The sequence below is a fragment of the Spongiibacter thalassae genome (assembly GCF_012272835.1).
GTDB classification, from domain to species: domain Bacteria; phylum Pseudomonadota; class Gammaproteobacteria; order Pseudomonadales; family Spongiibacteraceae; genus Spongiibacter; species Spongiibacter thalassae.
This window is the reverse complement of the sequence record NZ_JAAWWK010000002.1, coordinates 170940-228610: the sequence shown is the minus strand read 5'-3', so window position 1 is coordinate 228610 and position 57671 is coordinate 170940. Positions and strand designations below refer to the sequence as shown.

Below are 57671 nucleotides of genomic sequence, written 5' to 3'. Positions count from 1 at the left end.
CAAGCACACAGGAGGTGTTAAAAATATTGAGGCTTTTGTTTTCCATCGCCCCCATATTGAAATCGTCAACCGCGACGATATTGAAAATATCCAGATCGTATTCCCGACCGTAGACGTCCTCGTCCCAACGCATCGCGTTTTTCAGCGAGGTCATCGCGTGCTCACATTTGTCGAGGTCCTTGTCCTCAACATAAATATGCAGGTCGACTTCACGGCCACTGCGAGTACGGAAGCGGTCACTCACTCGGGACAGGCGGCCAGCGACCAGGGCAAACAAATAGGCGGGTTTGGGAAAGGGGTCATGCCACCGAGTGCGATGGCGGCCAAACTCGAGGTCCTCCTCCAGCACGCAGTTGCCGTTGGACAACAACACCGGATACAGAGACTTGTCAGCAATGATATCGACGTAAAATTCGGCCATTACGTCGGGCCGATCCAGATAATAGGTAATCTTGCGAAAACCCTCTGCTTCACACTGGGTACAAAACATGCCGCTCGATTTATACAAGCCTTCCAGCGAGGTGTTTGACTGCGGATAAATTCGCGTCACACAGTGCAGCGTAAAGTTATCTGGCACGCTGGCGATGCGCAACAGCTCGCCCTCTTCCACCCATTCATCGGCAGCCAGCTCGCGTCCGTCCAGGGCAATCGATTCCAGGGAGAGATCAGCACCGTGTAATTCCAGCGGCGCGCTCTGATCCAGCGCCTCGGGGTTGCGACGTAAATACAGGCGGGAATTTACCGTAGTGTGGGCCTCTTCGAGTTCGAAGCTCAGTTCGGTCTTGTCGATCAGAAAGTCAGGAACCCGGTAATCGCTGAGATAAATGGTTGTCGGCTGCGCGTCGCGCATACTGCTGCTCTCCTCACCACCGCGCTCAGAGCGCGGGGCTGCTTATTTCCAGATGGTAACCGCCGTATTTGCGGATGTTGATAACACCGGTATCAAAGATCAGATACTGACCCTTGATGCCCATAAGGGTGCCCTCGGCGACAGGGTTTTTATCCAGATTAAAGGACTTCACCTTTGCGGGATATTCATTGACGGGATACTGTATCGTCTGCAGCGGTGCCGCCGTCAATGGCTGAATCGCCTGTACGCCGAATCGCTGCTGTAACAGCGCGATTTCCGGCGCACACAAGTCAGCCAACTCATCCCGTCGCGCCTCGAGATCCAGCGCCGGCGGCTCCCCTTTCAGCAGGGCCTGCCAGCTGGTCTTGTCCGCCACATGGGCCTTGTATATCGTTTCCACCAACCCGGATTGCAACCTTGTACTGACCCGGTAAATTGGCAGTGCCGCGACGGCGCCCTGGTCGATCCACCGCGTAGGCACCTGTGTGCCCCGGGTAATACCGACCTTCAAGCCCGAAGAATTCGCCAAATACACCACATGGTCGATCATACAGTGGGTTTCACCCCACTCCGGCTCGCGGCAGGTGCCCTCGGCATAGTGGCACCGCTCGGGGCTCATAATACAGGTATCACACTGGGCCAGACGCTGAAAGCAGGGGTAGCAATAGCCCTGACTAAAGCTTTTATTGGTCTTGCGGCCACAGTGGGTACAGTTGATCTGCTGAATGTATTCAAGTTTAACCGAATGACCAATCAGGGCGTTCATTGCCACCGACCGCTCACCCAGCGTAAGGGTGTACTGAGGAGTTTCGCCCTCCAGCCGAGTCGCCATTTTGGCCGCCATTCCGGCGATACCCATCTGCGCCATCAATCTTTACTCCAACCACTTCAGAGGTTTTTCACCATCACTGTCTTTGTCGTGCTCGTGGTCGCCACAGACATCGCCCTGGGCCTTGCTACCCATATCCACATAGCCCACGCGCTCGGTTTCCGGCTTGCGGCGAAAGTCGTAGGCGATCACCGCCTCCATGCAACGCTCCCGCTGCTGAGCAGTAAGGCGGCGGCCATCGGGCCACTTGCCGATCTCCACCGCCCGTTTCAGCGATTCGTATATTGTGGGGTCGAGATTATCGATGAGTTTATCGAAGTCCATAGCGTCTTCCGGGGCCCGCCACGGGCCGTTACAGCAAAGCGAAACAGTATAACAGAGAGCGTTGTCGCGGCCTCAATTAGCGCGGCGCGCAATCAGCGCGGCCGCCGCGCCCAATACAAGCCCCAGCAGCAAGCCGCTGATATGAGCGGTATTGGCTATTTGACCCAACCCAAGCAGGCTGGTAATTCCAGCGGCGCAAATCAGCAACCACACCAACAGCACTACCGCCACGCCCTTGACCAGGGGAAAGGGGTATTCAGGGCACAGGCGGTTCCAGGCCAGAATATAACCCAGCAAACCATAGATCACCCCGGACATACCGCCGAAAACCGACACCCCCGCCATCGCCTGGGCCATATTGGAACCAGCACCGATCAGCAGGACTACGCCAAGTAGCCGCGCACTGCCCTGGCGGGCTTCGATCATACCGCCCAGTTCCCACAACCACAGGCCGTTAAAGACAAAGTGCAAAATGCCGAAATGCAAAAACATCGGCGTCAGCAGCCGCCAGAACTGACCGGTGGGCCACTCCGGCACCACCAGCCCCGCGCGAATATCCAGCGCATAGAAACTCAGGTGCTGTACCACACTGAACTGCCGATCAGCCCCCACCAGCAGGGTTCCCGCCAAGCTCAGCAGCAGCAAAACGACCACCATCGGCCGTTCCCGCAGCTGCTCCCAGCGAGACACCCGACGCGGCGGCTGCCCCGGCGCCATGACAATATTCAATTCACCACTCTGTAACCGGCTATAAAGCTCAGCAACCTGTTGGCCGTGCTCGGCACTGAGCACCCACACCACCTGCTCGCCTTTTTCCTCGGTCACCTGATGCGCGACACCATACTCGCGCAACAGACCGGATAGTGCGGCAAGGTCTTCGCCCAACGGCACCCGCAGCGCGACCATTCTAGTCATCGAGGTCCCCCGCCGGCAGATGCGCCCCCCAACCGAGCTTGTCACGACAACTGGCGTAAAAACTGTGCTCACTGGGGTGAATCAACTTCAGCTTGTGGGGCTTTTTGCGCACGCGAATAATATCGCCGGGCTGCGTGGTCATTTTTAGCTGACCATCGCAGGTTACCGGCGGCTGTGCAGTATTGTTGTCGCACACCACCATAGTGATCTCGGCCTTGCCATCGATCACAATCGGTCGGCTGCTCAGGGTGTGGGGAAACATAGGCACAATAACGATGGCGTCCAGCCGTGGGTGCATAATCGGCCCACCGGCGGAAAGGGAATAGGCCGTCGAGCCGGTGGGAGTCGAAATAATCACCCCGTCAGAACGCTGCCGGTACACAAATTCGCCATCGACAAACAGCTCGAATTCCATCATGTGGCCTGAGGTGCCGGAGTTCAGCACCACGTCGTTGAGGGCGTCGCCCTTGCCAACCCGCTCGCCGTCGCGAATCAATTCCACGTCCAGCAGAAACCGCTTTTCAATGGAATAGTGGCCGTCCAGCACCGCGCCCACCTGGGCTTCGATTTCGTCGGGCGAAATATCGGTAAGAAAGCCGAGACGACCGCGATTAACCCCTAATACCGGCGCATTGTGACGCGCCAGGGTGCGTGCCGCGCCCAATAGACTGCCGTCGCCGCCCACCACAATAATCAGGTCGCAAATCTCCCCGATCATGCGGCGGCTGCATATTCTGAGGTCGTGATCGACAGCCAGGCTTGCCACCTGTTCGTCCAGCACCGCAGTCAGGCCACGCTGCTGTAAAAAACCAAGCAGGCTGCTCAGGGTTTCGGCGACACCGTTGCCTTCGCGGCCGATCACCCCTATATTGCGAAATTGTTCCATATTGACCACTGCCATTTGCGGGCGCTCATTATAACCAGTCAGCGGGAACAGAATGCAAACCCGCGCCGATACATTTCCATCAGGACACCACTATTCGCTACCCCAACCTGCACGACTATAGTTCACCCACAGTGCGCGCGCTGGCCTGGAGCTGTTTTTCTGCCCCTTTGATTGCCGACGGTGACCACTGCTGCGATTTTACTCTTACCCCCGAACGGCAGGCCTGGTTGGCGCGACTCGATGCCGACGACCGCCCCCTCACCGACTATCTGGCACGGCACTGCAACAGCCCGCGACTGGGCCTGGTTTTCGAGTCCCTGTGGCATTTCTTTCTGCACCAGGACCCCGACTTTGAATTATTGGCCAACAATCTCCCGGTGCGGCAGCAGGGCCGCACCCTGGGCGAGTTTGATGTGATTCTGGCCGACCGCAAACAGGGCGTACACGTCCACCTGGAACTGGCGGTAAAGTTCTTCCTTGCCCGCCAGGGCGGCGACATTGACTATCAACATTGGCTGGGGCCAAACAGGGCCGACAGACTGGACCGAAAAATCGCCCGGCTGAATGAGCACCAACTGCGCCTTGCCCAAACCGACGGCGGGCGCGATGCGCTGCGCGAGCTGGGCGTAGACCACTGCCACACCCACTTGCGTCTTGCCGGATTATTGTTTTACCCCAGCGACACCGCCTGCAGTGGCCGCGACCTCCACCCAGAGCACGAGCGGGGGCACTGGCTTCGTCGGGCAGAATTCGACAACCGCGCCCACTGGCGGGTACTGGAAAAACCGCTCTGGCTAACCGCCGACTATGAGCGCGCTGTACCGATTACGGACAGCCACTGGCGGCGTGCACAAGAACGGCCAATAATGCTGATTAATCCGGCGCTTGAGCGCTGTTTTGTGGTGCCCGACAACTGGCCCGATGGGGTGCACACGGCGTATCAGCTAAACAGTTCCGGGTAGCCCCGACGCCCCTGCAAGCCGCCGCTGTGAACCACCAGCACCCGCTTATAGTCGTCGAGTTCGCCGCGCTGGTGCATATCGGCCGCCGCCTGAAACAACTTGCCGGTGTACACCGGATCCAGCTCGACCCCATGCTCCGCTTCAAAACTGCGCATAAAAAAGGCCAGTGCCGAACTCATCTGCCCGAAGCCCTTGCCATAGTAGCGATGATCCAGCGACCAGTTGCCGCGATCGCCACCCAGCTTGGCCAACATCGCCGCAATATCCTTTTCCAGGAAGTGTTCGGCTTTTAATGCGGGAACCCCCAGCACTTTGACTCCGTCGGCGACGGCACTGGCCACCCCCGCCAGGGTGCTACCGGTGCCACAGGCCAGCATTATCAGGTCGTAGTCTGCGCCACAGTCGGGAATATGCTCAACAATCCCCGCGCAGCCTCGCGCCCCCGACACATTTGCCCCACCCTCGGGAATCAGGTAGGGCCGATCCAAGCCCTCCAGCAAGGACTTCACAAATGCCGGATCACGACGGCGACGGTAATCTCCGCGACTCAAAAAACGCAGGGTCATTCCCCAGTCCCGCAGATCGCGCATTGTCGGCGTATCCGCCGTCCCCTCTGTCGCTCTCAACCAGGCCGCGGTTTTAAACCCTTCGCTGTGCCCCAGCGCTGCCAGCGCGTGCAAATGGTTGGAAAAGGCGCCGCCAAAACTGACCAGCACCCCGGCATTCATTTGCCTCGCCTTGGCCAGGTTCGGCTGCAGTTTGAACCATTTATTGCCCGGGGCGAGCGCATGCAATCGATCCAGCCGCAACAGATCCAGCTGCGGCCCCTTTGGCATCGACAATGCCTGAATCAATCCCTCGTTCTGCTCATTTTGCGGCACTGCCATGCTCCTCACAGCGGTCACTTTCCCCAAAGGTATATAAATGGGGGCGCATAATCTTGCGGACAGGCACCCCACACACCTCGCCATCGGCTCCCAGAGCCTGACAGATCGGCAAACGATAATGGCTCAACCAACGCTGGTAGTGTTTAGTATCCACCCCACAACGCTGGGCGGCGAAAGCGACGGGGTTGCGCAAATACACCGGCATTTCCTCCGGGGCGATGAGCAAATGCTCTATTCCAGGGTGGTAAGCCACATACACCACCCCTTTTTCGCTCATTTCCCGCAGCAATTTGCCGTCGTCGCTTAACAGTAATTCTTCATTCTGGTCGCGCACCCGTGACAGTTCCGCGCGCAGGTCAACAATCTCTGTCGAGCGCTGATAGAGCTGCTCGTCCCGCCGACGAATCTGCTCCTCGGCCAGCCGCCGCTCTTCCGCGAGGCGGTCAGCCAACTCATGTTCATAGCGCAGCTTGAACTGTTCAAGCTGCGCCCGATAATCCTGGCCGCCTTTTTCAATGCGCGCCTCCAGCTCGCGTTTGGCTTCGGCCAATTGTTCATGTTGCTGTGTAACCCTTAATTTCAGCGCTCTCACTTCCTTGCTCGACCGGGCCAACTCGGCTTTGAGCTGCGTAATCTGCTCGTCGCGCTCGGCCAACTTGCGGTTATGGCGATCTTCTTGCACTGAAATCTGATTGAGGTGAGCTTCGTTGACCGTGGCCAGACGCAGTTTCTCGGCGTGGCGAATCGCCGTCAACCGCGCTCGGTAACGACGATGAAAGACCGGCCCGGGAGAGGGTTTCGCGGCCGCGCCCGGGTCATTGGCGGTAGGGGAATGTTGTCTCCCCATCGCGGGAGCCGGCGACGGCGGAACACTGAAAAACGGTGAGACATTCCCCGCAACAGAGCCGACTGGCATATCGCTGATAATGCCAAGGCGGTTGCGCGCAATGGCGGCGCATAACTGATCAAAACTGTGGTTGTCGTTCATCTCCGGATCCCAGAGATGGCTGCGGTACCAGGACACCGGACAGGCACTGCGGCAGGCCACTTTGATGGGCCCAGCACCGAGGTCTGGTCCTAACCCGGCGTGATCCAGCAAGTGGCGCAGTGGTAGATTCCAGTGCCCGGCAATACGTCCGCGGCTGTCAAAGCTGATAGCAAAAAACACCGCGCCGAGGAGCTTGAGGGAACTGCTGATCTGAACGAAAACCGCCTGCACATCGCGCCCGGCAAAATCACTGATACCGACAACATCGTCAAGTACCGCCTCGAACTCGGCGAAGTACATTTCCTTGACAACAACATCGTCATCGAAAAATACGATGGCTTCTGTGACAGCACCCAAAATCAACCCTCAATTATCGCGGCAACTCTGAATACTATAACGTGAAACGGAGGTCGTGCATGACCGCCATTCACATTAATAGTAAATCACCCGCGAATTGCGGCGCGGGCGATACCGTCACAGGGTTTTCAGGTATTCAATGATGGCCTGGCGCTCCGTTTTGGTGAGCACGTCGGTAAAAGCATGACCACTATTACTCTGGCTATGCAGTGTCGTGTTGTAGATCTTGCGCTTCTCCACATCGTCATTGCTCAGTACCGGCGGCGTCGTCACGTTCCAGCTCAGCAGCACATTGCCGTACACCTCCGTCACCACCGGTTTTGCCGCGGACATCAACATATCGTTCACACTGCAGGTGGTCACATTACTACTGCAATCCAGCACCTCAAACTGCCAGCCCATCGCTTGGTGATCGTAGGCCGATAGCGCTGAATCGTAGCCCATCACGTACTCCTCACCGAGGGTGTTCGGCTTTGACTTGCGACGCCATACCTTCGGGCGAGCCGCAGAGTTTAACAGCGTCTCTATGGTCGGTACCGAGCCATTATGCAGATACGGCGCCGTCGCCCAGACGCCGTAGAGCGGCGGAGCGGTATAACCCAGTGGCCGCTCTCTGCCCAGGTGATCACGTTGCTGAGCCGTCACGTTCTGCGCCCGGCAATCCCCTTCGGCAAAGTTCCCGCCATCGGGGTTCAGGCCCTCGGTCTCGGCGTAAAAAATATACTCTTCCGAATTCGCCTTATTGACCCCCGACTGGTGACTGCCCTCGGAAATACCACCGATTTCTCCGCTGGCCTGCGCCGACTCGAAATCGTAGCTGGACGCCATATAGGTATCAAAACGCACACGATCTGTGCCGATGGCGTTAATAGGAGTGACGTAGCTGGCGAGGCCTTCCAGCATCGGGTCATCCAGGTAGCGCTCATCGTTGACATAACGGGGTGAGTACGCCCCGTGACAACTGGCACAGGAGCCATTTCCCGCGTAGCCTTTTGTCTTCATTTCAACGAGGTCAGCGGCGTTTTCGCGCCCGGCCCACAGGTCTTTCTCGTGAAACAGAATGGCACCCACTTCCGCCAATCCGGTGTCGATCAACGCTTCGGGATAGGCCGGGGATTTCAGTGTCATTAACCAGTGGTCGGCGTATTGCGCATTTTCACCGACCCAGCGCACCGCAGCTTCAAACTGGTTTTGACGCTCCTGCTCGCTGAAATTGGGGAATGACGGCTGACCGGGCTCTGCACCTCCCGAAGACACGCCGAATATGGCATTAAAGAAGCGATACCAGTCGCTTTCTTCCATCCCCTCACCGAAGGGGCTCTGGCGGAAGCCACAGGCCATCCACGCCTGGGGGTTCAACGGCTGATAAAGGTACGCCTCACACTCCTCACTCGGCGAGTAGTCCACACCAACGCGCTCACTGAACTCCCGCCAGCCGTGCAGAAAACAGTCGGCGCGAGCATCATTGTTGGCAAAATCGAAGGCCGAGGCGTCACAGGGACCGGTATCGAATCCGAGCAAGCCGGCAAACTGGTCTCCACCGCCCGAAAAGCAATGCTCCGCCCAGGTGTCGGGCGAACTCGGCTCACAGCCCGCTGGCACCGAAGGCGTGACCTCAAACAGGGGAAAGAACAGTGCCATATCGACACGCACAGCATCGGCGGGCGCCATCGCATCGACAAATTTCACTGTGCGCCGCCCCACGTTCCACCAGGCTGGCGTATCACCGGTGGCGGTAGAACCACTGGTTAGCACGTCGACAACACCGGACGCATCGCCCTCGGTAAACAGCAGACTGCCACCATCATCGGAAGAAACCGCGCCCACCGCCGCAGTCACATTGGAAAATTGGGCATTGTTGGTACCGCGGGTACGCCCGGCAACACCAACGCGATCGAGGCCGAAACCGACACCCACAGGCCTGTCGGTATTGGGATCAAAATCGCCCAGGTACTCATAATAGTAGGCATTCACCGCTTCCAGGTCGGCACCAAAGGTGCCGAGGTCGAGCATCGCGCCCCCGCCGCCCCAGATAAAGTCATCGCCGATGGTAATACCGTGACAGGCCTGGCAGTTGATACCGATATTGCCACTGTAGTTACCTACCTCATCGCGCAACTGGATCAGGCCAACCGGGAGCTGACCGGAGCCGCCTTTGTCTAGGCGCGTAGATCCGTCCTGGTAAGTCGAGGGATCATTGGGGTTCTCACCGGGCAGTGGATAGGGATTATCCACCTTGCTATCCCAGCCCATGCCATAACGCTCTGCGGCAATGCGATCAAAATTCTCCGGGCGACTCTCTGCGCCCGAATTCCAAACCTTGTAAAGCAGGTTGTAGGCATCGGCAGCAATCGCTCCGGCATTGTCGTGATCATAAGCCGCAAAGGTAGAACCCGGCCGAATCAGTTCACCAAGGGTATTACAGTAGGGACTCGACGCAATATTTTCCGGCAGGGAGCAATCCGGCAACATTTCCGGCGGAGGCAGTTGAGTCACCCCCATCACCACTTTGCCCCGCGCAATACTCAGGCGCAGATCACCACAGGTTTTCGGGTGGGCCTTTTCGGTGATAACACCCTCCGCTGTGGCCTGCAGATTTTCCGGAACACCATCGCCATCTTCATCAATATGGCAATTTTTCCAGAAGGCATTAAACGCCACCGCATTCTCATCACCCGGAACAAAGATGTCGCCCTGGTTCACCCCCGGCAGCACCAAAGCGCGTGGATCCGGCGGCAACATTGCATCGTCGCTGCGAGCCGCTGCCTGCTGTTGGGTTATGGCGCGCCCATCCTGACCCAACACGCGTCGGCCAGTTTCATCCACCACACCCTCGCAGTAATCAAACCAGATATGGCCGCCCCGGGCACTGCCCAAAAGGGGCAACGGTTCTTCCTGCGCTTGTTCGATCAGGTCGCACTGGGTCGGGTCCTCCCAGCAGCTCAGCAGTTGGGCCATATTGTTATACGGCGCGCTATCGACGTCCCACTGCCTGCCGCCGGAGTGGGGATCCGTTGCCCGACTATTGCTCGCTTTGAACAATATCGGATTGCTGAGAACACCCCCGCCCAAGGCGGTCCAGTCGCGGTACAACTGATCAAAATCAGCGCGCACCGACACCTGCTTTGCCATCTGAAAAGTGCGCCCATCGTCAGTATCGGCAACGCCTTCAGGTACATGACAGGCCCGGCAGATGGTCAGACTGCTGTGCACATTGGCCTCGAAAAAATCAAACAGCGGATCTGCCTCACAGGCATCCCCCACATTGTTGCCATCCTGATCGGCCTGCTCGGCATTCGCCACCAGAGGACAATTATCGAGGTGGTTTTCAACCCCATCGCCATCGGTGTCCGCATTGTCCTGGGTGTCACAGGCATCTCCGATCAGGTCGCCATCGGAGTCCTGTTGCCCTGCATTACGGGTGTCGGGGCAATTATCAGTGGCGTCACCAATGCCGTCGCCATCGCTGTCGCCGCTTTCATTGGGGTCGCTCGGAAAGTCATCGTCGCTGTCTGCAACACCGTCACCATCGCTGTCTTTTTGGCTGGCATCACACCCTGCGCTGTCGACAGGCTCGCCGCTGGCACTGCCCGGACACCCATCGGCGCGGTCGTCAATGCCATCCTCATCACTGTCACGCTGCTCCGGTGCACAACCTTGGCCATCAACGTCGGCGACACTGTCACGGGAGGTGGCAGGACACACATCGGCGTCATTATCGACGCCATCGCCATCCAGGTCATTGGCGGCGCGATCGGAATCCGCACAGCCTTTGGCATCCAGGCCATCGCTATTCTGCGTGGACGGACAGTCATCGGCATGGTTCTGAATACCGTCCCCGTCGCTGTCGCGATTGTCTTCGTTGTCACAGGCATCACCCAGACGATCACCATCGACATCGGCCTGCTGATCCGCCGACTCACCGGTGTCATGCAATGGGCATAAATCCAGATCGTCGGCGATACCATCAATATCGCTGTCTTTGCTGTACTGATTACTCAGGGGAAAGGCGTCGTCACCGTCCGCAACGGTGTCGCGGTCGGAATCGACATTGCGCGGATCGAGCCCGAGCCGGGTTTCAGCGTCATTAGAGAGGCCGTCACCATCAATGTCGCGATCGCATACATCGCCCACACCATCGCCGTCGAGATCGCCCTGCTCGGCGTTGGTAACCGCCGGGCAGTTGTCGTCTACGTTGACGACACCATCACCGTCACTATCATCATTTAGCGATTGCTGATCGGGGCAACCCTCAAACGCCATCATACCGCCGACCAGTGGGCAGCGGTCCGCGACATCATTCACACCATCGCGGTCACCATCTGCCCCGCCATCGCCATCAAAGCGACCATCGCGCAAATCCCTGGCCACCGTTGCCAAATGGCGCCGCGCCACGTCATCGCTAACCAGACTAGCGCCGCGCCCTCTTTCGACACTGATCTGGCGGGCAAAGCCCGCTAAAGCCATAGCGTCAAAATCTTCCGAACCCCAGTCAGCGGGCGCCAAAGTGAGGTCGGCGGCCAGTCGGTGCAAGGCCGGCCACAAGGTAATGCCGTTTTCCGGATCGCCGTCGAAGTCCAGGGTCATCATCACACGAGCGATATTTATCCCCGCCTGTTCGCGCTCGCTGAGGCTGCCCGGCAGACCATTCGCAATCATTGCAGGGGTCACCACTGTGGCCGGAGCGACAGGCCCCAGGGTTACGCCACCGATCATAAAAGTGACCTGGTCACCCGGCTGGTAGCGGAATTGCCCCTTGGCATTCGTCTCGAAGGTACTGTCGCTGCCATTAAGGCGATAACGCAAACCACCAACGGGGCCATCAAGGAAGGCCCCCGTAGTAAAATCTGCCGCACCGGAACCTGGCACGGCGAGATCATTACTACTGCTGGGAGATGATGACGAGGAACCACCGCCACATCCTCCCAGCGTGACGCCAAACAGGAGGGCGGCAAACGCGCCACGCACGCAGCTTGTAGAAACAGGCATCCTTGACTCCGACTGAATTATTATCGAATTAATCCGATAACAAGAGTACGTCCAGGATCATGATCGGTAATAGCAGTGTGGTGACACTCTGTGTCGAACGACGCCAATGGAATGACTCCACCATGGGGTCTGTCCCCAAAAAGCGGGGACAGACCCCGAAACCTTATTTCTCAAGGCTCACCAGCCACTTCGACCCCAGGCGCTGTTGCTGGCCCAGGTTCCATCTGGCGCGCCGGAGCAAATGGGGCGCCGGTGCAGCGGGGTCGTAATTTAGTGGACTCGGCAGACTTGAGGCCAACAGGGCAGACTGCCACGCTGACAACTGCGTCGCGGGAATGCCAAAGTGATAGCGGCTGGCCGCCTCCAGACCAAATACGCCATCACCCCACTCGGCGATATTCAAATACACTTCCAGGATACGCTGCTTGTGCCAGCAGAGCTCAATCAGCGCAGTGAACCACACCTCAAGCCCCTTGCGCAGCCAACTTCGACTCGTCCACAGATACATATTGCGGGCCACCTGTTGGCTGATGGTACTGGCACCCCGCAGATGACCGCGGCGCTCTCGCTCCGCTATTGCCTTTCTTATGGCCTCGATATCAAAGCCATAATGATGGGGAAAGTTCTGATCCTCAGAGACCACCACCGCTAACGCCGCATGGCGGGGTACGTCGCGCCAATTCAGCCACTGCTGCGTGATGGTATAAGGCTTATCCCGCTGCTGCCACTTGCGCTCCAGCATCACCATACTGGCCGGTGGATCGATCCAGCGAAACGGCAACACCACCGCAACACTGAGTAACAGCAGTACCAGCACAGTACGCCAGACAAATCGGCTGATTCCTTTTCCTGTGGCCATCGCACCTCCCCTGATGCTCCCCTTGAGCAGAGGACGCTATTCTACAGAATGCGGCAATAAAGCCGATGTGAACAGTGCGGGGAAAAGCAATACCGGAGGCCTTTGGCCCTTCTTCGAAATGGGGACAGACCCCGCGCCGGGGGTGCCACGGTGATGTGGATTCCCGCCGAATGCAGGTTTACCGTTTTTCAGAGTGACAGACAGACGCGATAGGACAAAAATCGGTCGCAAGGCAAGCGTGCAAATAAATTCAGTAGAATGATTTTTCTGCCCGGAAACAGGGCTATAAGGAAGGTCTCTCAAAACCTCGTTGAGCGTGATCGCTCTCAGAGTAAAAGTTGGCGGACCGGACGGGACTCGAACCCGCGACCTCCGGCGTGACAGGCCGGCATTCTAACCAACTGAACTACCGGTCCGCATACTTTTAACACTCAAACTCGACTTGGTGGGTGATGACGGGATCGAACCGCCGACCCTCTGCTTGTAAGGCAGATGCTCTCCCAGCTGAGCTAATCACCCCGTGTCGTTCGAGTGAGGCGCATTCTACAGGAATGACTTTGCTTGTCAAACCTTCGGGGAAGTTTTTTTAAGATTTTATGAAAAAAACTCTATCCGCCTGATTTTGCTCATTTTTTGCACACTTTCCGGGAATACTCACGCCGCCTTTTCACTTCCCACAAACCACCGCACTAAGGCGTCTAGGTATAAGGTGTGATGGGCTGATACCATAGCCCTTTTCGTTGGCGCCGCCAGCTCTCGACACGAGCGGCGACGCTACTACACCAAGGAAGCAGACCGTGGAAATTTTTAAAGAATTCAGTTTTGAAGCCGCACACCGACTGCCCAATGTGCCCGAGGGGCACAAATGCGCGCGTCTGCACGGCCACAGTTTTCTGCTGCGTGTTGTCGTCGGTGGCGAGCCCGGGGCTCACAGCGGCTGGATAATGGACTTCGGCGATATTAAAGCAGCCGTTAAGCCCATCATCGACCAGCTCGACCACTATTACCTTAACGATATTCCCGGACTGGAAAACCCCACCAGCGAAAATATCGCCATATGGATATGGGATCAGCTAAAACCGGCACTCGCACCATTAAAGCGCATCGAAATGCGTGAAACCTGCACCAGCGGGTGCAGCTATAGTGGTCCGGTAGCGGAATAATTCGCACCATTTTGGCGAGCTGAGTGAAGGCGGGGTAAAAAGGTAACACGTTACGCCAACAACCTATTGACGTAACACTTATTCACAGATATAGACCGCACCGGGAATTAAGCGAAGTTAGCCTGTAAATATTACCGCCAACATCACAAAATATGCGTAACCACATGTATTTTATAGACTTTATGATAATGATCACTTTTTGAACAATTTGTTACAGTGCCGATGAACACGCGGCTTGAGGCACAAATTGACAACTTACCCACCAAGTTATCCACAGAATATGTGGAAAACCCCAAGCCTAACAATATGATTCCTTCGGTTACCATAGGATCAGCTTTGGCCGCTATCGCTAGCAGTGTTTTTTTTTTGATTTTTTTCGTCTAAGGCGGGGCGGTATACGTAAAAATACTAATAAAGGCGTATCAAAGCCTTCGCGGCGCGATTGAAAAATGAAAGGTGGCCGGAGGGAATCCGCTGAAATCAGCGGTCGTCAAGGGCGTAATCGTTGAATTCCGTAAAATGCATGACCCGATTGCGGCCCCGGTCTTTGGCACCGTATAGAGCCTCGTCCGCTTCCTGGAAGCTCTTCTCGATGGAGCTGCCCTCCATTTCGCTGGCCGACTCCTTGGTGGTCACTCCACAGGAAATCGTGACCGGCTCATTCCCCCTGGCGGGATGGGGAATCGCCAGCAGCTCGAACTCGCGGCGAATGCGCTCGCAAAGATTTTTTGCCTGATCGGCTGAGGTTAATGGCAGAATCACCGCAAATTCCTCGCCGCCATAGCGGCACGCCGCGTCCCCCGCTCGCTGGCAATGCTTTTCAATGCATTCGGCCAAGTGAATCAGCGTGGTGTCACCACTGCTGTGACCCGCGCTGTCGTTATATTGTTTGAAGTAATCAACATCGATCATCGCCACCGAAATTGGCACTTGCAAGCGCAGAGCGCGACGCCACTCAATACTGGCTTGTTGCTCCATATAACGGCGATTAAACATCTGTGTGAGTGGGTCGCGTATACTCAGCCCGCGCATAATCAGCGAGTCCTCAAGCAAACGCACGTAGTCATTGAGAAAATGGCGATCCTCTTCACTGAAGTTTTCTATCGGTCGATCAAAAAACAGCGACATCACCCCGATCACCCGCTTGTCAGGGCTGAGCACCGGCATGCCGATATACGCGCGCAAATCCAGCTGATTCAGCGAGGGACAGTCCAAATCGCCCACCCATTCCGAGATATCGCTCAGCAGGGTAAACTGTCCCTGATCCAGGCTGGTTTTACACATTGGAGTAGCAAAGGTCGGCTCCCGCAAATCGGCACCCGCGAGGGCGATAAAAGACTCACCGCCCCGCACCCGAATGGAAAACCCCACCGCGGCGGCACCATAGGCCCGCCTGGCCAGTTTTAAAATGCGATAGATGTTGTAATCGCGGGTTTCCGAACTCAAACCAAAGCGCTCCATCGCGATACGCCGACCTTCGTCTATCGACACGTTTGAGTCCTCTGATCGCATGCGCCCTTCGCTCCTCGCGTTTATGAGTCGGCCTGCCGGTGTTTAACACCACACCCTATCACCCACCCAAGGCAAAAGCGTATCTTTGTTTGGGGTAGCCGCACGATCATAGCAAATTAACCAAGCCGCCGTTAGCCCATTAACAACGCCGCCTTGCCCACCACATCGCCACTGTCCAGCCGTCGGTGGAGGGCGCCAATATCAGCCATGGTGCAGCGCGCAGAGACCACGGGCTTGAGCTTTCCCTGCGCCAGCCAGCCCAGCAACTCAGCGACATCCGCTTTAAATTCCTCGGGGTGCTTCTCCCGCCGCGACTGAATATTGTAAAACCCGGTGTGGCGGCCATCGGGAAGGCATTTCCACAGCGCCAACAGCTTGGCGAAACCCATGATTACCGACGCCGTAGACGCCTGCCCAGTCGTCAAGTGCATCGCGCCAAAGCCCAGCAAGGTACCGCCTTTTTTTAAACAGCGGTAGGACTCGGTCCAGCTGTGGGCTCCGAGGGTATCCAGCACCAGATCAACGCCCTGGCCGTCGGTCGCCGCCATCAGTTGAGCCTGCACATCACCGCGGGTGTAATCGATATGATGGGCGCCAAAGCCCTCTATTACAGCCTTCTTCGATGGCGAGCCTGTGCCGTACAAGGTCAGCCCCATCATCCGCCCCAACTCAAGCACTGCGGTGCCCACCGCGCCCCCGGCGGCGTGAATCAAGCAACTTTGCCCAGGTGTCAGCGACACTTCGCGATGAAGCATTTGATAGGCAGTGGTATAGGAAAGAATCATGGCTACCGCCTCTGCCGGGTCCAGGCCCGGCGGGGTTTTTACCACTCGATCCGCGGCAACACAGAGATATTCCGTGTACGAGCCAATAACCGGCATATCAGCCACGGTGTCGCCAATGGCAAATCCCTCTACTCCGTCCCCCACCGCGTCCACAACACCGTACCAGTCATAGCCCGGTGTAAAGGGCGGCTTGTCCTTCACGCCCACATATTGGCCCTGCCGCACAATGGTGTCGGTGAACCCCACCCCTGCGGCCGACACCTTCACCCTCAACTGTCCCACAGAAGGCTCCGGCAACACCGGCTCTTCACGTAACTCCAGCTGTTCAGGACCACCAAATTTCTTGAGCACAATGCGTCTGTACATTGACGATCACCTATTTTGTAATCTTAAAAAAACCAGCTGAGCACCTCGGCCAGCAGCCCGAACAGCCAATGTTTAACCTGCCGCCACCAGTGGGGCTGAGCGCGCAATTCGCTGTCGATATTGGCCTGCTCAAGGATGTAGGCATGCACGGCCAGCGCATCTTTCTCGCTCAGCACATCGCCAAAACCGACCATGCCCAATTTACGCATGGCACCATCGAGGACAATGGCATTGAAGTTGTCGTGAAATGCCCGGGGCAGGTGACGCAAGTCCGGTATCGCGCCGTTGGCGATAACATCATTACCGTGGCATCCCGCGCAGTATTTGAAATAGAGCTGGCGGCCTCGGGTCAAGACCTCAGCATCTTCGGTTATCCGCGCGGGCGGCTCGTGAATCTGCTTGGGGGGATTGTCCGGCAAGGTCCCTGCCGCACCCAGTTTAAAGGTGAGTACCCGACTTGGCGGCGGTGCCTCAGTGCGCTCCAATCCGCCAATCAGGCCAAATGCCCCGCCCCAACCGGCAAGAATGGTGACATATTGTTCGCCGTCAACCGCATAGGTTACCGGCGAGCCCATCACACCGGTTTTGGCATCGAAGGACCACAATGATTTGCCGGTGTCGGCCCGAACGGCGATCACCTGTCCGTCGGCGGTGCCCTGAAAGACCAGCCCCCCGGCTGTCGCCAGCAAGCCTCCGTTCCAGGTAAGGGTATGTTCCAGTCGCCACGCCGCCTGCCGGGATTTCGGGTCCCAGGCAAGCAATGCTCCCCGGGTCATCTTCCTGACCATAAGCTGGGCAAGAATCGGGTCTGGCAAGGCCTCCTGCTCCAGTGGCACACCGAGGTTCCACTGTCCCCACTGGTGAACGTATTCCGCAGCGTCTTGGTAGCCAAACAGCGCATCAATCACCGGAATGTAAACATAGCCGGTCTGCGGGCTGTAAGCCATTGGCTGCCAGTTGTGGGCGCCCATCGACGACGGTCTTACCAAAGCCAACCCGTCCTCATAGCGGGCATTATCGGTTTCAACAGGTCGCCCCGTCGCCATATCATAATGGCTTGCCCAATTCACTTTGGTGTACGGATCGGCAGACAACAGTTCGCCGGACTCCCGATCGATGACAAAAAAGAAGCCGTTTTTCGGGGCATGCCAGATGACCTTTCGGGAACGCCCTTCAAACTCCATCGTTGCCAGCATGATGTGCTGGGTCGCGGTGTAGTCCCAACTCTCCCCCGGCGTCTCCTGGTAATGCCACAGGTAGTCACCGGTATCCGGGTCGAGTGCAACCACTGAGGATAGATAAAGGTTATCGCCGCCCTCAGGGCTGCGAACTTTGTGATTCCACGGGGAGCCATTACCCACGCCGATATAAAGTTGGTCAAGTTCCGGGTCGTAGACAATGGAGTCCCAAACGGTACCGCCGCCCCCCGACTTCCACCACTCCCCCGTCCAGGTCGTCGCGGCCGCGGCCATAGCGTTGTTTTCAAAACCCTTTGCGGGATCGCCGGGAACCGTATAAAAGCGCCAGCGCAGCTCACCGGTGTTGACATCAAAGGCACTGACCGAACCACGCACACCGTACTCCGCGCCGCCATTGCCGATGTACACCAGACCCTTGGCCACCCTCGGCGCACCGGTAATGGTATAGGGGTACTCAGTAATATCGGCCGCCTGTACCGACCACAACGGCGAGCCATCGCGGGCATCCAGCGCCACCAGTCTGGCATCCAGGGTGCCGACAATCACCTTGCCTTCATACACCGCCACTCCGCGGTTGACCACGTCGCAGCAGGCCATCTTTGCCCATTCTCTGGGCACTTTAGGATCATACTTCCACAGGAGTTTGCCGCTGCGCGCCTCCAGTGCGTACACCACACTCCAGTTGCCGGTGAGGTACATCACCCCGTCAACCACAATCGGGGTCGCTTCAAGGCCGCGGTTAAAATCCGTATCGAAGGCCCAGGCCAGGCCGAGATCGCCGACGTTGTGGGTGTGAATCTGCGCCAATTCGCTATAGCGCTGCTCGTTGTAGTCCTTGCCGTAGGACAGCCAATGCTCTGGCGTATTGGCCTTGATGGTGTCGGTGTTGACGTCGGTCGGCGACAGCGACCACACAGGCCATGCCGCGCCTGCCGAGGCGGCAAGCAATAGCAATTTCGCCCACCTGTAAATGGATTTCATAGTGCTCCCCAATGTGCAATATCGTTATTGTTAGTTTGCGATCAGCCGCGCATTACCGCGCACCGGGGAACGACGACAATCAGCGCCGGCGAAACCCCTGCTTGCCCTCGTAAAAGGCCATCATTTCCCGCAAATCTGCCTCGTAGTCCCCGGTGGGATAAAAAGCGGGCCCCACACCAGCGGTTTTGGTTGCCACATCAACAAAGCCCAGGTAGATGGGCACCCCCGCCGCAACGGCAATGTGATAAAACCCGCCCTTCCAACGTTCTACCTCGCTGCGGGTCCCCTCCGGCGTAATGATGAGCATCAGCTCGTCGCGCTGCTGATAGGCCTCCGCCATTTGTTCAACAGTGTTGTGGCTTTTGCGTCGATCTATAGAAATCCCGCCAAACCAGCGCATGATTGCCCCCAGTGGGCCCGCCGGAAACAGAGTGTGCTTGCCCATCCAGTTCACCGGAAGGCGCAGCGTAAAGGCCACTGCCATCATCGCGGGAAAGTCCCAGTTGCTGGTATGGGGCACAGCGATCAACAGGCACTTCTTCTCCTTCGGTCGGTCACCGACGATTTTCCACCCGAGGATAAAGATTATTGCTCTGAACACAGCGCGAAACAGCGGCGCGACAACTGGCGTTCGGAATATCGTATTGTTCTGCATCGTATTTATTCGAATAAGTCGCGGCACGGCTATGGCATAGCCGGTAGCGCGATGGGATTGGGGTAGCTTACCCGGACCTGCCAAACAGACCATCGCCTAAGCAGACGAGGGCCTGTTAACAACCTTTAATCTTTGAAGTCCGGCGCTTCACCGGCCGCCGCAGACATCGCCAATAGCGCGTCTTCCTGGCTCAGCATTCCGGCATTCCAGGTGGCGACGTAATTCAATGCATCATCAACACTGTGGTCGCGGCTGTAGCGGATCATTTCCTTGGTACCGCGCACCGCCAATGGCGACTTCCGCGCGATCATCTGGGCCAGCTCAGACACCCCTTCGATAAGTTCTTCGTAGGAGTTGTACAGCCGGTTGACCAGGCCAAAACGTTCAGCCTCGCTGGCGTCGAAATAACGCCCTGACAAAGCCAGCTCGCTCACAATACCCGGCGCCATTAATTTCGGTAACCGTTGCAGGGTGCCGACATCGGCGACAATACCAATATCAATTTCCTTGATGGAATACACCGCTGCCGCCGAACTGAAGCGCATATCACAGGCGGAGATCATATCTATTCCGCCGCCGATACAATTGCCATGCACCGCCGCAATCACCGGTTTACGGCACTGTTCGATCGCAGTCAGATTACCCTGCAATTGTTTGATGCGCCGACGGAACCACTCAATACGACGGCTCGCCTCAGGGATGCTTTCCATGTGGGTCGCCAATCCGGCGAACATACCCAGGTCGATACCGGCGCAGAAATTTTTACCTTCTCCACACAGAACGACAACACGCACACAGGGCTCGCCATCCGCCCACTCGAAGCATGCCTGCAGCTCTTCCCACATCGGTTCGTTCATCGCGTTGGCCTTGTCCGGCCGGTTTAGCGCCACCCACAGCACGTGCTGCTCCATGCGAAGTGCCAGGGTGGTGTATACGGGGGGTTCAATTGTGTTCATAGTCCGGTCCAGGTCTCGACAAATTCGGCGGGTGAAATTTCCGGGAGGGGCTTGGGTAGACCGTCCCGCGTGCCAATATAAAGAAAGCCGATAATTTCTTCATTTGCCAGAAGCCCTATGCCATCCATGACATTTCGGTCAAAGGCATGACCACCAGTACGCCAGATACCGGCGTAACCCATCGCTTCCAGTGCCAGCAAGGCGGCAAAGGCCGCACACCCCGCTGACAACCGCTGCTCAACCGCAGGCACCTTGGGATGCTCCTGAATTACCGCCGACACCACCATCAACATCGGCGCGCGCAGGGGTTGGCGGCGATATTTATCCAATTCCGCCTCGCCGATGTTGCTGTTGCGCTTTAGCGCTGCCTGGACAAACACCTCGCCCAGACGGGCCCGCGCCTGCCCCTCGACCACTCGAAAGCGCCAGGGACGCAAGCGCGCGTGGTCAGGCGCCCGGTTTGCCGCGGTAAATATTTCAGTAAGCTCCGCTGCTGTCGGCGCCGGCTCGCAGAGTTTACTTGCCGAATTGCGCTGTTGTAGTAGTGCCAGTGCGTCCATTACGCCCCCCGCTTCGCGTGTAATTTCAATTGTCGCAACGCGTCCTGCGACACCGGTTCGCCGGTTTCATAGTAACGTTTGGCACTCAGGGCAATATCGTGAACAACGTGGCGAAAGATTCGGTAAAGCAGGCGGCTGTATAGGAAACGACCCAAGGCACCCCAGCGCAGGGTACACAGCAAACTCACTGTCAGGGCAGTGGTGCCGCTGCCGGCATCTTCTATGCGGTAGCGAAACTGAGCCTCTGAAAACGGTATTCCCGGCCCCTTGGCACCACGATGCAAACGCAGCACAAACCCGACGCCATCCTGCCAACTGCTCACAGTTTCATCGAGATAGCCGCCGGATTTGCGATAGACACGGCGACTCGCGCCGACGCCGCTGCGCTTTTCACTGGTGATTTCGCTACCGGTCAGGCCTGGAACATAATGGTGTGGAATCGACAAATCCTGCAGCAGCTCCCATGCACGCGCCTTGGGAACATCTATCACCAAGCGCGCCGTCGCTTCATGTTTCATTCGGTATTCCTGTCAATACACTTCACCGCTCGCAAGCGGGAGTGTATTCAATCATGAATTGAGGCGGCTGTCTCGAAGAAGGGAACGTTGTTGGTATCAGGAAGAGAGAGTAAAACGCCGGTTAAAATCCGCGGCGAAGCGCTGAATCCACTCCCGCGCCGCCTGTTCTCCGTCCAATTCCCGACCGTCACAGGCCTGAATTTCACGGCGATAGGCTTCGATCTGGCAGAGTTGCTCAACCATTTTTACGCGAAACACGTCGCCTTCATTGCTGAATTCAATCCCCAGTTGATAGCCCTCGCTACTGGGCCGACACCAGGCCACAACACCCTTGCCGACGTAGTCCTCGGACAGCAGAGGCACACAGAACTCAACTTCACTGCCACAGCGAATCTCCCTCGCGACTTCGCAGCACAGGCCAGCCATGCTGACATCCCTGGTATGTGCATGGCTTTCCATATGTTGTGCCACTACTCGCACATCGAGGGGGATATTACTTGGGTGACGCAAATATTCTCGCATGGACACATCCCTACAACCGATCACGGCGCGCTGGAAAATCAGCATTTATTAAGCGTTGCCCTAGTTGGCCATAGCAGGGGGACGGCGAAAATCCGTAATAACCGTTTAGGTATAAACCACGATACGGCGGAAAGGAGACGGCGGGATCAACCCTGCGACGGGCTTGTTACGGGCAAAAAAAACCGCGCAACAAGGCGCGGCTTCCCGTCAGCAGATGCGAATTTACTTCAGCCAATCAGCATAGGGCGATGACGCGGGCAGCGCTATTCTCTCGTCCCAACCCTTGAGGCCGATACTGTCACGCTGCAAGTCCAGGTCAGCGGGCTCAAGTACGCCCTCACCAAACTGGTATTTGACCGCCAGCTCGCCGTTGACCGCGGCATCGTCATAGGCCTGGGCCTCAGCCACCACCTGCTCGTTGCGACGCTGGTACTCTGCCCACGCCTTCGCACCGTGGCGACCCTGAAGTAGCCGCTGACTCATGGACGGCGACAATACCGTCGCCGACGCATTGTTACCGCCAAAGCCCTTGGCATTCAGCACGGCAACATCAAGGGCGTTTTCCTCCACTTGCACATGGCGGGTAGACAAGCCCAAATTACTGGACTCCACATCGTCGGCAAAGTGATCGGCGGTGGTGATCCCCGGCAGAATATTGTCATGCCATACGCCCAGTGTTGCCGTCATCTGGTCACCCGAGGCGGCGCCAATACTGTGACCCAGGAAGGTTTTCACCGCCACCAAAGGCCATTTTTCGATGCCAAATGACTTGGCGACTTCGTTGAGAATATGGGATTCAGTGACCCTGTTTTGCGGGGTGCTGGTGCCGTGCGCCTGCACAAAGCTGCGGGTTTTCACCGCGTCGCCACCGACAATCGCCGCCGCGCAGGCCAACGCCTTGGCCACCGTAACGTAGTTGCCGATACCCGGTCCTGAAATGGATTTTTTAAAGCCGTCGGCGCTGACAAAGACATCGGGCACAGCGCCGTGAACCTGCGCGCCCAACTCCATTGCCAGGGCGTCATCAAACAGCACGATAAACTGGCTGCTTTCGGAAATGGTAAACCCGCAATTCGTGCTGAACGGGCGACTGGCTCGACGATAATTGGCTTCGGTCAGCCCCAGTGCCTGATCGAGTTTGAGCAGTTCGGCATCGGTGGCCAGGGCGCCCATGGTTGCGTAACCGTCCATCACCCGCGGATCAACAGCGGCATCGGCGGCGCCGACTATCGCCACCCGCACACTGCCCTCACGAATTTCCTGTACGGCGTGGCGCATATTGTAAAAGAAGGTGGCACAGGCGCCGAGGGAGGGGCCTATGCTGCCGACATTGCCCAGCACATAAGCGCTGACAAAATCAGCTGGCATATCCGGCAGTCCCAGAGGCAGTTGTTTTGAGCTGACTCGTCCGCCGCCAGCGCGAGCACCGAGCAAACCGCCGTAACCGGCATCATCCATCTGCGCCATCGCCGAGCTGGCATACACACCGATCTGGTCCGGGCGCACGCGGTTGCGCACCACTTCCCAGTCAATTCCCATTGAGTGAATCGCATCAGAGGCGGCAAACACCGACATCTGCAGCCCCTTGGGATGGCTCCGCGCCGCGTAGTAACTGGAGGGGTCAAAGCCGCTGGGCAACTGCCCGGCACTGGAGACTTCAAAGCGACGGGTTGTCGGCACCAGAATGTCGGTCGATTCTTCAACGGTGACCGCGACCTGTCCCGCGCCGAGTTCACGCACCGTCCAGCCGGGGGGAATCACATCCGGCAGGTGGCGACTACGGGTGACAAACTCCATTTTGCCGCCTTCGCCGGACACCGACATACGTTTGTTCCAGGCGACATTTTCGACATCGAAGGCGGAGGCCTCGATCTTTCTGATCAGTGTATGGGCCAGGATAAAGTCGCGGGTGGTGATATCGCTTACTTCACCGCTGACGTTCATCAGCGCCGCAAGGCTTTTCAGCGTGCGGGTCTGCGCGGATTCCGGCAGGGCGTCAAAGACCATGCGGCGATAGGCGTGATGGAAGGACGCTCGACCGGCCGGGTTGATGCCACCAAATCCTACAACTACAGGCAAACTACTCACAATTGAACCTCTGACTGACGGTGAAAACGGGTTATCTAGTCAGGCTAGTTTATGCCTTATGTCAGGGATTGATTATGTCATTTTCGCCAATTTATATGTTATTTTGGCCACATCAACGATATTCCGGATAGCGATGCGATCATGTTCTCAACACGCCCCGCCGACAAAGCCATCGGCCTTCTCGCCTTTAACAACGCCCTGGCCACCAGTATCAGCCTGCCGATGGAACTGTTTAACGCGGTTAACCACCAGTTCATGCATCAACGCCAGGGTCCGGTCGCCACTCTTCAGGTCATAGCACTGGATCCACCGCCTATTTCCATGTCTGGCGCACTCACCGTACATACCGATATTATGCTCGACGGCAACCCTGACACCCTGCCCCAGCTGGATATTCTGGTGATCCCCAGCCGCTGGCGTCACCCCCTGCGCGGCGGCGCAATGCGCCCACAGGTGAAGGAGTGGCTCAGGGCACTGGATCAATCCGGCTGCGAAATTTGCGCGGTGGGTAACGGCAGTTACTTTCTCGCCGAGGCGGGACTACTGGACCATCGCGCCGCGACGACCCACTGGCACTACTTCGACGATTTTCAGCGACGCTACCCAAGCATAAAACTGAAACGCGACCACCTGATTACCCAGGCCGACAACCTGTTCTGCACCGGCAGCGTGAACAGTGCCGCCGACCTGATTATTCACCTGATCGACCGCCATTGGGGCGCAATCGTTGCCCAGGGCGCGACCCGCCAGTTTTCCCCGGAAAGCCGTCGCCCCTTCTCTCGCCACGCCTACCGCAGTGACCAGCAGGATCTGCACAGCGACGAGGTGATTGCGCTGGCCCAGAGCTGGATGCACCGCCATATTGGCGACAGCATCAGCATTGCCGACTTGGCCGAAAAAAGTGGTCTCAGCCAGCGCAGTTTTCTGCGCCGCTTCCGCCAGGCGAGTGGGCAAACACCCCTCCAGTATTTGCAGATGCTGCGCCTGGAAAATGCGCGGGATCTGCTCCAGAATAGCAACCTCAGCCTTGACGATATCAGCCAGCTCTGCGGCTACGCCGACACCAGCTACCTGTGCAAACTGTTTCGCCAGCGCTACACCCTCACCCCGGGTGAATACCGTCGCAGTGTGCGCCGCAAACTGTTTGCCATCGACGGCACAGACAGCTGAGCCATTCACCCGCTGAATAGTGGGTAAACTTGATAATACCGGTACCTCGTGGCTAAATGCGGCGTCTATTTTTCACGCGATCGATGCACCCAAGCGGTTTACGAGTGCCCGTTGTCGCCCATCACACAAGGAAACCGACCATGTCCGACTCTGTATATATTGTTTCCGGCGCCCGTACCCCAATGGGCGGAATGCTTGGCAGTCTCAGCGATGTTACCGCGGTAGAACTCGGCACCACCGCCATCGCCGAAGCGGTAAAACGCGCCGGTGTTGACGCTGGCAAAATCGACGACGTTATTATGGGCTGTGTACTTCCTGCCGGCTTGAAGCAGGGCCCCGCCCGTCAAGCCGCCATCATGGCCGGCATTCCCAAAAGCACCGGCGCCGTCACCGTTAACAAACTCTGCGGCTCGGGCATGCAGACGACAATTTATGCCCACGACCAGATCAAAGCCGGTAGCTGCGACATCGTCGTAGCCGGTGGCATGGAAAGCATGACCAATGCTCCCCATATCGTCATGAACGCGCGCAAGGGCGTTGGCACCGGTGGCAAGGGTCTGGAAGACCATATGTTCTTCGATGGCCTGCAAGATGCCTACACCGGACGCATGATGGGTAGCTTTGCCCAGGCAATGGCCGACGAGCGCGGCTTTACCCGTGAAGAAATGGACGCCTACGCGGTTGAGTCCCTCAAGCGCGCCAAAACAGCGATAGAAGACGGTTCACTGAAAGCCGAAAGCGTACCCGTAGTAGTTAAAACCCGCAAAGGCGAAACCGTGGTTGAAAACGACGAGCAACCGCTGACGGCCAATCTGGACAAGATCCCAAGCCTGCGTCCGGCCTTTGCCAAAGACGGCACCATTACCGCCGCCAACTCCAGCAGCATTTCCGACGGCGCCTCTGCCATGGTGTTGATGAGCGAGAAAGCGGTGAACGAATCCGGTGCCAAGCCGCTGGCGCGCATTGTCGCCCACAGCCGCCAATCCCAGGAGCCTGAAACCTTCACCGCAGCCCCTGTCGGCGCGATGAACACCCTGCTCGCCAAGGCGGGCTGGAGTAAAGATGACGTTGACCTGTGGGAAATCAACGAGGCCTTTGCGATGGTTACCATGATGGCGATCCGTGATCTGGGCCTCGACCACAGCAAGGTGAATATCCACGGCGGCGCCTGCGCCCAGGGCCACCCTGTAGGCTCCACTGGCTCGCGTATTATCATCAGCCTGATCTATGCACTGAAGAAGCTCGGCAAGACCCGCGGCGTTGCCTCACTGTGCATCGGCGGCGGAGAAGCTCTGGCTGTAGCGATCGAACTGGTCTGATTCGCGCACACCACTCGTGGGGCACAGTGTTGCCCCGCTCACGGCTGGCGCCCCTGCGTGTCAGCCGTCATACTCCCCCTCCGACATACTCATTTTCACTTTGGACACACCATGGCCGAAATCGGACGCCGCAACCTGCTCACTGTCAGCCGAAGCAGCACCGCCGGGTTCTACCTTGACGGCGGCCCTCTGGGCGACATCTTTCTGCCGCCAAAACAGGCACCGGATAACTGCGCCCCCGGCGACACCCTTGAGGTGTTTGTTTTCCACGACAACGACGGCAGCCTGATCGCCAGTACCCAAATGCCAGAGGTATTCTGTGGCGAAGTGGCCACGTTGCGGGTTACTGCGACCAGCGACGTTGGCGCCTTTCTCGATTGGGGTTTAAGCAAGGAGCTGCTGTTACCCTTTAGCGAACAGGTCGGCACAGTCAGCGAAGGGCGCTCAGTACTGGTGGTGGTCTATCAGGATGTACGCGGTCGGCTGGTCGCCAGTATGCGTCTCGACAAACACATCCTCGACCTCGCCGAGGGCCTGCGCAGCGGCGACAAGGTCACGCTGACGGTAGGCGGCAAAACCGAGCTGGGCTACAAATGTGTAGTCAACCACCGCTTCTGGGGCCTGCTGTACGACAATGAACTCAAGCGCCCGCTCACCCGTGGTCAACGTTTGCAAGGCTGGGTGCGCCGAGTGCGCCCTGACCAACGTCTGGACTTGAGCCTGAATGCACCGGCTCGCCAGCGCGCGCCGGATATTGCCGCTGCGATTCTTCAGCAACTGGAATTAAATGACGGCTTTCTCGCCCTGGGGGACAAGAGCCCACCCGAGGCAATTCAGCGGATTTTCGGAGTCAGTAAAAAGGCCTTCAAACAAGGACTGAGCAAGCTGTATAAGGAGCGCCGCATCAACATCGAGGAACGCGGAATACGCTTGCTCAAGTAACCCTACGACAGCGCCGTCGCCCTAAGATTTCGGCGCGCGCGCCAGTCGCTCGCCGAGGGTTGCCAGCAGCACATAGAACAGCGGCACGAACACGGTGGCAACAAAGGTCGCCAGCATCATTCCGCCGATGACACTGGTGCCCAGCGCAATGCGGCTCGCCGCCCCTGCACCACTGGCCAGCGCCAGAGGCAGACAACCCAGGGTGAACGCCAGCGAGGTCATCACAATCGGCCGAAAACGCAGTTTCACCGCAGCGAGCGCGGCATCGACGATGCTCAAGCCCTTGTCGCGCTGCTGCATGGCAAACTCGACAATGAGAATGGCGTTCTTACTCGCCAGACCGATCAGGCACACCAGACCAATCTGAAAATAAATGTCGTTATCCAGACCGCGCATCCACGCCGCCAGCAGGGCGCCCAGCAGTGCAAAGGGCACCGCCAAAACCACGGCAACGGGCATCAGCCAGCGCTCGTACTGGGCCGCCAGAATCAAAAACACCATCACAATCGCCAGCACAAAGGCCTGACTGCCACTGCTGCCGGAGGCCTTTTCCTGGAACGCACTGCCGACCCAGCCGACAGTGAACCGATCTCCCAGTGTTTCCGCTGCAACCTCCTCGATGGCGGCGATGGCCTCGCCAGAGCTGTATCCCTCAGCAGCGCTGCCGAGAATTTTGGCCGCAGTGAAGCCATTGAACCGCGCCACCGCGTCCGGCCCTACGGTTCGCGTCACATTGAGCAGAGAACTCAACGGCACCAGGGCACCGGAATTCGACCGCACATAGACTTTGCTCAGGTCCTCCGGCGATCGACGGAATTCCTCCTCCGACTGCAAATTGACCTGAAAGCTGCGCCCGAACAGCGTAAAGTCATTGACGTATAACGCACCAAAGGTGGCTTGCATCGTGCTGTACACGTCGGCGATGGGCACGCCCAGACTCATTGCCTTTTCACGGTCGAGCTGAAGACGGTACTGGGGTGTATTGAGCTGAAAGGTGGTATTTAAATCCGCCAGCTCCGGGCGTTGGCGGGCAGCCGCCATAAATCGGTCGAGGGCATCGGACAGCGCATGTAAGTCGCCACCGCTACGGTTTTCCAGAAAAGCCTCAAAGCCTCCGGTTGTACTCAACCCGATGATCGGTGGTGGGTTGAAGGCAAACATTTCGGCATCGAGGACATCATCCCCCAAGCGGGGCAAGGCATTGGCGAGCGACTGGGAATCCATTCCCGGCTGCTCCCGCTCGGACCAGTCGTTCAACATAATAAACGACACGCCGGTATTGGTTTTCAGGCCTCCAGCCAATAAATCATACCCGGTAAAGGTCATCACCGATGAGGTCGCCGGATGCTCCAGAACCCGCTCGGACATTGTCGCGGTCACCGCGCCGGTGCGACTTAGCGAGGCCGCCGGAGGAGTGTTATAGGCCATAATCACATAGCCCTGATCTTCGGCAGGCACCAGGCCCGCAGGCACCCACCGATTCAACACCAGCGCCGAGCCGATCAGCGCCAGAAACAGAAACACGGCAGCAACACGGTGGTGTAGCAGCAGACTGGTGACCGTCAGATAGCCATCGCGCAGACGGTCAAAACTGCGATTAAACCACGCCAGGAATCCGCGCTGCGCGGCGCTGTGGTCGGAAGACAGAATCATCGCGCACAGCGCGGGGGTAAGGGTCAGGGCAACGATTCCGGACAGTACTACCGACACCGTGATTGCCACCGCAAACTGCCGATACATTTCCCCGGTCATCCCGTCGATAAATATCACTGGCAGGAAGACCGCGCACAACACCAATACAATGGCGACCAGCGGCCCACTGACCTCGTCCATTGCCTGACGCACGGCCTCAACCGCGGGCAGACCCTGCTCTTTCATGATTCGCTCGACATTTTCGATCACGATGATGGCGTCGTCCACGACGATTCCTATTGCCAGAATCAGGCCAAACAAGGTCAGCAAATTAACCGAGTAACCCAGCAGGTATAGCCCGGCAAAACTGCCGATAATTGACACGGGAATCGCCAACACCGGAATGAAGGTGGCCCGCACATTCTGCAGGAACAGGAACATTACCAGCACTACCAGCAGCAGTGCTTCAAAGAAGGTCGCCACCACCTCTTCAATGGAGTGCTTGACGAAAATATTGGTGTCGAAGGCAATCGACATTTCCACACCGTTAGGGAGCTTTTCCCTGGCCTCGGCCATCACCTTTTTCACCGCATCACCGGTTTCCAGGGCATTGGCCCCGGGCCGCAGGAACAGGCCGATGGGCACCGCCGCCTGGCCATTGAAACTGCCCAGAAACGCGTAGTCCTTCGCCCCCAGCTCTACCCTGGCGATATCACCCAGGTGTAGCGCCGCAGAGCTTGATTCAGCACGAATAATAATGCGCTCGAATTCCTCAACAGAGGCGAGGCGGCCCTCGGTCGTCACCGAATAGGTAAAAGCCTGCTCCCCAGAGACCGGCTCGGCGGAAAAGCTCCCTGCGGCAAAATTGGAATTCTGCTCTCGAATCGCCGCGGCAATGTCTGCCGGGGTCAGCCCCAGTTCGGCGAGGCGGTCGGGACGCAGCCACACCCGCATGGAGTAGTCCCGCGCGCCAAACAGCTGGGCATTGCCCACCCCCGGCACCCGGCGCAGCTCGTCAAGAATATTCAGCAGGGCGTAGTTGCTGAGAAAAATGGAGTCGTACTGAGGGAAATCCGACGACAGGGCGTAGACCATCAACATGTCGGTGGAACGCTTTTCCACCTTTACACCGTTGCGTTTTACCACATCGGGAAGGCGGTTTTCCGCCACCGCCACCCGATTGCTCACTTCAATGGCCGCCTGGTTTGGATCGACCCCGGCGGCAAAGGTTACGGTTATGGAAACCACCCCCGCTGACGAGGCTTGAGTCGTCATATACAGCATACCGTCGATGCCGTTGAGCTCCTGCTCAATGGGCGCCGCCACCGACTCGGCGACGGTTTCCGCGTTAGCACCGGGATAAGCTGCCGAAATCACGATTTGCGTCGGCAACAGGCCAGGATAGAGCGCCACCGGCAATTTGCCTACCGCAGCGCCGCCGGCAATCAGCAGTAACAGCGACAACACAATGGACAGGACCGGCCTGTCGATAAAAAACCGCGCGTTCATCGTGCGCTACCCTCGACAAGGGTGGTCGCCATCAGCGCGTCAGTGGCGCCCGGCGAGTAGCCAGGTAGCGAATTGGGGTGCTGGGCAAACTGCAACCCGGGGACTTCATCCCAGTCCAGCAGGCTGCCAGGACGAATGCGCACCATGCCGTCCACCACCACGCGATCACCGGCCTGCAGGCCCGAATCGATGATAAGACCGCCGTCCACCTCAAGGCCAACCACAACCGGCCGTGGCTCCGCCCGCTGCTCGGCGTTTACTACATAGACGAAGCTGCCGGAGGGTCCTTGGAGAATCGCCCGTTCGGGCAGCGCGATGGAGTCAGCACTGTACAAGCCCATAAAGTGAACACGGACAAACTGCCCGGGTATCAGGCCGCCATCCGGGTTGGGCACCGTCGCGCGATACTGCACCGTGCCGGTTCGACGATCTATCGCGCTGTCGGAGAAATTGACCTGCCCACGATAGGAGTGAAAATCACCCGTATCGGTCTCTATTTTCAAACTTTTTTGACTCGCGTCGTAGGCCAGCTCACCATCCTTGATCATTCGCCGCAGCAAAATTACGATCTTGTCGGGTAAGGACATGTTGATCCATATAGGATCCATCTGGGTGATCGTGGTTAATACATTGTTGTTGGGGCCAACCAGGCTGCCTTCCGATACTCGCTCCCGGGAGGTTATCCCCGAAATCGGCGCCCTCACCTTGCAGTAGTCAAGACTGATCTGTGCAGCGCGCACCTCTGACTGGGCCAGCTGCACCGTTGCCTTGGCCATTTCCAGCTCAGACTGGGCGTCGTCGCGATCCCGTTGGCTAATCGCATTTTTACGAATCAGTTCGGTAGAGCGGTCCCAGCGACGCTGGGCAGCGGCCAGTGACGCCTGCGCCTGAGCCAACTGCGCCTGGGCGCGACTCAGCGCCACCTCAAAAGGCGCGGCATCAATCTCGTAAAGCAGTTGCCCCGCTTCCACCTGCTCACCCTCGGCGTAGGCCCTGCGCAACAAAATGCCTTCAACCCGAGCGCGCACTTCAACTTCCTTCGAACCCTCGGCACGACCGGAAAACACTTCGCTTACAGGCACCGCCGTGGGCGCCACATGAACGACCTTGACCTTGTAGGCAGGCTCTTCCTGGCCCCGCGCCTCAGGTGACGGTGGCGAGCAGGCGGCGAACAGGCAACCGAACAGAATGAGAAAAGCGAAGCGACGCGCAACGATCATAGAGGAAGGACCAGAAGATAATATAAGAGCCTTTACTTTACATACATGCATACACGTATGTAAAGTACGTTTTGATGACAGCGCCGTAATGGACTGGCACGCTATACACTTATTTCAATAAAAAACAACGAGGCCCTGCAGCGACTACGCCGGGGAGACAACTGTAATGAGACGTTCAAAAGAAGATGCCGAAGCCACTCGAGAGGCCCTGCTCTGTGCCGCGGAACAACTGCTTGCCGAAAAGGGCATTAAAAATACTCGACTGGAAGATGTTGCCGCGGCGGTGGGCGTTACCCGCGGCGCGATTTACTGGCATTTCAAGAATAAGGAAGAGTTGATCAACGCCATTCTCGAGCGCCTTCGCGACCCCCTGAATGCCAGCATGGGCGAGTTGGTCGAGCGCGCCGCCAAGGGCAAATTTTGCCTGGAAGAGCTGATTACCGCACTCATCCACCCACACCAGCAGCTGAGCGAAAACCCTGCCACCGAACAACTGATTCGCTTCGCCGTACGTTACGCCCTGTGCAGGGAGTCTGAGGCACTGAGCGAGCGCATCGACCAGGATCGCGAAGACAACTTGCAAAGAATGACCCGCCTGATGCATCTGGCACAGCAACTTGGCCAGGTGCGCCAGGATATTCCCCCCGAGCAACTGGCCCTTTATGTGCGCTCCCATGTTATGGGGGTATTCCACCACCAACTGGCGGTGGGCAATGCCTTCGGCAGCGGTATGGACTCCATTCGCACCCAGTTCAAACTGATGATCGCCGGCCTGCGCCCCCCGAATCAGACGACAACCACCTCCTCGGCGCTTTGAAAATGACGCACATCCAGGGGAAGCCGAAGGGTAAACCGACTGCCTGCTCCCGGCTCGGACTGCACCGCAATGCTGCCGTGCAACTGCCGGTTAACAATGTTGTACACCAGGTGCAAGCCGAGGCCGGTGCCCGCACTGCCCTCTCCCCGCCCCCGGCGGGTGGTGAAAAACGGATCGAAGATTTTTGGCAGAACATCTGCCGGGATGCCGAGGCCGTTGTCCGCCACCACCAATTCCAATTCGCCATCGTCGATGCGGGCATCTACACTGATTTCCCCCACCTGTTCCTCATGGAAGCCGTGGACGAGACTGTTGTTAATCAGCTGTATCAACACCTGCCCGACGCTGCCGGGAATTGACACCACGGTGATGTCCCTAGGGCAACGGAAACTAATTTCGTGGCCGAGGGCCCGATATCCCGGCGCCATATTTATCACCACATCATGCAAATATTCATAGAGATTGAACTCCCTGCACTCCCCCGATGCCTGATCCCCCGCAACCTGTTTGAAGGCCTGCACCAGAGCGCCGGCCCGCTGCAAACTGCTCAGCACCATTGCCGAAGCCTCGCGCATTCGCCGCAGATGTTTTTCTGTGCGCGCGGGGCCATCAGCGAGCATGACCTCCAACTGTTTAAGGTCTTCCTGAAGGGTGGATTCCGCCGTCACCGCAATGCCGACAGGAGTATTCAGCTCGTGGGCAAAGCCCGCCACCATGCCACCCAGTGACGCGAGCTTCTCAGCTTCGATCAACTGGTCCTGAGTACTGCGCAGTTGATTCAGCGTTTGCTGCAAGTCTTCACTGGTTTGCTCAGAGCGAAACTTGGCGCCAGTGAGAATCAGCAGCGACATACTGAGCAAGCCGGTAAACAACATGCCAACGGCGAGTATGCCCCAGGGGGTCATCGAGCGACTGTCCACGATAAATCGCTGACCAGCCTGAAAATCCAACTGCCACTCACGGTCGGCAAAGGCTACCGGTAACGTTGCGGTAAACAGTCCCACACCACTGCGGTAGGCTTCACCCAGAGAAAACAGGGTTTCCGCAGTCTCGGCCGCCCCCGAACGCAGCGACATATGAAGCCCCGACAAATCCTCAGCAGACAGCAAGGTCTCCATAAGATTACCCATGCGGAACACGCCCGAGGCAAACCCGACCAACTCCCCGGCGTCGCTATACACGGGGAAATAGACTACCACCCCCTTCTGAGTACCCTCTTCCTGAATTAACTTGATGGGCGAAGTGGATGATGGCTCTCCGGTCCGCGCCGCGCGCAACAGGGCTTCGCGGGGCAATTCACTCGCAGCGATGTTGTAGCCCACCGCCAAACGATTCTTGGCCAGCGGTTCGATATAGCGGATCACAACATAACTGTCCCGCTGCTGTGCCGCAACCCGGGTGCCATTGGGGTCAAGCTCGGTAAACACCCGGCTCTCACCCAACTCCCTGGAGAGGATCGACTCCAGCGGTTCACGCCCATCGCGATTGACCATGGGATTCCAGGCAATCCCCTGAAAACCCTGATATCGCTGAAGTATATTGTGGGTAAAAACCTGAAAGTCCTGGCGTTCCACCGCGTCCGAGCTTTCAAACAGCCCCTTCACCGCGTACAGATTATCCAGATAGCTGCTCAACACGATTTGCGTACGCAGATGCACTTGCCGCACCTGTCGATCGAACACAGAACGCTGGCGGCTTTGCTCCCAGTTGCTCGACACGACAAACAGGGCGATCAAAATCACCGAGGTCACAATCATCACCGTCGGCAATACTCGGCGGCGGCTCGCCCAGAGCTTCCGCGGCTCTGCCAGATACACAAAAATCAATGTACTGACCAGCAGGGCACCCAGACCATCACCGACCCACCAGGTACTCCAGTTAAATAAAATATTGCTCGGCGCCACCAAACCGAACCAGGTGAGGGCAACAACTCCCACCGAGGCGCTCACCGTACTCCCCAGACCGCAGACCACGAAAAGAAAGCAAAGCACCTCAGGCACCGTATCGAGGCGCAGCGGCAGGGAAATAAAGCGGGTCAACAGCCACTTGGACACCACGGCCTGCAGCGCCGCCCCACAACCGATTATCAAAGGCAACACCATCGACGCCAGGGTGATTTGCGTACCCGCGTCCACCGCCATATGAAAGTTGGTTGCAAAGGAGCCCAGCAGAATGGCGGGCCAGAAGCGGTAACCCCACAACACCAGCGCCGCCAGGGCCAAACCTGCAGAGGGCCATATGACCGATGCGTAGCCCGGCGCGACGGCCAGCAACAGTGCCAGACGACCACCCACGTAATAACCCAGCGCCACACCGATGAATATCAGCAGGTACTTTTTCAAGTCTGAAGTTGTTACTGAGGGTTGCGACATGGGGCTCCCGGTCAGGAAAACCGGAGTTTTCCGCCATTGGCGCAGCGAATTGCGCTCAATAAAACGATATGAAACACGAGTTTAGCCGTCATTTTTAGCCACGGTAAGTAGGTAATTTCGCCTAAGACCCTACGCACCAAAACGACACACTCACCGAAGAAAATAGTTTAAATAAATATAGGCATTACCCAAATTTATTAATAAATTTATGGGATTACACGCTTTTTCATCTTACAGCTTTTATCGCATATTTTCTGCAAATGTAATACAATGCGGCGCTTTTACGCACAGCAATATAACTTCAAATACAACAATGGATCTTTAAAGATGCTCTTAGGAATTCCAAAAGAACTCGCCTCTGGGGAGAATCGAGTTGCGATCATTCCGAGCGATGCCAAGAAATTGGTCCGCGCGGGAGCCGCAATTCAGATTGAAGCGGGACTCGGACTGGGTAGCGGTTTCAGCGATCAGGAGTACATTGACGCTGGCGCTACAGTGGTAGAGGACCGGACTCAGGTCCTTTCAACGGCCGATATCGTATTGCGTATCAGCAAGCCCACCATTGAGGAAATCAAGGCCCTTAAAGCCGGCGCGATTCACGTCAGCTATCTGGACCCGTTCAATGAACACGAGCTGATCAAGGCCTTCCGCGATCAGCAGGTTAGCGCCATCAGCATGGAAATGATTCCGCGCAGCACCCGCTCGCAGAAAATGGATGCGCTGAGCTCACAGGCCAGCCTGGCCGGTTATGTGATGGTCCTGTTGGCCACCACCAAGCTGCCACGCATTCTGCCGATGATGATGACCCCCGCCGGAACCCTAAAGCCCGCTACCGTATTCATCATTGGCGCCGGCGTTGCAGGCCTGCAGGCCATCGCCACCGCCAAGCGCCTGGGTGCCAAGGTTGTCGCCTTCGACACCCGCAGCGTGGTTGCCGAGCAGGTGCGTTCACTGGGCGGAAAATTCCTTGAAATAGACCTGGGCGAAACCGGGCAAACCAAGGACGGCTACGCCCTGGAATTGACCGAAGAACAGCGCCAGTTGCAGCTGGAAGGTCAAAAGAAACAGATCGCAGAGTCTGACATTGTTATCACCACCGCCCAGGTCTTTGGCCGCAAGCCACCGGTACTGGTCACCAAAGATATGGTGGCGGGCATGAAACCAGGCAGTGTCATCGTCGATATGGCCGCAGAAACCGGCGGCAACGTTGAAGGCTCTGTGGCCGGCGAAACCGTCGTGGTTGATGGCGTGACCATTATAGGTAACGGCAATTGGGCGAATTACGTAAGCCGCGATGCCAGCCAGATGTACTCCTCCAACCTGTTCAACCTGGTAGACGAAGGCTGGGATGGCGAGAAAAAAGCCATGGCCATCGATCTGGAAAACGATATTTTGCAGGGCTGTGTCATTACCCACGGCGGCGAGATCGTTAATGAAACCATCAAAAATATAGTCAAGTAAGGAGACAATGATGGAAATAGTATTTCTCGCCTTCATCTTGATGCTGTCGATATTCCTGGGCTTCGAGCTGATCAATAAAGTCCCTGCCACACTGCACACGCCGCTGATGTCAGGTTCAAACGCCATTTCGGGTATCACCCTTGTCGGGGCTCTGACCTCTGCGGGCGCAGAGCACACGCAACTGGCTACAATTCTGGGCACCCTGGCTGTTGCCATGGCCACAATCAACGTTATTGGTGGCTATATGGTGACCGACCGCATGCTGGCCATGTTCAAGAAAAAACAGGGAGACGCTAAGTAATGGGTATTGAATTGCTGGTCAACCTGACCTATGTGGCAGCGGCCGTACTGTTTATTTTTGGCCTGAAAATGCTGGGCTCACCCGCCACAGCACGTAAAGGAAACCTGGTTTCCGCCATCGGTATGTTCCTCGCCGTCGTGGTGACCCTGCTCGACCAAAGCATTATCGACTACAAATGGATCGGTCTGGGCATCGTGCTCGGTGGCGTTGTAGGCGCAGTGGTTGCACGCTCTGTTGCCATGACCTCCATGCCGGAAATGGTGGCACTGTTCAACGGCACCGGTGGTATCGCCAGCTTGCTGGTTGGCTGGGCCGCCCTGTACGGCTTCGACCCCAACAGCTTCCAGATGGTCACAATCGTACTGTCCATTCTGATCGGCGGCGTCACCTTCACCGGCTCATTAATTGCCTATGGCAAGCTCAGCGAGAGAATGCCGGGTCGCCCCCTGGTGTTTGGCGGACAGCGCATTTTCAACATTTTGCTGATTCTTGGCATTGTGGTGAGCGCGACACTGTTTGTTGTTAACCCCGACACCATCGCCTACCTGTACATCGTTGTTGCCCTGTCACTGTTGCTGGGTGTGATGCTGGTTATCCCCATCGGCGGCGCCGATATGCCAGTGGTCATCTCTCTGCTGAACAGCTACTCCGGTCTGGCTGCCTGTGCTGCGGGCCTGGCGATCAACAACATCATCCTGATTGTTGCCGGTGCACTGGTTGGTGCCAGCGGTATCATCCTGACGCAGATCATGTGCAAGGCGATGAACCGCTCTCTGAGCAACGTCCTGTTCAGTGGCTTCAGTGCCGTAGCCTCCGGTGGCGCTGCCGCCAAGATCGAAGGCGAAGCCAAGCCCATGTCAGCGGACGATGCCTACTATGTTCTGGAAGCCGCTTCCAGCGTGGTGATTGTCCCCGGTTACGGCATGGCCGTTGCCCAGGCCCAGCACGCGGTAAAAGAGCTGCAGGAAATTCTGGAGAAGAACGGCGCCGAAGTGGTTTACGCCATTCACCCGGTTGCCGGTCGTATGCCTGGCCACATGAACGTACTGCTGGCTGAAGCCGACGTTTCATACGACCTGCTGCTGGAAATGGACGCGGTCAACCCGCGCATGGAAACCTTTGACGTGGCGATTGTTATCGGCGCCAACGACGTGGTTAACCCCGCCGCTCGCGAGATGGAAGGCAGCCCGATCTACGGCATGCCGGTCATCAACGTGGACATGGCACGCAACGTCTTCGTAATGAAGCGCTCCATGGCCTCAGGTTTTGCCGGGATAGACAACCCCCTGTTCTTCAAGGACAACACCCGCATGCTGTTTGGCGACGCCAAGGAAATGCTGGGCAACATCATCAAGGCCTTCGGCTAATACCGCAAGGGCACGACAAAAAGGGGATGGCAGTCACTGCCATCCCCTTTTTTATATCCGACATTTCCCCAACTGTCACTATTGGACAAGATCAGCGACAACGACGCGCCGTTAGTCGTCGAGCGAGTTCTTCAATACCGGCAGCAGTTCATCGAGAAGCGCTTTTAGCTCGTCTACCTTGTCCATTGGCACATCGCAGGATTGCAACAACTCCCAGGGCACACAGGCACAGCGGTCACGCAAGGCCAACCCCGCGTCAGTAAGGTGGATCTTCACCACCCGCTCATCACTGCCATCCCGCTGCCGGCGAATATACCCCTGCTCTTCCAGGCGCTTGAGCAAGGGCGTCAGTGTATTCGTGTTCAGAATAGCCCGGCGCCCCACGTCCTTGACTGCGCAGGGCGCATCTTCCCAGAGTATCATCATCACCACATATTGCGGGTAAGTGATTCCCAGGGGCTCCAGGCGATCCTTGTACAGCCGCGTAATCAGGCGCGACGCGGCGTACAGAGGGAAGCACAGCTGGTTATCAAGGCGGAGCTCTTCCGGTGTGTCGTTGGACATTTAATACCTCATGCAGACAGTGCTGCTACTACATCCTTCTCCAGGTCTTCCGGTTTGGTAGTCGGTGCGTAACGTTTGATTGGCTTCCCATCCTTGCCAACCAGAAATTTTGTGAAATTCCATTTTACCGCATTGCTTAAAGTACCAGGCGCTTCTTTTTTCAAAAAAGCGAATAATGGATGGGCGTTCTTGCCATTCACATCAATTTTTTCCGTGATGGGAAAGCTCACGCCGTAATTCACCAGGCAACTGCCCTCAATCGTGCTCGCGTCTCCGGGCTCCTGGCCGGCAAATTGATTGCAGGGCGCGCCAACAATCACCAGACCCTGATCGCGGTACTTCTCATACAGAGCCTGCAAGCCCTCATATTGAGGGGTCAGGCCGCATTTACTGGCGGTATTCACGACCAATACAACCTTGCCCTGATAGTCGGCGAGGTTCATTGGCTTTCCCTGCAAGCTATTGATTTCAAAGTTATAAATTGATGTCACAGTCTTTCTCCCATGGCGCTTTCGCGCACTGATACAAAGTAAAAATATCAAAGCCCGGCTATTGTATCTTACAAGCTTATATCGTGCACGATATTATTTGCGATTACTTAAATTCAAGTCTATCGGAATGACGCCGTTATAATGGGTAACACCACCCCCAAAGCAATGACTGGTTGCTCCTACTTGACAGAATAGCTCATTGGCGGAGTAGCGCTATGGTAATTATTAACCCGAGTGTCAATACCAATCCTGCATCACTGGTCAGGCCTTCCGGCCCGGCACCGGTGCTGGCGGTTGATCGCGTATTGAATGCCGTGGTGCTGGGGCAGCGCGCTCAACACCTGTACGAACTCGCCTCCGGCAATTTACGCATGACCGCAGAGAGCCAAACGCCCTTGCGCAACGGCGAGCAGCTGCAGCTAAAGGTCACCGGACAGGACGCCCAGCAACGCCCCGTGCTACAGGTTTTGTCTCAGGACAACAGGGCAAATATTGCCCCGATGCTGCGAAATACGCTTCCGCTGCAGCAGCCCCTGACGCAATTGGCCGCCAGTCTGGAGCAGCTTGTCCAGAACCTTCCCTCCAGACCCGCCCTTCAGGCGGCACTGGCGTCCTTTATCGGCGTGACTCCCTCTCGCCAGCAACTGGGCGACCCTGAGCAGCTGCGGCGGGTGATTCAGAATAGCGGCCAGTTTCTCGAATCCTCAATATTGGCCAACAACAGTAGTTCCGGCGACCTGAAAACGGCCCTGCTGCGCCTGGCCACTCAGCTTGAACAGGCCCGCGCCCAGGCCGGAACCACCGCCAATAATGCGGCGCAGGGCAAACCCCTGCCACAGAGTTACGGCCCGCCGGCCACACTGGCAAAGCCGACTGATGCAGCGTCTACTCCCGACCCGGCAAACAGCCCAGCGGCACTTGCCAAAGCGGCTGGCTCACCGGCAAGCGCTTACCAGTCGATGCGTCCCAACACTGAGCTACCTGGCCAGCTTGGCCCGCAGGCACGTCTTGCCGCGGCGCCAACAACTGATACTGACACGGCGCTAAAACAGCTATTGCAAAATGTACGCGGCGCCATCGCCCGTCAGGACGCCCACCAGCTTTTGCACCTGCAAAGCCGCGAACCTGGCAGCCAGCAATATTTCATTGAGTTACCGGTGCACGACAGGGACGGCATCGATATTTGGCAACTCCACCTGCACCAGCAGGCGCGGCATCAGCACGACCGCGAAGATGCCGCACCCACCTCGTCTCCCCGAAAACAGGCGCCGAGCTGGACGATTACATTGAACTTTGATTTGCCGGGATTGGGGCCAATGAAAGCCCATGTACACCAACAGGAGGAAGCGGTGAGTATTCACTTTACCGCTGAACAAGCCAGCACATTGACACTGCTGGAGCACTTCCGCCACGAACTGACGGCCCGGCTCAACAGCCAGGGTATCACCGATCTCGATTTACACTGCGACTGCGCCAAAGTCAGCCCGCATAGTACCTCGCTGGGCGACCAACCCCTGCTGGACGATAAGGCATGACAGCGGAAAGCGGTACTATCGCCGTGTCGCTGCACTACGATGGCAGCGAGGCCCCCAGAGTCAGCGCCAAGGGCGAGGGAGACGTTGCCCGCCGTATCCTGGAGCTGGCCACTGAGCACGATATTCCCATTTACCAAAACGCTGAACTGTTGCAACTTCTCAGTCGAGTTGAGCTGGACAGTGAAATTCCGCCTACCCTGTATATTGCCGTGGCCGAAATCATCGCTTTTGCCTATCGCCTTAAGGATCGGGTACCAGACAACTATGCCGGTTATGGCGCGTATCAGGATGTCGACGACGCCGACGGGAACGAATCGACGGAAGAGCCTCTGCGGCAAAGGCCAATGCGGGATCAACCCGTGCGAGAAGTCAGTGGAGAAGTGCTATCGGCGGAGGAGGACCCACTACGCCCGGAGGAAGAATAAACTTATACAAATAAATCGATTACACCGCAGACTTGCTACCCAGGCTGACTATCAGCTCGGCCTCAGCTCGACTCATGCCGCAGCGCTCCACGAGGTCGGCCACCTTGCCGCCCTCGCCGGCCAGTTTTACCGCGCGCTGGTAGTAGCGCACATCGCGCTTGTCACCTTCCAGCTGCTGTTGTCGCGACCCGACCAGCTCCAGATATTCCTCCAGCGCCAGCACCCGCTCACCCAGAATCGCGAGGGCGTTCGCCTGGCTGTCGATTTTGCGATTCTGTCGCTCAATTTGCTCGTTCAGCAAGTCCTCCATCGCCTCGAAACGGGAGCGACGGCTGCGCCACGCAAACAACAATAACGCCAGTCCCGCCACACAGAGCAACACGCCCATTACAGCGACATCACTCAAACCGCTGACCCACGCGACCACTGCCTCGGGCCATGTCCCGACCGATTCATTCACCGCCGTCATACCGCGTCACCCCGTCCAGTCCTGCAGGCGCGCCTTGAGGCGGATAATCGCCTGACTGTGAATCTGACATACTCTGGATTCACTCACTTCAAGCACCTCGCCGATTTCCTTGAGGTTGAGGCCCTTGTCGTAATACAACGCCATTACCATTTTCTCGCGCTCGGGCAAGGCGTCGATTTGCAGTGCCAGCGAGCGTTGAAAACCGCTGTCCATAACGTGATTCAGCGGCGTATCGTCGCTGTCAGTGGCCGCTTCGGGGAGATCCTGCTCACCCTCTGAAAACTGTTCCAGACTGAATAAGCGCACGGACGAGGTGTCCCGCAACAGGTCGTGGTAGTCGTTGATCGACATACCCAGCTCAGCGGCGACTTCCTGGGCGCTGGCCTCGCAACCAGTGCGCGCTTCGACCCTGGCCGTCGCTCCGGCAATTTCCCGAAGTTGGCGACTTACCGACCGCGGCGCCCAGCCGTTCTGGCGAATCTGGTCCAGCATTGCACCGCGAATGCGAATACTGGCATAGGTTTCAAATCCTGCCCCCTTATCCGCTTGATAGTTACTACCGGCCTCAAGCAGGCCAATCATGCCTGCCTGGATCAAATCATCGACATCGACGCTCGCCGGCAAACGACTGACCAAATGATAGGCAATACGTTTCACCAACGGTGCGTGGCGCGACACCAGCTCGTCGCGGCTGCCGTATTGCACATCGAGATAGGCGCTGTGTCCGTTCACGCAGTGGCCCCGGATTGTTCATCGCTTTTCAGCATACGATCGACAAAGAACTCGATATTGCCGCTGGGGCCCTTGGGTAGCGGCCACTTGTCCACGGTTTCCGCCAGCTTGCGAAACGCCAGTGAGGCGTCACAGCCGGGGAACAATTCACTTACCGCCTTCTGGCTGGCATCCGCCTTGACCAGAAAGCGGTCCCGGGGAATAAACCCGGCGTATTCAAGCGTCACGTCGAGAAACCGCTGGGCAACCTCGTTCAAACGCTCAAAGCCATCCCGCGCCTGCTCGGTACTATCTACCATATTGCGCAATATCTTGAAGCGGCTGATACCCGCATCGCGGTTCATCACTTTAATCAAGGCGTAGGCGTCGGCCATCGAAGTCAGTTCGTCGGTCACCACCACCAGCACATACTGGCTGGCCTGACTGAAGGTAATGACACTGTCAGAAATCCCCGCCGCCGTATCGACGATCAGCGCGTCGTAGTCTTCGTCGAGTTCACTGAGCGCACGCACAATCGCACCGTGGCTCTCGGCGCCCAGCTCTGCCATTTTCTTGATCCCCGACGCTGCGGGAATAATCGAGATACCGTTGGGGCCAGTCATCAGAATATCTCTGATCTGACACTCGCCATTTAACACATGGGACAAATTCCATTTGGGCCGCAGACCCAACATAATATCAACGTTGGCCAGACCCAGGTCGGCGTCCATCAACAGCACGCGCCGCCCACGGCGGGCCAATTGGCAGGCCAGATTCACCGAAACATTGGTTTTGCCGACGCCACCCTTGCCACTGCTTACGGCGATCACTTTTACTGCACTCATGTTTCGTCCTTATTCTATTGTTTCCTCGGCAACGGTTGCTGCCGACCAGCCCTAGCCCATGACGCTCAAGCGTGTTGCTCCCGCGCCCTGCGACGCCGGCGCAGCCGACTTGCCGGGCGCAAAGCCCTTGGCCATACGCAGCGCCATATTGACCAACTTACCGGCATCAGCCGCCGATAAATTCTGCGGCACCCGCGGGCCGTTGCTACACCACACCGCGGGCAAGCGGTGTGTGATCAGATTGGACAAAATCGCTCCAAGCCGCATTGCTTCGTCGATTCGGCTCACCACGACCCCTTCCGGGTTCATTCGCGAGTAAGCGTCGATAATCTCGCTCTGCACATAGGACTCAGTATCCGCTGGCAGTGTTAAAAACACTCGAGTGTTCGGCATCACTGACAACATTGTCTCCAGTTCGCGCAGTCCTTCTTTGTCTCTGAACGACATTCCGGCGGTATCAATCAACACCAGCGACTTGTTCTGCAGCACCTTGAAGGTACGCGCGGCCTCTTCATAGCCCTGGGCGCTGTGAACCGGAATCTGCAAAATCCGGCCGTAGGCGCGCAGTTGCTCCTGAGCCCCCACCCGGGCAGTATCGGTTGTTAAAATCGCGATACCATCGCGGCCGTGGGCCATAACATACTGTGCCGCCAACTTGGCGATAGCGGTGGTTTTACCCGCCCCCTGCGGCCCTACCAAACATATTGCCCCACTTGTGGGGGGCGCCGCTATCGGCATTTTCCGACATAGCAGCATTTTCAGCATTTCCCGCTGCACTGATTCGCTTTCGTCCGCCGGAATGCGCTCTTTCAGTTTGCCGGCCAATGCGGGGTCGAGATCCATCGCCTCCATCAACTGCTGACAGGCGAATTGCTCCGCGGGGGCCTCCTGCCGCAGCTGTTGCCAGTTCTGGTCCTTCAATTGAGACATCAGCATGGACTTCATGCTGGCCAGTTCCTGCTTGAGAGTCAGCAACTCCTCCTGCTGGGACCACACCATCTGCGGCGCACTGCCAATATTTTGTCGGGCGGGTTCCGCTGGCTGTGGCGGCTCGGCGCGCTGCGGCGTCGGTGCAGATTTCCGCTGCCGCGCCAACAGCGCGGCCAATGCGGTTTTCTCCCCGGTGGCAGCCGGTGCGTCCCGGCGCAGGTGAACCACGGGTTCGAAATTTTCCTCTTCGTGGTCAGGCTCTTCCCAACTCACCACCAATTCGACACCACCCGGAATACTTTTACAGTCGAGGATCACCGCGTCAGGCCCGTGGGCCGCGCTAATCATGCGCATGGCCTGCTCGCTGTCAGCTGCCTGATAGGTTTTTACTTTCATACGCTGCTCCCCGCACCGTCACTTTCAGTTTAGACGGGCCTGTTGACCAATGGTGGACAATAATCTTACTTCCTTGCTATCGGGCACTTCGTTGTAGGACAACACGTGCAAACCCGGTACGCTGCGGCGAGTAAATCGCGAGAGCCAGGCCCTGATCGACGGCGAGACCAGGACCACTGCGGGCTGCCCCGCGACTTCCTGACGCTGACTGAACTCGGCCAGCTCCCGCTGAATCCGCTCGGCAATTCCCGGCTCCAAACCTATGGCACCGGATCCGCCTCGAAGCATATCCTGCAACATCTGTTCCAGCTCAGCTGCCAGCGCTACCACCGGCAACTCGCTCTCTAAGCCATTGATTTCCTGAACAATCATACGTCCCAATGAGACGCGGACGCCCTCCAGAAGATCGTCAGGATTTTTGCTACGGGGAGCTTGCTCCGCCAAAGATTCGGCGATCAGGCGAATGCTGCGTATGGAAATATTTTCCTTGAGCAGGTTTTGCAGCACCCTCACCACCACACTCAGCGGCAACTGCTGGGGCACCAGCGATTCCACCAGTTTGGGGTCAGTTTTGGCCAAACGATCAAGTAATTGCTGCACCTCTTCATGCCCCAGCAGTTCGTGGGCATGTTGTTTCACCACCTGGCTGAGGTGAGTGGCCACTACCGTGCAGGGGTCTACCACGGTGTAACCCAGTGTCTGCGCCTGATCCCGCTGGGCGGGGTCGATCCAGATGGCATCCATACCAAAGGCGGGGTCCTTCGTGGCTAACCCCTTGAGACCGCCCTGGGCACCGCCGGGATTGATCGCCATTTCTTTGCCCACCTGAATTTCACCCTGGGCGACCCCGTCGCCCAGCAATTGAATGCGGTAGCTACCCGGCGACAACTCCAGGTTGTCGCGAATATGCACGGGCTGAACCAGAAAACCGAGATCTCTGGACAACTTTTTACGCACGCCGGTGATCCTGGCAATCAGCTCTCCCCCTTGATTTCGGTCTACCAGCGGGATCAACCGATAGCCCACTTCCAGGCTGACCACATCCATCGGCGTCACTTCGTCCCACTTCAGCTCTGTAGGCTCGCGCGCAGCAGGAACATCGGCGACAGGCTCAGGTTCGTCATCATCCAGCAACTCCGGCGCGACGGCCTTCCTGGCCATATACCAGCCCCCGGCGCCACAGGCCCCGGCAAGCATCAGGAACACCAAATTGGGCATCCCTGGAATAATCCCCACCAGCCCGAGCACCGCCGCAGCCAAATACAGCACCATGGGATTGGCCACCATCTGCTCGACCATCTGTTCGCCCATGTTTTGCGGGCGGGAGATTCGAGTAACGATGATGGCCACCGCCGTCGACAGCAGCAGCGAGGGCAGCTGCGCCACCAGCCCGTCGCCAATGGTCAGCAGCGTGTAGTTGTGCATGGCCTCGGCAAAGCTCAGCCCGTGCTGAGCGATACCGACACCCAGACCGCCCAATACGTTGATGAACAGGATAAGAATCCCCGCCACCGCATCGCCGCGAACAAACTTGCTGGCACCGTCCATCGAACCGTAAAAGTCTGCCTCGGTGCGCACTTCCTCCCGTCGTTTGCTGGCTTCTTCCTGTGTCAAAATTCCGGCGTTCAGGTCTGAATCTATCGCCATTTGTTTGCCTGGCATGGCGTCGAGGGTGAAGCGCGCGGTCACCTCCGACACGCGGCCAGCGCCCTTGGTCACCACTACAAAGTTAATCACCACCAGAATGATGAACACCACCAAACCGACAACATAGTTGCCGCCGATCACAAACTCACCAAAGGATTCAATCACCTTGCCCGCCGCGCCGGGGCCGGTATGCCCCTCCAGCAACACCACGCGAGTGGACGCCACATTCAATGCCAGCCGCAGCAGGGTCGCGAGCAGCAAAACCGTCGGAAATACAGAGAAATCAATGGGTCGCTCGACATAGATCACCGCCAGAATGACGATCAGCGACAGCGTGATATTAAAGGTGAACAGAATATCCAGAAAAAACGGTGGCATGGGAATGACCAGCATGGCCAGACAGGCCATCAGCAGTGCCAGCACCCCCAGCCCGCTGCCAGTGGCATGCTGCACCCACTGGGGAATTCTTATACCTGCTGTTGTTGCCATAACCGGTCTTCCTCAATGACTTGTCTCAGCCCGCATACCGGGACTAGAGCAAATCCTTTAAATACGTGTCATCAATATCTGGCTCAGGTGCGTCCGGGCGCTCACCGCCAACACTTTGCCAACTGCGCAATTGATAGACATAAGTCAAGATCTGTGCCACCGCCAAATAAAGCCCGGCGGGAATCTCCTGATCCAGATCCACACTGGCAAAAACCGCCCTCGCCAGGCGCGGAGACTCGACCAGGCTCACCTTGTTGTCCGTCGCCAACTCGCGAATCCGGGCGGCGACCTGGTCGGCCCCTTTGGCCACCAACACCGGTGCGGCCATGCGCGCTTCGTCGTACTTCAGAGCTACCGCAAAATGCGTGGGGTTGGTAATGACCACGTCGGCGGTGGGCACTTTTTCCATCATTCTGCGGCGTGCTGCGGCCTGCTGCATTTCCCGCAGTTTGGCCTTCATCTCGGGGTTGCCGTCGGATTCCTTGTGCTCGTCGCGCACTTCCTGGCGGGTCATTTTCAGCTCTTTTTTGTGATTCCACAGCTGCCACGGCACATCGATGGCGGCGATAACGATCAGTGGCAGGCTGACAAACAGGAAGAACCACACCAGCAAGCCCGCGCTGTTTGCGATGGCTTCGCGGGGATCTTGCATCCCCAGATTGAGAATATCGGTGCTCATAACCTCGAGCACGGCGTAAGCTGCCGCGCCGATAAACAGCATTTTGACAATGGACTTGAACAGCTCGCCAAGACTGCGCACCGAAAACAATTTGCCAACACCTTTGATCGGATCGAGGCGCTCCGGCTTGAAACTGAGCTTGAAGGTCCAACCGCCGAGTACAGTATTGGCCGCAATCGCCGCAATAAAGGCCGCCAGCATCAACGGCCAGATGGTGAGCAAACCGCGAACCAGCATTTCATAGAGCTGCCCGGCCATGCGATCACTGCTAGCCAGCAAATAATTTGGCGACAGGGTTTGCCGCATAATGTCCTGCATTCCGGTGGCCAGCGAGCCCCCCGTGACAATCAGCATGGCTGCGCCCATCATGGTCACCGCCATGGTCGCCAACTCCTTGGAGCGAGGCACCTGCCCTTTTTTGCGGGCGTCGGCAAGTTTCTTCGCCGACGCCTCTTCGGTGCGTTCCTGACCGTCCTGATTTTCTGCCATTGTTCAGCCCCCCACCAACAGCGCCAGACGCTCATAACCCTGATCCAGCAGTCCGGCCAGCACCGGCAGCAGGTTGGGCACCAGTTGATCGACAATGAGATAACCCATCAACATCGCCAGCGGAAAGCCCACCGCAAAGAGGTTTAACGTGGGTGCCGCGCGGCTGATCACGCCGATGGCCACCTGCACTACCAACAGGGCGATAATGGCGGGAATCGCCACCCGTATCGCCCCGGAGAACAGCACGCTGCCCCACTGGGCGATGTTGCTGAATTGTTCAGTGGACACCGCCCGCTCGCCCACCGGCCAGATTTCAAAGGTGCTGGCCAGCAGCGCAATAAATTCGATATGGCCGTTCATCGCCACGAACAACAACATACAAATAATCAGCAGGTACTGGGACAATACCGGCACTTGCACACCCCGCTGGGGGTCTACCATCATCGCGAAGCCCAGGCCCATGCCGTTGGAGATCAACTGCCCCGCCAAAATAATTGCGTCGAAAATCAGCTGTAACACCAACCCCAGCGCCACACCTAGAATGAGTTCATTAATAATCAGCAAAAACGCGTCAAGACTGAGAATATCGACCGGGGCTGGTGTGGGCAGTATCGGCAACAGCACCAGGGTGAAAAACACCGTAACCATCACCTTTACCTGGGCGGGAATATAATTGGCGCTGAAGAAGGGTGCGGTCAGCATTGCCCCGCTCACACGGGCAAAGGGCAGCCAGGCAGCGGCGAGCCAAGACATGATCTGCGCTTCGTTGAGCGGCAATACCACAGCGCGTCCTCAGCCCACCAGCAGGGGAATCATTTCGAACAACTGCCGAGTAAAATCGAGCAGGTGACGCAGCATCCACGGCCCCATCATGCCGAGCACCACCACCAGCACCACCAGCTTGGGGATAAAGCTGAGGGTCATATCCTGAATCTGGGTGGCCGCCTGAAACATACCGATAAACAGACCGGCGGCCAGCGCTGCCAGCAACAGGGGCGCCGCCAGCAGCACGGTGATATTCAGCCCCTGACGTCCCAGTTCAATCACAGTATCCGGTGTCATAGCGCCTCCTCAGCGGTAAAAACTGGCAGCGAGGGAGCCCATCACCAGCCCCCAGCCGTCCACCAGCACAAACAGCATGATTTTGAAGGGCAGCGAAATCATCATTGGCGACAACATCATCATCCCCATCGACATCAGCACGCTGGCAACCACCAGGTCGATCACCACAAAGGGAATAAAAATCAGAAAACCGATCTGAAACGCGGTTTTAAGCTCACTGGTGAGGAAAGACGCCATCAACACGGTAAAAGGCACATCCTCTGGCTTATCGAAGCTATCGTAGCCGGCGATGTCGGCAAAACGGGCAATATCGTCTTCCCGCGTCTGGGCCAGCATGAATTCACGAAAAGGAGCAAAGCCCTTGGGCAGGGCCTCCTGGAAGGTCATTTCCTCGGCGATATAGGGCGCTACTGCCTGGGTGTAGGCCTGCTGCGCCACCGGGAACATAATAAACAGGGTCAGGAACAGCGCCAGACTCAGCAACACCTGGTTGGAGGGGGTTTGCCCCGTACCCAGTGCCTGACGCAGAATCGACAATACAATAATAATACGGGTAAAGGCGGTCATACCCAGCAGCATCGCCGGCAGCAGCGTCAATGCCGTCATAATCGCCAGCAGCTGCAGCGAGACACTGTATTCCTGTCCACCGGCCGCATTGGCAGAGCTGGTTACCGCGGGCACCGACAGCGGATCTGCCGCAAAGGACAGCAGGGGCGTCATGACACCGAGCAAAACCAGCAATAGTTGACGACGGCTCATGACGGTCCCCCGCCACGACGCTCGGCCAGCTGCCGGGCGATCACCGAGGCAAACCCCTGAGGGGCGGCGGTGTCATCATCACCCGGCGGTGAGGTCCATTGATGCAGGGTCTGCATAGAGCCGGGGGTGCAACCAACGAGCAACTTCTCGCCCTCAACTTGTACCACCAGCAGTCGTTCTTTCATGCCGACGGGAATCTGCGCGACAACATTAACCCCGGCCCGCGATGGCCCCTGCACCTGCCGCAGACGGCGCATAAACCAAGCCATGGCCAACAGCGCAATAACGATAAGCACCAGGCTGCCAAAGGTGCCAATAACATCGCTGCCGCCGACAAGGGGGAGCGTTCCCGCTGCGGGGGCCGCTCCCTCCGCAGCCGTGTTCACCTCTTCGGCACTTGCCCACCAAGGTAGCAACAGAGCCCATGTCAAAGTGGTACGCACTGACATCAACCCGCCTCTTCCGCCGCGGCCTCGACCTCGTCGTCCTCTCCGACCACTTCGGTCAGCATGATGCCGAACTTGTCTTTAATCACGACAATTTCGCCACGGGCCACCAGCGTGCCGTTGACCAAAACATCCAGCGGCGTGCCGGCCGCGCGATCCAGCTCAATAATGGCTCCCTGGCTTAACGCCTTGATGTCGCGGATGCTCATGCGGGTACGCCCCACCTCCACCGAGACATCGACGTTAACGTCCATGATTTTGTCGAGTTTCAAGTCTTGTGCCATTGTGTGTGTCCTCTACAGAGTCTGCCGCAACGATGTCAACGCGGCGTCAGATTTTTCCCGATGGCCCGGTCAGCCGCACGGCGTACTGACCACCATTGCTGCCAAACAAGCCGCGCAACATGGTTTTTCCACCCACTTTCACCGCGACCTCGTCTGGCGAAGCAATGGGGATTACGTCCCCTTTCTTCAGCTGTGCCACCCGATTCAAGCTCAAACGGGTATGGGCGATTTCCGCAACCAGCTCCAGTGGTGCCTCCTCCACCGCAGTGGACAAGCGCGCGCGCCAGTCAGCACTCGCCGGTTTGTCTCCGGCTTTGCCCGGTACCGCGATGCTTTCGCGCAGGGCATCCAGGGCCGACCACGGCACGACCGACCACAAGCCGCCCTTGACATCACCCACGCTCACCTCAAATCGCGTCGCGACCAGTGAATCGGCCTGGTTGAAACCTTCCAGTAGTCGCGGGTCACTGCTCTGGCTGGTGATGGTTGGCGCACTCTGCATCACCGCTTTCCAGGCATTGGCGATATCGGGAAGCAGAGCGGCATTGAGCAGCTCCATAAAACTGAATTCAGAGGTGGAAAACTGCTCTCTGGCGGCGTCGGCCTTACTGCCGTAACCGCCGAAGTAACGATCGACAAAGGTGAAGACCAGCTCGGACTCAAAGGCAATCAACAAGTTGCTTCCCAATGGCATTCCCGACACCACGGAAATACTGCAGGGCGCAGGCAGGGTTCCCAGCAGCTCGTCGAACTTCATCACTGATATTCGATCGGTGCTCACCGACTCCACCGAGGCGACAAACTCCCGCATTCGGTCGCGGGCGAAATTGGCGAACTGCGACTGGATCATCGACAACGTTGGAATCAGCCGCTGAACGGCATAATCCTGACGCGCCAGATTATATTTGCCGGAGGAGGCACTCTTTGAGTCCTCGTCCTCGGCCATCAGGGCTTCGAGTTCTTCCGGATCTAGTACGCCGCTCACATCAACCTCACTGCATAACAAATTTGGTGAAGTAGACCGCGTCAATTCCTCGGCGTCCGGTCTCCGCTTCCAGCACATCGTTGATCGTATCCAGCACTTTCTGCTGAATTTCCTTGCGACCTTCGATGCTGTTGATCTGCTCTTTTTTCAGGTTACTGAACATCATGATCAGCTCGTGACGGATACGCACGTCGTAGGTTTCCAGTCGCTCCACAACGTTATCCTTGCGGGTCATTACCTGCACATCCACCTGCAAGAATTTGGTGGTGCGCTCGTTGAGCAAATTCACCACAAACGACGGATCAAGGCTGTAATACTTGGGCTTGGGCAAGGCCGCTACTGGCGCCACTGCCGCTCCGCCTGCCGCCATTGCAGGTGCAGGCTGACTGCCTTTCACGAAGAACCAGGTTCCTCCCGCCGTCGCCAAAAGAAGCACAACAACAAGACCTATCAGCACGAATTTATTTTTGAACATAGTGACCCTATCCAGTATTGCAGAAAACGATTGTCGCCAAATGGCAATCACACCTTAGACCGATTGCCCGCACCGACCGTATAGCGACTTGTACTCAGAACCGCCCGATTGAATTCGTCTATGCACAGTATATGCAATCGCCGAGCCACAAATAATTCTTATATTTTTCAATTAGATACAGAAACAAATGCGAGAATGCCAATTATTTGGCAGGCCCCCGCCGCGAAGCCCGCCGCCGGTTAACCTAAAAAGTAGCAAAAATGGACAGAAAGAGTGGCAGAAACTGAGTGAAACAGAGCATAAAAAAACCTGTGCCACAGGACACAGGTCTTTTGGTTGGGGCAAGTTTAGCTGACGCTGGCCTTCGGGCCAGCACAAATTAATCGCGTCGGTCGATCAGGCGAAGGCGTCGATGCCACTCGCTCGCCGTAGATCCAGGTCAAGCACATTGCCTGCGCCGACCTCAACCGCACCATCGGCATTCTCGCCATTGCCCTGCGCGCTGCCGCGGCCACCCGCAGAAGATTGACCGCTACCCTGACCTTCACCGGTCATGGCACTTTGTTGTCGCTCGCCTCCGCTGGGCTGCTGACTTACCTTGGCGTCTTCCAGCTTAAGGCCCTGACTTTCAAAAGCGCTGGCCAGCCGCGGCATCAACTTTTCAATTAATTCGGTGGTCTCGGCATTCTGGGCCTGAAATTGTACCGAGGCGCGATCACCGCTCATTGAAATCTGCACGTTGACCGAACCCAGCTCTTCCGGGTGCAGACGCAGACTGGCATTGTGCACCCCGCTGCCCGCCATCCAACTCAACCGCGCGGTCATCGCCTGCCCCCAGGCGGGATCCGACAAGGCGTTCTGCATCACCGAAAACTGCGGTGGGGACAGACCCCGCTCAATGCTGGCGGCACTGACGCGACTCATCGCCAGGCGGGCGCTATCCAGCCCGTCTACAGAGCGCTGATCTGCCAGCAACTCCCGCGCGGAATCGCGCAATATCGACGTGGGTTTCGCCTCGCCATTCACCGCAGCCAGAGCCGCACTCATCAATGACGGACTTTGTCCGGCAAAGCCGTCCTGCGACGGCAATGCAAAGCTCCCGGCCAGCGCTTCCCGCCCTGTGCTGTGCAGCCCCTCAGCCAGCCCCGGCTCCTGCAGCCCAATATGCTGATGGAGTTGGGCGGCATTCTGGCTGGCGGGAATGATCTTCGCGGTTTCAATACCGCTATCCGCCAACACAGAACCAAGGGCAACGCCGGAAAACATCGGGTGGGCCGTCTGCCCAACGGCAAAGACCAGCGGCCGTTCAAAGCGCTGCTCAAGCGGCAATAAATTTCCGCCCACCGGCAAAAAGTTGTCGCCCGCCGTCAACGCGTCTGACAGTTCTGCGGACTGACCCTCAGCGCCATCGATGGTCGCTTCTCCACCGAGATTTTTCAGCGCGGTGGCGCTTAGGTGACTAAAGGAAGGCACCGCACCATGGGCGGGACGCTCTTTCTCAAGCACTTGATTAAAAGGGGTTTTTATTGCCTCTACCGCGCTACCCGAAGGATTTGGGAAGGGATTCAACGCGGTCTGGGCGCTGTGACTTTGGGGGATTGGTAATACAGGAGTTGCCATAATTGCGTCCTTGATCCAAGCCAGGCTCTCTGTTTTTCGCCTTCGCTTAAAGGCGCTTTTTATCGAGAGCAAGTAGTGTCAAGGGATATAGGAGCAAGCACTATGCCATATTGTTTTGCCGCATTTTTCGCCATACGAAACGCTGGCTGTTCATCTCATCCTGGCTGCGCTGCTCTGCATAAAGGGCGGACTGGCGCTCCTGATCGCGATATTTCTCGCTGAGGTTTTCGAGATTTTGGCTGTGACGCCGCGCAGCCATCCATTTTTCCCGCTCTGCCGCCAACTTTTTCTCACTGGCGGCGACCGCTTCCCGCTGCAGGCTTATTGCTTGAGAAAGGGTGCTGAGAAATTGGCGGGTTTCAGTGAGGCGCTGAATATCCACCTGCCGATGACCGGCGTCAGCGTTGCGGTAATCTTCGTAGTACTGCTCAAGGTCGCGCAGTTTGCTTTCGAGAACTTCGTGGGCGGTATTCATTGTGGCGAAATGCCGGGCGCGCTCTTTCTCTCGACGCTCGGCCAGCGCATTGACTGGCTTCATTCGCTCTGACTTTAATCTTTCACTCACATTGCGTCCCCTCTCAATGGCCGCTCAGTGCGGTGTTATCGCGACTGGTGCCACTCTGCTACTGTGGGTCGAGTAACTGACTCAACTCCCCCAGGGCGTGGTCAAAACTTTCCGACTCGTCAAAACCCTGTTGTAAAAAATGCTGCATCCCCGGCCAGGCGCTTACCGCCTCGTCCAGCCGTTTGTCGGTGCCGCGCTGGTAGGCGCCGATGGTAATCAGGTCGCGGTTCTGCTGGTACAGCGAGTACATTTTGCGAAACCTGCGCACCATATCCTGATGGGGCTTATCGGTGATGTCGTTCATCGCCCGACTCACTGAACGCTCCACATCGATGGCGGGAAAATGCCCGGCATCTGCCAGACTTCTGGACAGAACGATATGGCCGTCGAGAATCGCCCGCGCCGAATCCACAATGGGGTCGTTCTGGTCGTCCCCCTCGGCGAGTACGGTGTAAAAAGCCGTAATGGAGCCGCCGCCCTCTTCGCCGTTGCCGGCTCGCTCGACCAAGGCCGGCAAGCGTGCAAACACCGATGGGGGGTAGCCCTTGGTCGCCGGAGGCTCACCTGTGGCCAGTGCAATCTCTCTCTGAGCTTGGGCAAAGCGGGTCAGAGAATCCATAAGTAATAACACTTGCATACCCTGGTCGCGGAAATATTCCGCCACCGACGTGGCCAGCCAGGCCGCACGCATTCGCATCAGCGGTGGATGATCGGCCGGGGTGGCAATCACCACTGCCCGGCGCATTCCCTCTTCGCCGAGGATACCGTCGATAAATTCCTTAACTTCGCGACCGCGCTCGCCGATCAAGGCCACCACCACGACTTCGGCGTCGGTGTAGCGGGTCATCATTCCCAACAATACGCTTTTGCCCACGCCGCTGCCGGCAAACAGTCCCAACCTCTGCCCCTGCCCCACGGTAAGCAGGGCATTGATAGCCCGCACGCCTACGTCCAGTGGCTGGCGAATGGGGCGTCGCAGCAGGGGGTTGATGGGCTGGGCATTGATCGGCCGCTGTTCATGGCATTGCAGCGGCCCCTTGTGATCCAGAGGCTGTCCGGCACCGTCAATAACCCGACCCAACAGACCGGGCCCCACCTCTACCGAGGAACCCTTGGCAATTGGCAATACCCGCGCATGTGGCATCACGCCCCGCAGTTCTCCGGTGGGCATCAGCAGAATATGGTCGCTGGCGAAACCCACCACCTCGGTTTCCAGCCAGTCGCCGTCGGTGGTTTCGACAATGCAGTAGGCACCGATGGGGGCCTTGCAGCCCTCGGCTTCCAGCAGAGTGCCGACGATGCGGCGCAGTCTTCCCTCTACCTTTGGTGCAGCGCCTGCACCACCCGCTTCAACCTGTCGCCGCAGCGCCGAAAAATGATCTACCAGACGCTGGTTGGGCTTATGCATAATCCGACTCGCTGGCTGACAATATGGCTGCAAGGCGTGCATCGATACTCTGGTCGATACGCGAGCTGCCACTTTGAATGCGGCAGCCGCCACGGGACAAGGTCGCATCTTCGATCACTCGCCAGGGAGTTTCCGCGTCGTCGGCATCGGCGTTTAACTCAGCCAGTACCCTGGCATCGTCGGGGTGGAGAGTGATATCGATCGGCCCCTGGGTAACCGGCAACAGCTCTATCGCTTCCTTCACCAACAGACCGACCCGCTCCGGCGACACCGTAAGCTCGTGGCCAATCAGCGCTTTCACCAGGGCAGAGGTCAGCTCGCTCAGTTCTCGCTGGAGGGTGGCATCCAGCCACTTGGCTGGCTCGCGCAGGGCCGCCACGGTCAGTTGCAACTGCTGGGTTTGCTCTGCCAGCATCCGCTTGGCTTCGGCCTGTCCCTCGGCTAGACCGGTGGCATAGGCCTCTTCGCGGATTTTTTCCCTCAGGGCCTGTAATTCATTGGCGAGAATTTCATCTTCGCTCTGTGGAGCATCTACTGCAGGGGCGGGTTCAGCCGCCGGAGCTGCGCCGGAAGAGGGGGCTGTGTCGAAGCGGCGCAGCTGATAGCTGTCGCCCCGGGCAGTCTGGCCCGGCGCCATTTCCGGGGGCTGCCAGCCCTGAAGAACCGCGTTGTCGCTTCCCTCCGGCGACGGCGACGACTGACCGAAGGACGCCACTTGGTATTTTTCGAAATTCTGGCTCATAAATTTGCAATCCAATTGGGAGGGTCGCCGTTCTCGCTGCTGAATCAGCGGGTGGTTCTCAGACGTAGTCGTCGCCCCCCGTACCCAAATCGATCTGGCCGCTTTCCGCCAGGGTGCGGGCAATATTCAGTATTTCTTTTTGAGCCGCCTCGACTTCGCTGATTTTCACCGGCCCCTTTGACTCCATATCGTCGACCAGCATTTCCCGAGCACGCTTGGACATATTGCCCAGAATCTTTTCTTTCACCTCTTCCCCGGCACCCTTCAGTGCCAGCGGCAGCAAATCTGCCGACACTTCCCGCAGCAGCAGCTGTATGCCCTTGTCGCTGATATTGATGAGGTTGCTGAAGACAAACATCAGCTCCTGGATTCTCGCCGACAGTTCCTCGTCGCTTTTGGCCACGTTTTCCAGAATGCGCGCTTCGGTATCTGCGCCCAAACCGTTGATAATGCCGGCAGCCGCTGCTGCACCATCGACATTGCGATTCTTAAGTGTAGTACTCACTGCCAGTTTTTTCTTAAGCACTTTCTGTAGCTGGCCCATTGCGGCGTCAGGTATGGTCTTCATCGTGGCGATCCGCATCACGATGTCGTCCTGCTTGTCTTCGGGCAGTAATTTCAGCACCTTTGAGGCCTGCTCCTGCTCGATATGCGCCAGGGTAATGGCGATCATCTGCGGGTGTTCGTCCTTAATCATGTCTGCGAGAGTGCCCGGCTCAACCCAACGCAGGGAGTTCATTTCATCGCTCTCTTCTTCACCCAGCACACGGTTGGCCAGAGCACCGCCCTTTTGTTCACCCAGGGCCGAGGTAAACAATTTGCGCACATAGGACTGCACGCCGACCGCAAGCGAGTTTTCCGACTCGATAGCGTCGTGAAATTCATCGACCACCTGAGTGGCCTTCTGATTATCTACCCGCTTAATACCGGCCATGGCGGTGCCAATGCGCTCGACATCCTCCGGCGACACATAGCGCAGCACTTTGGCGGCGTGGGTTTCACCCATCATCAACAGTAGCAGGGCGGCCTTTTCGCACCCTGAGATGGTTAACGCTGCTGACGCCGCTGGCGCTTCGACCGCACTATCCATTATTTTCACTCACCCATTTGTTGACGACCTGGGCCACGCGGCGAGGATCTTCATCGACCATTCCCCGCACATCGCCCAACTTTTGTTCAAAGCCCAATCCGCGACGGCGCTGTGTCGCGCTCTCTGCGTCATTTGCCGGCCCACCCAACTGACCAGCCGCCGGGGGCACGTATTCGCCGCTCAGCGAGCTGTCAGGGCCACTCAGCGCACGGTTAACCTCTGCGGCGGAGCGATCCCCGGCAGCACTTTTTGCCTGACTGCCGAGCAAGCTGCGCATTCCCGGCCGCAGCACAGCGAACACCAG

General features: G+C 57.6%; 53 protein-coding genes and 2 tRNA genes (2 of these 55 cut by a window edge). 11 read left to right on the top strand and 44 right to left on the bottom strand.

Translation table 11 applies throughout. From position 1 onward, the window contains the following. The 5 genes from pepN to HCU74_RS05230 form a co-directional block, all read right to left on the bottom strand. Positions 1-850, bottom strand: the beginning of a protein-coding gene (gene pepN / locus HCU74_RS05250) for an aminopeptidase N (RefSeq protein ID WP_168449374.1). Its footprint begins 1820 nt before the window's first position; only the first 850 of its 2670 coding nucleotides appear in the window; its start codon is at positions 848-850; the stop codon falls past the left edge of the window. A gap of 25 nt (positions 851-875) precedes the next feature. Next, positions 876-1718: a DUF2797 domain-containing protein gene (locus tag HCU74_RS05245; RefSeq protein ID WP_168449373.1), complete on the bottom strand. Its 843-nt coding sequence runs from the start codon at positions 1716-1718 to the stop codon at positions 876-878. Positions 1719-1724: 6 nt separating this feature from the next. Next, a complete protein-coding gene (locus HCU74_RS05240; RefSeq protein WP_168449372.1) occupies positions 1725-2003 on the bottom strand; it encodes a YeaC family protein in 279 nt (92 codons plus the stop codon). Positions 2004-2075: 72 nt separating this feature from the next. Beyond that, positions 2076-2918, bottom strand: a complete 843-nt coding sequence (locus tag HCU74_RS05235) for a rhomboid family intramembrane serine protease (protein ID WP_168449371.1) — start codon at positions 2916-2918, stop codon at positions 2076-2078. Continuing rightward, positions 2911-3804, bottom strand: coding sequence for an NAD(+) kinase (locus HCU74_RS05230; RefSeq protein WP_168450023.1), 894 nt, complete (start codon positions 3802-3804; stop codon positions 2911-2913). Before HCU74_RS05230 ends, HCU74_RS05235 begins: the two co-directional genes overlap by 8 nt. Positions 3805-3935: 131 nt before the next feature. Between HCU74_RS05230 and HCU74_RS05225 the strand changes: the two genes are divergently transcribed. Then, positions 3936-4766, top strand: a complete 831-nt coding sequence (locus HCU74_RS05225; protein ID WP_168449370.1) for a DUF1853 family protein — start codon at positions 3936-3938, stop codon at positions 4764-4766. Here HCU74_RS05225 and HCU74_RS05220 read toward each other — a convergent pair. From HCU74_RS05220 to HCU74_RS05195, 6 genes are all read right to left on the bottom strand, one after another. Further along, positions 4745-5647: a pyridoxal-phosphate dependent enzyme gene (locus HCU74_RS05220; protein ID WP_168449369.1), complete on the bottom strand. Its 903-nt coding sequence runs from the start codon at positions 5645-5647 to the stop codon at positions 4745-4747. The genes HCU74_RS05225 and HCU74_RS05220 overlap by 22 nt on opposite strands. Beyond that, positions 5634-6998 (bottom strand): hypothetical protein, encoded by a 1365-nt coding sequence (locus HCU74_RS05215; RefSeq protein ID WP_168449368.1) that lies wholly within the window; start codon positions 6996-6998, stop codon positions 5634-5636. Before HCU74_RS05215 ends, HCU74_RS05220 begins: the two co-directional genes overlap by 14 nt. 117 nt (positions 6999-7115) lie before the next feature. Then, a complete protein-coding gene (locus HCU74_RS20175) occupies positions 7116-11987 on the bottom strand; it encodes a thrombospondin type 3 repeat-containing protein (protein WP_168449367.1) in 4872 nt (1623 codons plus the stop codon). A gap of 163 nt (positions 11988-12150) precedes the next feature. After that, a complete protein-coding gene (mtgA, locus tag HCU74_RS05205) occupies positions 12151-12846 on the bottom strand; it encodes a monofunctional biosynthetic peptidoglycan transglycosylase (RefSeq protein ID WP_168449366.1) in 696 nt (231 codons plus the stop codon). Positions 12847-13185: 339 nt separating this feature from the next. After that, positions 13186-13262 (bottom strand) — tRNA-Asp (locus HCU74_RS05200). A gap of 27 nt (positions 13263-13289) precedes the next feature. After that, positions 13290-13365: transfer RNA gene (locus HCU74_RS05195), tRNA-Val, on the bottom strand. A 278-nt stretch (positions 13366-13643) separates the two neighbouring features. On the opposite strand from HCU74_RS05195, the gene queD reads away from it, so the two are divergent. Further along, positions 13644-14009, top strand: coding sequence for a 6-carboxytetrahydropterin synthase QueD (gene queD, locus HCU74_RS05190; RefSeq protein ID WP_168449365.1), 366 nt, complete (start codon positions 13644-13646; stop codon positions 14007-14009). Between the two features lie 480 nt (positions 14010-14489). On the opposite strand, the gene HCU74_RS05185 is transcribed toward queD, so the two are convergent. From HCU74_RS05185 to HCU74_RS05145, 9 genes are all read right to left on the bottom strand, one after another. After that, positions 14490-15521 (bottom strand): diguanylate cyclase, encoded by a 1032-nt coding sequence (locus HCU74_RS05185; RefSeq protein ID WP_168449364.1) that lies wholly within the window; start codon positions 15519-15521, stop codon positions 14490-14492. Positions 15522-15652: 131 nt separating this feature from the next. Beyond that, on the bottom strand, positions 15653-16672 hold the full coding sequence (locus HCU74_RS05180) for a medium chain dehydrogenase/reductase family protein (RefSeq protein ID WP_168449363.1): 1020 nt from the start codon (positions 16670-16672) through the stop codon (positions 15653-15655). Between the two features lie 23 nt (positions 16673-16695). Continuing rightward, positions 16696-18852, bottom strand: coding sequence for a PQQ-dependent dehydrogenase, methanol/ethanol family (locus tag HCU74_RS05175; protein ID WP_168449362.1), 2157 nt, complete (start codon positions 18850-18852; stop codon positions 16696-16698). 79 nt (positions 18853-18931) lie between these two features. Continuing rightward, positions 18932-19507 carry a lysophospholipid acyltransferase family protein gene (locus HCU74_RS05170; RefSeq protein ID WP_168449361.1) on the bottom strand — a complete coding sequence of 192 codons (576 nt, stop codon included), beginning with the start codon at positions 19505-19507 and terminating at the stop codon, positions 18932-18934. Between the two features lie 125 nt (positions 19508-19632). Then, complete coding sequence (locus HCU74_RS05165; protein WP_168449360.1) at positions 19633-20463, bottom strand: crotonase/enoyl-CoA hydratase family protein; 831 nt, start codon at positions 20461-20463, stop codon at positions 19633-19635. After that, positions 20460-21023 carry a nitroreductase family protein gene (locus tag HCU74_RS05160; RefSeq protein ID WP_168449359.1) on the bottom strand — a complete coding sequence of 188 codons (564 nt, stop codon included), beginning with the start codon at positions 21021-21023 and terminating at the stop codon, positions 20460-20462. The genes HCU74_RS05165 and HCU74_RS05160 overlap by 4 nt, the downstream gene beginning before the upstream one ends. After that, entirely contained in the window at positions 21023-21541 is a 519-nt protein-coding gene (locus HCU74_RS05155) for an SRPBCC family protein (protein WP_168449358.1), read from the bottom strand. The genes HCU74_RS05160 and HCU74_RS05155 overlap by 1 nt, the downstream gene beginning before the upstream one ends. 96 nt (positions 21542-21637) lie before the next feature. Beyond that, entirely contained in the window at positions 21638-22063 is a 426-nt protein-coding gene (locus HCU74_RS05150; RefSeq protein ID WP_168449357.1) for a PilZ domain-containing protein, read from the bottom strand. A 222-nt stretch (positions 22064-22285) separates the two neighbouring features. Further along, positions 22286-24151, bottom strand: coding sequence for a beta-ketoacyl synthase N-terminal-like domain-containing protein (locus HCU74_RS05145; RefSeq protein WP_168449356.1), 1866 nt, complete (start codon positions 24149-24151; stop codon positions 22286-22288). Between the two features lie 141 nt (positions 24152-24292). Here HCU74_RS05145 and HCU74_RS05140 point away from each other — a divergent pair, with 141 nt between their 5' ends. The 3 genes from HCU74_RS05140 to HCU74_RS05130 all read left to right on the top strand — a co-directional run bounded on the left by HCU74_RS05140 (position 24293) and on the right by HCU74_RS05130 (position 27582). After that, the gene (locus HCU74_RS05140) at positions 24293-25321 is read left to right on the top strand and encodes a GlxA family transcriptional regulator (protein WP_168449355.1); all 1029 of its coding nucleotides are present in this window, start codon (positions 24293-24295) and stop codon (positions 25319-25321) included. 140 nt (positions 25322-25461) lie between these two features. Beyond that, positions 25462-26640, top strand: coding sequence for a thiolase family protein (locus HCU74_RS05135; RefSeq protein WP_168449354.1), 1179 nt, complete (start codon positions 25462-25464; stop codon positions 26638-26640). Between the two features lie 111 nt (positions 26641-26751). After that, positions 26752-27582, top strand: a complete 831-nt coding sequence (locus HCU74_RS05130) for a CvfB family protein (protein WP_168449353.1) — start codon at positions 26752-26754, stop codon at positions 27580-27582. Between the two features lie 21 nt (positions 27583-27603). Here the strand turns inward: HCU74_RS05130 and HCU74_RS05125 are convergent, their stop codons facing one another. Next, a complete protein-coding gene (locus HCU74_RS05125) occupies positions 27604-30723 on the bottom strand; it encodes an efflux RND transporter permease subunit (protein WP_168449352.1) in 3120 nt (1039 codons plus the stop codon). Continuing rightward, positions 30720-31943 (bottom strand): efflux RND transporter periplasmic adaptor subunit, encoded by a 1224-nt coding sequence (locus HCU74_RS05120; RefSeq protein ID WP_168449351.1) that lies wholly within the window; start codon positions 31941-31943, stop codon positions 30720-30722. The genes HCU74_RS05125 and HCU74_RS05120 overlap by 4 nt, the downstream gene beginning before the upstream one ends. 166 nt (positions 31944-32109) lie before the next feature. Between HCU74_RS05120 and HCU74_RS05115 the strand changes: the two genes are divergently transcribed. After that, positions 32110-32760, top strand: coding sequence for a TetR/AcrR family transcriptional regulator (locus HCU74_RS05115; RefSeq protein ID WP_168449350.1), 651 nt, complete (start codon positions 32110-32112; stop codon positions 32758-32760). Here HCU74_RS05115 and HCU74_RS05110 read toward each other — a convergent pair. Continuing rightward, the gene (locus HCU74_RS05110; RefSeq protein ID WP_168449349.1) at positions 32730-35132 is read right to left on the bottom strand and encodes a CHASE domain-containing protein; all 2403 of its coding nucleotides are present in this window, start codon (positions 35130-35132) and stop codon (positions 32730-32732) included. The genes HCU74_RS05115 and HCU74_RS05110 overlap by 31 nt on opposite strands. Positions 35133-35459: 327 nt before the next feature. Between HCU74_RS05110 and HCU74_RS05105 the strand changes: the two genes are divergently transcribed. The 3 genes from HCU74_RS05105 to HCU74_RS05095 are packed head-to-tail and all read left to right on the top strand — an operon-like array spanning position 35460 to position 38261. Then, positions 35460-36593: an NAD(P) transhydrogenase subunit alpha gene (locus HCU74_RS05105; protein WP_168449348.1), complete on the top strand. Its 1134-nt coding sequence runs from the start codon at positions 35460-35462 to the stop codon at positions 36591-36593. A 10-nt stretch (positions 36594-36603) separates the two neighbouring features. After that, complete coding sequence (locus tag HCU74_RS05100; protein ID WP_168450022.1) at positions 36604-36894, top strand: NAD(P) transhydrogenase subunit alpha part 2; 291 nt, start codon at positions 36604-36606, stop codon at positions 36892-36894. Next, positions 36894-38261, top strand: coding sequence for an NAD(P)(+) transhydrogenase (Re/Si-specific) subunit beta (locus HCU74_RS05095; RefSeq protein ID WP_168449347.1), 1368 nt, complete (start codon positions 36894-36896; stop codon positions 38259-38261). The genes HCU74_RS05100 and HCU74_RS05095 overlap by 1 nt, the downstream gene beginning before the upstream one ends. Before the next feature lie 111 nt (positions 38262-38372). Here the strand turns inward: HCU74_RS05095 and HCU74_RS05090 are convergent, their stop codons facing one another. Both HCU74_RS05090 and HCU74_RS05085 read right to left on the bottom strand, forming a co-directional pair. Beyond that, the gene (locus HCU74_RS05090; RefSeq protein WP_168449346.1) at positions 38373-38825 is read right to left on the bottom strand and encodes a MarR family winged helix-turn-helix transcriptional regulator; all 453 of its coding nucleotides are present in this window, start codon (positions 38823-38825) and stop codon (positions 38373-38375) included. Between the two features lie 8 nt (positions 38826-38833). Further along, positions 38834-39316: a redoxin domain-containing protein gene (locus HCU74_RS05085; protein ID WP_168449345.1), complete on the bottom strand. Its 483-nt coding sequence runs from the start codon at positions 39314-39316 to the stop codon at positions 38834-38836. A 215-nt stretch (positions 39317-39531) separates the two neighbouring features. On the opposite strand from HCU74_RS05085, the gene fliK reads away from it, so the two are divergent. Both fliK and HCU74_RS20290 read left to right on the top strand, forming a co-directional pair. Continuing rightward, a complete protein-coding gene (fliK, locus tag HCU74_RS05080; RefSeq protein ID WP_168449344.1) occupies positions 39532-40851 on the top strand; it encodes a flagellar hook-length control protein FliK in 1320 nt (439 codons plus the stop codon). Next, positions 40848-41276: an EscU/YscU/HrcU family type III secretion system export apparatus switch protein gene (locus HCU74_RS20290; RefSeq protein WP_168449343.1), complete on the top strand. Its 429-nt coding sequence runs from the start codon at positions 40848-40850 to the stop codon at positions 41274-41276. The genes fliK and HCU74_RS20290 overlap by 4 nt, the downstream gene beginning before the upstream one ends. Positions 41277-41295: 19 nt before the next feature. On the opposite strand, the gene HCU74_RS05070 is transcribed toward HCU74_RS20290, so the two are convergent. The 19 genes from HCU74_RS05070 to fliF form a co-directional block, all read right to left on the bottom strand. Next, positions 41296-41745: a DUF2802 domain-containing protein gene (locus tag HCU74_RS05070; RefSeq protein WP_168449342.1), complete on the bottom strand. Its 450-nt coding sequence runs from the start codon at positions 41743-41745 to the stop codon at positions 41296-41298. Between the two features lie 6 nt (positions 41746-41751). Further along, on the bottom strand, positions 41752-42477 hold the full coding sequence (locus HCU74_RS05065; RefSeq protein ID WP_168449341.1) for an RNA polymerase sigma factor FliA: 726 nt from the start codon (positions 42475-42477) through the stop codon (positions 41752-41754). Further along, entirely contained in the window at positions 42474-43301 is an 828-nt protein-coding gene (locus HCU74_RS05060; RefSeq protein WP_168449340.1) for a MinD/ParA family protein, read from the bottom strand. The genes HCU74_RS05065 and HCU74_RS05060 overlap by 4 nt, the downstream gene beginning before the upstream one ends. A gap of 51 nt (positions 43302-43352) precedes the next feature. Continuing rightward, positions 43353-44627, bottom strand: coding sequence for a flagellar biosynthesis GTPase FlhF (gene flhF, locus HCU74_RS05055; protein WP_168449339.1), 1275 nt, complete (start codon positions 44625-44627; stop codon positions 43353-43355). A gap of 24 nt (positions 44628-44651) precedes the next feature. Further along, the gene (gene flhA, locus HCU74_RS05050; RefSeq protein ID WP_168449338.1) at positions 44652-46763 is read right to left on the bottom strand and encodes a flagellar biosynthesis protein FlhA; all 2112 of its coding nucleotides are present in this window, start codon (positions 46761-46763) and stop codon (positions 44652-44654) included. A gap of 43 nt (positions 46764-46806) precedes the next feature. Continuing rightward, the gene (gene flhB, locus HCU74_RS05045) at positions 46807-47931 is read right to left on the bottom strand and encodes a flagellar biosynthesis protein FlhB (protein ID WP_168449337.1); all 1125 of its coding nucleotides are present in this window, start codon (positions 47929-47931) and stop codon (positions 46807-46809) included. A gap of 3 nt (positions 47932-47934) precedes the next feature. Continuing rightward, positions 47935-48684 (bottom strand): flagellar biosynthetic protein FliR, encoded by a 750-nt coding sequence (gene fliR / locus HCU74_RS05040; protein WP_168449336.1) that lies wholly within the window; start codon positions 48682-48684, stop codon positions 47935-47937. A 39-nt stretch (positions 48685-48723) separates the two neighbouring features. Further along, positions 48724-48993 carry a flagellar biosynthesis protein FliQ gene (fliQ, locus tag HCU74_RS05035; RefSeq protein WP_168449335.1) on the bottom strand — a complete coding sequence of 90 codons (270 nt, stop codon included), beginning with the start codon at positions 48991-48993 and terminating at the stop codon, positions 48724-48726. A 9-nt stretch (positions 48994-49002) separates the two neighbouring features. Then, a complete protein-coding gene (gene fliP / locus HCU74_RS05030; protein ID WP_210425164.1) occupies positions 49003-49713 on the bottom strand; it encodes a flagellar type III secretion system pore protein FliP in 711 nt (236 codons plus the stop codon). A gap of 35 nt (positions 49714-49748) precedes the next feature. Next, entirely contained in the window at positions 49749-50201 is a 453-nt protein-coding gene (gene fliO, locus HCU74_RS05025; protein ID WP_168449333.1) for a flagellar biosynthetic protein FliO, read from the bottom strand. After that, positions 50201-50482: a flagellar motor switch protein FliN gene (fliN, locus tag HCU74_RS05020; RefSeq protein WP_168449332.1), complete on the bottom strand. Its 282-nt coding sequence runs from the start codon at positions 50480-50482 to the stop codon at positions 50201-50203. Before fliN ends, fliO begins: the two co-directional genes overlap by 1 nt. 46 nt (positions 50483-50528) lie before the next feature. Beyond that, entirely contained in the window at positions 50529-51467 is a 939-nt protein-coding gene (locus tag HCU74_RS05015) for a FliM/FliN family flagellar motor switch protein (protein WP_168449331.1), read from the bottom strand. A 7-nt stretch (positions 51468-51474) separates the two neighbouring features. Next, entirely contained in the window at positions 51475-51942 is a 468-nt protein-coding gene (locus tag HCU74_RS05010; protein ID WP_168449330.1) for a flagellar basal body-associated FliL family protein, read from the bottom strand. A 396-nt stretch (positions 51943-52338) separates the two neighbouring features. Further along, the gene (locus HCU74_RS05005; protein WP_168449329.1) at positions 52339-53562 is read right to left on the bottom strand and encodes a flagellar hook-length control protein FliK; all 1224 of its coding nucleotides are present in this window, start codon (positions 53560-53562) and stop codon (positions 52339-52341) included. 100 nt (positions 53563-53662) lie between these two features. Then, the gene (gene fliJ, locus HCU74_RS05000) at positions 53663-54127 is read right to left on the bottom strand and encodes a flagellar export protein FliJ (protein WP_168449328.1); all 465 of its coding nucleotides are present in this window, start codon (positions 54125-54127) and stop codon (positions 53663-53665) included. A gap of 58 nt (positions 54128-54185) precedes the next feature. Continuing rightward, positions 54186-55535 (bottom strand): flagellar protein export ATPase FliI, encoded by a 1350-nt coding sequence (fliI, locus tag HCU74_RS04995; protein ID WP_168449327.1) that lies wholly within the window; start codon positions 55533-55535, stop codon positions 54186-54188. Next, entirely contained in the window at positions 55528-56277 is a 750-nt protein-coding gene (locus tag HCU74_RS04990; RefSeq protein ID WP_168449326.1) for a FliH/SctL family protein, read from the bottom strand. Before HCU74_RS04990 ends, fliI begins: the two co-directional genes overlap by 8 nt. A 58-nt stretch (positions 56278-56335) precedes the next feature. Continuing rightward, positions 56336-57367, bottom strand: a complete 1032-nt coding sequence (fliG, locus tag HCU74_RS04985) for a flagellar motor switch protein FliG (protein ID WP_168449325.1) — start codon at positions 57365-57367, stop codon at positions 56336-56338. After that, on the bottom strand, positions 57360-57671 hold the end of the coding sequence (gene fliF / locus HCU74_RS04980) for a flagellar basal-body MS-ring/collar protein FliF (RefSeq protein ID WP_168449324.1). It continues 1362 nt past the right edge of the window; only the last 312 of its 1674 coding nucleotides appear in the window; its start codon lies beyond the right edge, outside the window; its stop codon occupies positions 57360-57362. The genes fliG and fliF overlap by 8 nt, the downstream gene beginning before the upstream one ends.

What these genes read in the sequence shown, in the direction of transcription:
- HCU74_RS05245 (WP_168449373.1), bottom strand. Translation starts at nt 1,718, where the DNA reads ATGGCGCAGATGGGTATCGCCGGAATGGCGGCCAAAATGGCGACTCGG.
- HCU74_RS05240 (WP_168449372.1), bottom strand. Translation starts at nt 2,003, where the DNA reads ATGGACTTCGATAAACTCATCGATAATCTCGACCCCACAATATACGAA.
- HCU74_RS05235 (WP_168449371.1), bottom strand. Translation starts at nt 2,918, where the DNA reads ATGACTAGAATGGTCGCGCTGCGGGTGCCGTTGGGCGAAGACCTTGCC.
- HCU74_RS05230 (WP_168450023.1), bottom strand. Translation starts at nt 3,804, where the DNA reads ATGGAACAATTTCGCAATATAGGGGTGATCGGCCGCGAAGGCAACGGT.
- HCU74_RS20175 (WP_168449367.1), bottom strand. Translation starts at nt 11,987, where the DNA reads ATGCCTGTTTCTACAAGCTGCGTGCGTGGCGCGTTTGCCGCCCTCCTG.
- mtgA (WP_168449366.1), bottom strand. Translation starts at nt 12,846, where the DNA reads ATGGCCACAGGAAAAGGAATCAGCCGATTTGTCTGGCGTACTGTGCTG.
- HCU74_RS05185 (WP_168449364.1), bottom strand. Translation starts at nt 15,521, where the DNA reads ATGCGATCAGAGGACTCAAACGTGTCGATAGACGAAGGTCGGCGTATC.
- HCU74_RS05180 (WP_168449363.1), bottom strand. Translation starts at nt 16,672, where the DNA reads ATGTACAGACGCATTGTGCTCAAGAAATTTGGTGGTCCTGAACAGCTG.
- HCU74_RS05175 (WP_168449362.1), bottom strand. Translation starts at nt 18,852, where the DNA reads ATGAAATCCATTTACAGGTGGGCGAAATTGCTATTGCTTGCCGCCTCG.
- HCU74_RS05170 (WP_168449361.1), bottom strand. Translation starts at nt 19,507, where the DNA reads ATGCAGAACAATACGATATTCCGAACGCCAGTTGTCGCGCCGCTGTTT.
- HCU74_RS05165 (WP_168449360.1), bottom strand. Translation starts at nt 20,463, where the DNA reads ATGAACACAATTGAACCCCCCGTATACACCACCCTGGCACTTCGCATG.
- HCU74_RS05160 (WP_168449359.1), bottom strand. Translation starts at nt 21,023, where the DNA reads ATGGACGCACTGGCACTACTACAACAGCGCAATTCGGCAAGTAAACTC.
- HCU74_RS05155 (WP_168449358.1), bottom strand. Translation starts at nt 21,541, where the DNA reads ATGAAACATGAAGCGACGGCGCGCTTGGTGATAGATGTTCCCAAGGCG.
- HCU74_RS05150 (WP_168449357.1), bottom strand. Translation starts at nt 22,063, where the DNA reads ATGCGAGAATATTTGCGTCACCCAAGTAATATCCCCCTCGATGTGCGA.
- HCU74_RS05140 (WP_168449355.1), top strand. Translation starts at nt 24,293, where the DNA reads ATGTTCTCAACACGCCCCGCCGACAAAGCCATCGGCCTTCTCGCCTTT.
- HCU74_RS05135 (WP_168449354.1), top strand. Translation starts at nt 25,462, where the DNA reads ATGTCCGACTCTGTATATATTGTTTCCGGCGCCCGTACCCCAATGGGC.
- HCU74_RS05130 (WP_168449353.1), top strand. Translation starts at nt 26,752, where the DNA reads ATGGCCGAAATCGGACGCCGCAACCTGCTCACTGTCAGCCGAAGCAGC.
- HCU74_RS05125 (WP_168449352.1), bottom strand. Translation starts at nt 30,723, where the DNA reads ATGAACGCGCGGTTTTTTATCGACAGGCCGGTCCTGTCCATTGTGTTG.
- HCU74_RS05120 (WP_168449351.1), bottom strand. Translation starts at nt 31,943, where the DNA reads ATGATCGTTGCGCGTCGCTTCGCTTTTCTCATTCTGTTCGGTTGCCTG.
- HCU74_RS05115 (WP_168449350.1), top strand. Translation starts at nt 32,110, where the DNA reads ATGAGACGTTCAAAAGAAGATGCCGAAGCCACTCGAGAGGCCCTGCTC.
- HCU74_RS05110 (WP_168449349.1), bottom strand. Translation starts at nt 35,132, where the DNA reads ATGTCGCAACCCTCAGTAACAACTTCAGACTTGAAAAAGTACCTGCTG.
- HCU74_RS05105 (WP_168449348.1), top strand. Translation starts at nt 35,460, where the DNA reads ATGCTCTTAGGAATTCCAAAAGAACTCGCCTCTGGGGAGAATCGAGTT.
- HCU74_RS05100 (WP_168450022.1), top strand. Translation starts at nt 36,604, where the DNA reads ATGGAAATAGTATTTCTCGCCTTCATCTTGATGCTGTCGATATTCCTG.
- HCU74_RS05095 (WP_168449347.1), top strand. Translation starts at nt 36,894, where the DNA reads ATGGGTATTGAATTGCTGGTCAACCTGACCTATGTGGCAGCGGCCGTA.
- HCU74_RS05090 (WP_168449346.1), bottom strand. Translation starts at nt 38,825, where the DNA reads ATGTCCAACGACACACCGGAAGAGCTCCGCCTTGATAACCAGCTGTGC.
- fliK (WP_168449344.1), top strand. Translation starts at nt 39,532, where the DNA reads ATGGTAATTATTAACCCGAGTGTCAATACCAATCCTGCATCACTGGTC.
- HCU74_RS20290 (WP_168449343.1), top strand. Translation starts at nt 40,848, where the DNA reads ATGACAGCGGAAAGCGGTACTATCGCCGTGTCGCTGCACTACGATGGC.
- HCU74_RS05070 (WP_168449342.1), bottom strand. Translation starts at nt 41,745, where the DNA reads ATGACGGCGGTGAATGAATCGGTCGGGACATGGCCCGAGGCAGTGGTC.
- HCU74_RS05060 (WP_168449340.1), bottom strand. Translation starts at nt 43,301, where the DNA reads ATGAGTGCAGTAAAAGTGATCGCCGTAAGCAGTGGCAAGGGTGGCGTC.
- flhF (WP_168449339.1), bottom strand. Translation starts at nt 44,627, where the DNA reads ATGAAAGTAAAAACCTATCAGGCAGCTGACAGCGAGCAGGCCATGCGC.
- flhA (WP_168449338.1), bottom strand. Translation starts at nt 46,763, where the DNA reads ATGGCAACAACAGCAGGTATAAGAATTCCCCAGTGGGTGCAGCATGCC.
- flhB (WP_168449337.1), bottom strand. Translation starts at nt 47,931, where the DNA reads ATGGCAGAAAATCAGGACGGTCAGGAACGCACCGAAGAGGCGTCGGCG.
- fliR (WP_168449336.1), bottom strand. Translation starts at nt 48,684, where the DNA reads ATGTCTTGGCTCGCCGCTGCCTGGCTGCCCTTTGCCCGTGTGAGCGGG.
- fliQ (WP_168449335.1), bottom strand. Translation starts at nt 48,993, where the DNA reads ATGACACCGGATACTGTGATTGAACTGGGACGTCAGGGGCTGAATATC.
- fliP (WP_210425164.1), bottom strand. Translation starts at nt 49,713, where the DNA reads ATGACGCCCCTGCTGTCCTTTGCGGCAGATCCGCTGTCGGTGCCCGCG.
- fliO (WP_168449333.1), bottom strand. Translation starts at nt 50,201, where the DNA reads ATGTCAGTGCGTACCACTTTGACATGGGCTCTGTTGCTACCTTGGTGG.
- fliN (WP_168449332.1), bottom strand. Translation starts at nt 50,482, where the DNA reads ATGGCACAAGACTTGAAACTCGACAAAATCATGGACGTTAACGTCGAT.
- HCU74_RS05010 (WP_168449330.1), bottom strand. Translation starts at nt 51,942, where the DNA reads ATGTTCAAAAATAAATTCGTGCTGATAGGTCTTGTTGTTGTGCTTCTT.
- HCU74_RS05005 (WP_168449329.1), bottom strand. Translation starts at nt 53,562, where the DNA reads ATGGCAACTCCTGTATTACCAATCCCCCAAAGTCACAGCGCCCAGACC.
- fliI (WP_168449327.1), bottom strand. Translation starts at nt 55,535, where the DNA reads ATGCATAAGCCCAACCAGCGTCTGGTAGATCATTTTTCGGCGCTGCGG.
- HCU74_RS04990 (WP_168449326.1), bottom strand. Translation starts at nt 56,277, where the DNA reads ATGAGCCAGAATTTCGAAAAATACCAAGTGGCGTCCTTCGGTCAGTCG.
- fliG (WP_168449325.1), bottom strand. Translation starts at nt 57,367, where the DNA reads ATGGATAGTGCGGTCGAAGCGCCAGCGGCGTCAGCAGCGTTAACCATC.